Source organism: Daeguia caeni (assembly GCF_042653845.1).
In the GTDB taxonomy this organism is placed as follows: Bacteria; Pseudomonadota; Alphaproteobacteria; order Rhizobiales; family Rhizobiaceae; genus Brucella; species Brucella caeni.
In genome coordinates, this window is sequence record NZ_JBHSEL010000126.1 from 1 (window position 1) to 56,079 (window position 56,079).

Here is a 56,079-nt window from a genome sequence, read left to right on the forward strand (position 1 = left end):
CACAAGCTTGGATGGTCATCTCCTCAATCAGGCGAATGACGAGGCGTATCGCAAAAATGAAATTTTGAGTCGGGCTCTTAGGCGTATCATTCCTTTGGTGAAAACAGCCATGCACATATTTTTGTACTTATTGCGGGATGAAAAGCTCAGATATGACAAATTATATAATCATTTACATAATTTTATGACCGCAGGCGGGCACTTTCGATACCAAGCGCCAGTAAACACTGGCGAATGATTGGTACTTTCAATTCATCATTCATGCGACTTTCCAGCACGGCCCGCTGGATGCGTTCGAGTGCGCGACTGATGCGTTCGGCCGTCCAGCGCGAAACGACCGTTTCCATGACACGGCGGCGGTTAAAGAAAATCGGCGGTTTCGCATTGGCAATGACGGTTGCAGCGGGTTTGCGCTCCGTATCGACCGTGTAGCGCAGGGCCTGGATTTGCTGAAACTGGCGCATGGCGGCGCTTACGACAACAAAAGGATGTGTGCCCGACTTCACCAGCCGGTCAAAAGCGGTTTCCAAACCGGGCAAATTGCCCATCAGCATGGCATCGATGATTTCATCGGTCGACAGGCCGGCAACATCGCCAACTGCCTCGCGCACATCGTCAATATCGATTCGCTTCTTGCCGCGGGCATAAAGGCAAAGTTTTTCCAGTTCTCCCCGTGTGGCCAGGCGGTCACCGCCAAGGCTTGCGCGCAACAGATGCCGTGCATCGAGCGTGATCTGCATTTTCCATTCGGAAAGGACACTGTCGATGACATCTTCAATCCCGCGCGCATCATCGGCATAGCAGGGCAGCGCCATGCCGGCGGAACCATTTTCGACGGCGCTGCGCAGGCTTGCCCCCTTCTTGAGGTCACCAGCTTCAATCAACACATAGGTTTCATGCGGCGGTTCTGATGCAAGCTGTTTGACGACATCAGCCAGTTTCTTCTGGCCCAGTGCATTCTTGATCCAGATCAGGCGCTGGTTGCCAAACATGGAAATCGTATGTGCTTCGTCGGCAAGCCGGGCCGGATCGGCCTCGATATCATCCGCTTCCATGCGAATAACCGTAAAAGGATCATCAAGCGGCAGTCTGGTTGCCTCGGCATAACGACGTGCACGTTCGCTCACCAGCCCCTTGTCAGGGCCGTAAAGCAGCACGACCGGAAATGAACTGGTCGGTCGCGTAATGAAACTGTCAACTTCGTGAGCCTTTTTCTGCGCCATACAAGCTAACTAACGCAAAGTCAGGCAAAGCGGAATGGCTATTTGTCCGTCATCCCGCTTAAGGCACAGGATCAGGAGATCAGCAGCGCGTCGTCATCCAGTGTCTGACCGCGCACCTTGCGGAACATTTCGATCAGATCTTCGACACCAAGCGTCTTGCGCTGCTCGCCTGTCACATCGAGGACGATATTGCCGGCATGCAGCATGATGGTGCGGTCGCCATAATCAAGCGCCTGACGCATGGAATGCGTCACCATCAACGCGGTCAGGCCGTTTTCGGTAATCAGCGTCCTGGTGAGCTCCATGACGAATTCTGCCATGCCCGGGTCAAGTGCCGCTGTATGTTCATCGAGAAGCAGGACTTCCGAACCGGCAAGCGTTGCCATGACAAGCGACAAGGCCTGACGCTGACCGCCAGAGAGTAGCTCCATACGGTCCGCCATGCGATTTTCGAGCCCAAGATTGAGGCTTGCGACACGTTCGCGGAACCATTTGCGCCGGGCCTGGCCAAGCGCGGGCGCAAGACCACGCTTTTGGCCACGTGCGGCTGCAAGCGCCAGATTTTCCTCGATTGTCAGCGTACCACAGCTTCCCGCCAGCGGATCCTGAAAGACACGGGCGACAAGCGCTGCGCGCTCTGCCGTGGTCTTGCGCGTGACATCATTGCCGGCAATCACAACCTTGCCGGCAGACGGGATCACATCGCCTGCAAGCACGCCAAGCAGGGTGGATTTGCCGGCACCATTGGAGCCGATCACGGTGACGAATGAGCCCTTGTCCATCGTCAGGTTGATTTTTTTCAGAACATGCTTTTCCAGCGGTGTTCCGCGACCGAAGACGACATCAATATCAGAGACTTCGATCATGACGAGGCTCCCCCGCGGCGCAGGCGCGGTAAAATCAGTGCGATGGTAACCAGAAGTGCCGTGGCAATATTGAGATCTGATGCTTCAAGGCCAATGATCCTTCCGTTCGACAGCGCAAGCTGGATGGCGATGCGATAGATGATCGAGCCCAATACGCAGCCAATGAGAATGACGAGGATCAGACGGCTGCGTAGCAGTGTCTCACCGATGATCACGGCGGCAAGGCCAACCACGATTGTGCCGACACCGGATGTCACGTCGGCAAAGCCATTGGTTTGCGCAAAGAGCGAGCCACCCAGTGCGACAAGCGCATTGGAAAGCGCCATGCCGAGATAGATTTGGCGGTCGGTATTCACGCCTTGCGCACGGGCCATGCGCGGATTGGCGCCGGTTGCGCGCATGGCAAGTCCCATGTCGCTTTCCAGAAAACGCCAGACCAGCAGCAGGGCAATCGCTACCAGCACCAGCAGAAACAGCGGGCGGACATAATATTCCGGAATGCCAAGCCCATAGAATGGAGTGAGCATCGTATCCTGATTGATGAGCGCAATGTTCGGCTTTCCCATGATGCGCAGATTGACAGAAAACAGCGCGATCATGGTGAGAATGGACGCCAGAAGATTGAGGATCTTGAAGCGCACATTGAGCGTTGCCGTGACAAGACCGGCGAGCGCGCCGGCAATCATGGCAACAACGGCTGAAAGCCAGGGATTTGTGCCACCAAGGATCAGGACGCCGCTGACAGCCGCTCCAAGAGGAAATGATCCATCCACGGTCAGATCAGGGAAATCCAGCACGCGAAACGCAAGATAGACGCCGATAGCGACAAATGCAAAGACGAGGCCTAATTCGACCGCACCCCAGAAGGCGATCTGACTCACATCGACTATCCTTGTTCTTGACGCAATAAAACTGCGTGCCAATGTGGGCATGCCGATTGCAAGTCATTCCATCATCGACAGGTGCCCGCAGCAATTAGCAAGCATTTCATTACGATCAGTTATGGTCTGGAGCTGTGTGTTTGACCGTTTGACTGGTATATTCCCTCCCGGAGCAAGCCATACAGCCACTACCTTGAAAGTGGGAAATACAACCGTCAAATATGTTCATGCAAGCCCTTATCGCAGGCCAAAGCCTGAAAGCGGAAATTTGTGCCGCGATTGCAACAACCGCTTTGCAGGGGCGTCTGAGGTCTGGACCAGCTCAGATTTTTTATGAAAACCCTGAACTGCTCCCACATAATGCATTTCGCCGTTCCGAACGGAAAACCGGTGTCCACTTTCTCTGGAACTGCTTGAACCCGCATGGTGGATGGGAAAAGTCTCACACTTCGTCGCGTGCCCGCCAGAGTTCCCAGGCAAAACGCGCGCGTACGCCAATATCAAGGAACGGGCGGGGCGGCAGTCTGGTCGGCGAACCAAGTTTGTACATATCCTCGATCAACGGATTATCGACACCACAAGCCATGTCAGCGGCAAGCAACCCGCTGATCGTGCCTTTGGCAATGCCGACGCCGTTCTGACAGACCGACATGAAGACATTCCTGGCCATCTGGCCAAAGGCGGGCGTGCCATTGCGCGACAGGCAGATATAGCCTGTCCAGGTCGATTCCATCTCGACCTTGGGCAGCATGGGAAAACGTTCGTCAAACAGGCGCTTGTGTTCCTGTTTGATTTTTGCCCGGCGCTGGTCGGACTGGCGCAGGGACGGACAGAAATGCACGTTCTGGCGCATGAGAATGCGGCGATCGCTCGTCAGACGCATGGTAATGCCGGCAAAGGCATTGGCGGGAGTCAGGCCCCACGGTTCCACGCGGCCGATTGCGTCATATTCCTCATCGGTCAGTTGCCGGCTGAGGCTGGCATGGGCGGCAAAATTCAACAGGCAGCGCCGGAAAAAGCCGAACTGTTCGCCAAAACCGCCAACGGTCAAAATGACGGAGGAGGCAGTGACATGACCGCCCGGTACGGTGATTGCAATCCTGTCGCCATAGGCAATATCCTGAACAGGCGTGTTTTCATGCAGGGTGACATTGGCGGGCAGACTGTCAGCCAGACCACGCACCAGTGCTGCCGGATTGAGCAGGATCGTGCTATGGGTATAGATGCCCGCCTTGAAATGGCTGGTGCCAAGGCGCTTGGCCAGGGCAGGAGCATCATACCAGACATAAGGTTCATTCAGGCGCTCAAGCTCCTTTACGGTTGGCTCAAGCACTTCCCGGATGCCGCGATCAGAGACGGCGGTGTGGAATTTTCCGTGTTTGTGCCAGTCACAGAGAATGCCATGCTGTGCAATCTGGCGGCTCAGGTAATCAAGTCCGGCACGGGACAGGGCGCGGTAACTGTGCGACTTGGCCAGTTCCTCAAGCGAGGAGCTGACATTGTGCGGCAGATCAATGGCAAAGCCTGCATTGCGGCCGGATGTGCCTTCGCCGGCCGTCTGCGCATCAAGCAGCACGATGCTTGCATCCGGCCTGTTTTCAGCCAGTCGACGCGCAGCCGCAAGCCCGGCATAGCCCGCACCAATGACGGCAAAATCCGCTTTCACATTGCCCTTGAGCGGCGGTTTCGGTGTGCGTGGCGCAAGGATGCGGCTCCAGCCATTCGTGTTGTCATCGGCAGGAAGAAGACGGATACGCGGCATTTGCTGTACTCGATCTGACCATGGGCGGCAAAATACTGTCGCTGCGGTTCCGGTTTGACAAGCCGAGCGATTTGCAACGGTTATTGCCTACCATTTTGATTTTAAAAGATTATTTTATTGGAGCCAGAGACTGGCCCATCCGTTGAGGGGTAGTAATGCGAAATGAACAATTGATCCAGACTTTTATGATCAAATTATCATGTTCAGCATTCCGGATTGGACCATAATGAAAACGGGAGACGCATGGTCTCCCGTTCATCCACATCAAGGCAAAACCGATCAGTCGATCTTGCTGGTTGCGCGGTCGATGACGGATTTTGGCAGTTCAATGCCCATCTTCTTGGCTGCGCCAAGATTGATGACGAGATCGGTTCCCTTGGCAATTTCAACCGGAATATCGCCCGGCTTTTCGCCTTTCAGGATGCGGGCAACGACAGCCCCCGTCTGCTTGCCAACGTCGTAATAGTTGAAACCGAGGGCTGCAACAGCGCCACGCTTGACCGAGTCCGTATCAGCGGTGAACAGCGGAAGGTCGCTTTCATCGGCAACGCCGACGGCGCTTTCAAGTGCCGAAACGATCGTATTGTCGGTTGGAACATAGATGGCATCGGCGCGTCCAACGAGCGCGCGGGCAGCACCTTGTACTTCTGCCGACTTGGTGGCAGCGGATTCAACAATCTCGATGCCTTCCTTGGCCGCAGCTTCCTGAAGTGCCTTCAAAAGCGATACGGAGTTCGTCTCACCGGAATTGTAGAGATAGCCGAGCTTCTTGATGTTCGGCAGGATTTCCTTGATGAGTGCAATATGCTCCTCGACCGGGGACATGTCGGAAAGGCCGGTGACATTGCCGCCTGGCTTTTCCATTTCCTTGACGAGCTGTGCGCCAACCGGGTCGGAAACTGCGGTGAAGACGATCGGAATGTCACGGGTTGCGGAGACAACAGCCTGAGCCGACGGGGTCGAGATCGGAACGATCACATCCGGGCCTTCGCCCACGAACTGACGGGCGATCTGGGCCGCGGTGGCCGGATTGCCTTGTGCGGACTGATATATGAATTTGAGATTCTCTCCGTCCTTGAAACCAGCTTCAGCCAAGGCATCCTTGACGCCGTCGCGAGCCGCGTCGAGCGCCGGGTGTTCGACGATAGCTGTCACAGCAACGGTAACGTCCTTGGCGGAAGCTGAGGTTGCAAGAGCCGTGGCGGCCAGCAATGCCAGAAGCATGGAACGCATGAGAATCTCCCCTGTTAATTGCGTTTATCTGTTATCGGTTTTGGCGAGAAACCGATTTATAAAATTTATCCGAGTATTTTAAAGGCTTAATCCCGGCAGGCTAGCATGTCAACGCGCCACTGACCAGCAGTCTGGGCGGTATGAATTGGCAGTGGTGATGGGGCTCTAGGTGGTGATCCCGACAGGAATCGAACCTGTGACCTACAGATTAGGAATCTGTCGCTCTATCCTACTGAGCTACGGGACCGCCAATGATGAAGCTCGCTGCCCGGAAATGATTCCGGTGCATGGGGCGCAATAGACACATATAGTTTTTCATCCGCTTCGCCAACCCCCGCACTATACGGAAATGCGTGCCTTTTGGGCTTTTCATTCCGATAGGACATGAAAATGTTCAAGGCCCTGTTTGCGCGCGTGTTCTATCCCGGAACATCACCCATATGGGAGATGAGGCCTGCCATCATGTGGCAAGCGCCGTTTCAATCAGCGCGGCATAATAGCTGATGCCATAGGGAATGGCTTCATCATTGAAATCATAGGCCGGATGATGCAGCCCTGGCGTGTCGCCATTGCCGAGGAAGATATAGGCGCCGGGCCGCGCTTCGAGCATATAGGCAAAATCCTCGGCCGCCATCATCGGTTTGACATTGGTGATCACCTTGCCGTTGCCTGCAACCTTGAGCGCAACACTGGCGGCAAAATCGGTCTGGGCGTCATGATTGAATGTCACTGGATAGTTGTTCTTGTAACGCACGGAAATGTCCGCACCGGTGGCAATCGCAATACCTGCGGCAATTTCGCGGATGCGCTTTTCGGCAAAGGTACGGCTTTCAGCTTTCAGTGATCGAACCGTGCCTGAGAGCTTGGCCGTTTCCGGGATCACATTATAGGCTTCGCCCGCGATGAATTTTGTCACGGAAATGACGACGGAGTCCAGCGGATCGATATTGCGGGCAACGACCCCTTGCAGGGCGGTCATGAGCTGAGCGCCGGCGACAATCGGATCGCAGGTGCGATGAGGCTGGGCAGCATGTCCGCCACGACCCGTAACGAAGAGATCGAATTCGTCTGTGGTTGCCATGATCGGCCCCTTGCAGATGGCAAATTCACCAACTGGCAGGCCTGGAAAATTGTGCAGGCCATAGACTTCAGCGATATTGAAGCGTTCCATGACGCCATCCTGCACCATGGCAAGGCCGCCGGCGCCGCCTTCTTCCGCCGGTTGGAACAGCAGAACCGCCGTGCCACGGAAATTGCGGGTTTCGGCGAGATATTTTGCAGCACCCAGCAGCATGGAAGTATGGCCGTCATGGCCGCAGGAATGCGCCTTGCCGGGATTGCGGGAGGCCCATTCCACGCCGCTTGTCTCGGTGATCGGCAGGGCGTCCATGTCGGCACGCAGGCCGATGGTCTTGCCATCGCCATGGCGCCCCTTGATCACGCCGACAACGCCGGTTTGGCCAATACCGGTTTCAACCTGATCGCAGCCAAAGGCCTTCAGCTTTTCTGCAACAAAGGCAGCCGTTTCATGCACATCGTAAAGCAGTTCAGGGTTCTGGTGCAAATGACGACGCCATGCAATGACTTCCGGGGTTAGATCGGCGGCGCGATTGAGCACGGGCATGAACAGCTCCAATATATTGGGATATAAACTTGGCACAGGATATGACGGTTCGCTGAACAGGGGCAATCCCCATTTGCCTTTTACTTGCCACATGCCTTACATATATGGGCTGGGTCTGGTGGGTTCTCTGCCTTCATGAACATATGGCAACCCCGCTTCATCTTGGGCATATGAGATTGGAATGGGTCAGAACGCGCAGCGTTGTTGCGACGCAGCGGATCATCATTGATTGGAACGGCTAAATGATTGCAAATTCGTTGAAATCCTTGATTGTGGCAGTATTGATGTCGGGTGTGGCTGTAGGCGCAGTCGAGGCAAACCCGTCAATCACGGTGGATGTCGCCACGGGCAAGGTTTATCAGCAGGAGGATGCTTTCCAGCGCTGGTATCCGGCGTCCCTGACCAAGATGATGACGGCCTATGTCACTTTCCGCGCCCTGCAGGCTGGCGAAATCACGCTTGATTCGCCTGTTACCATGACAGTCAGGGCAGCCAAGGAGCCGCCGAGCAAGATGGGCTATCGTCCGGGTGCGGTTCTTACGGTCGACAATGCGTTGAAGATCCTGCTGGTCAAGTCGGCCAATGATATTGCCGTTGCTCTGGCTGAGGCTGTTGGCGGCTCCGAGAAGGCTTTCGTGCAGCGCATGAATGCTGAAGCAAGGCGCCTTGGCATGACAGGTACCCATTTTGCCAATCCAAACGGCCTGCATGACGTGAACAATTATTCCACCGCCCGTGATCTTGCCATTCTGGGCGTGCAGTTGCGGCGTGAATTCCCGCAATATGCGCATTATTTCTCGACGGAAGCGATCGATCCGGGCGAGGGCAAAAAGATCCAGCCCAATTACAATATTCTGCTTGGCCGTTTTGATGGTGCTGATGGCATGAAGACTGGCTTTGTCTGCGCTTCCGGCTTCAACCTTGCCGGTTCTGCGACCCGTAATGGTCGCACCGTGCTGACCATTGTCCTGGGGGCTGACCGACAGGAAACCCGTGCGGCCCAAGCAGCACAGAATATGGCCGAGGCATTCCGCGTCAAGGGAAGCGGCGGGCCAACGCTTGCCACGCTTCGCCCGAGCGGCGGCGCAAATCTCAATCAGGCGGTCGATATGCGCAAGGCGATCTGCAGCCAGCAGGCCATGGCCGACCGCTGGGATGGCCGTGATGCGGAAGGTCGGCTGAAGATCAATTCGCCCTATATTCACGCCATGGATCGTGATCCCGTAGCTGTGCCGGTCAGGTTGCTGAAGGATGCGCCGAAGCCCAAGAAGCCAGCCACAGAGGAAAAGCCGAAGACAGTGAAAAAGGTGCCAAAGCCAGCCCAGAAGCCGCGCAGCCAGGCCGCAAGCACCCAGCCATCCGCGGTCAACTGAGCCATGTATCGTCCCATTCCCGTTTCCGTCCTGACTGGCTTTCTGGGGTCAGGCAAGACCACCTTGCTCAACCGGCTGCTGAAAGATCCGGTTCTCAGCGATACGGCTGTCATCATCAATGAGTTTGGTGAAGTCAGCATAGACCACCTCCTGGTGGAACAGGCGAGCGAGGGCATCATTGAACTGTCCGATGGCTGCCTGTGCTGCACGGTGCGGGGCGAACTCGTTGATACATTGGCGGATCTGATTGACCGTCTGCAGACGGGGCGCATCAAGGCGCTGAAACGCGTCATTATAGAAACAACCGGCCTTGCCGATCCGGCCCCGGTGCTGCAATCTATCATGGGCCATCCGGTCCTGTTACAGGCCTTCCGGCTTGATGGCGTGCTGACAACGGTCGATGCCATCAATGGCATGGCGACGCTCGACAATCATGAAGAGGCGGTCAGACAGGTGGCGATGGCGGATCGCATTATCCTGACCAAGACCGATCTGTCAGAAGCGCAAGCGGAACTGGATATTCTGAAAGCGCGTTTGCGCGTGCTTAATCCCGGCGCTGAAATTCTTTATGCGGGCAGTGAAGAGACCGGCTATGCTTCGCTGTTTGAATGCGGTCTGTATAATCCTGAAACCAGGACGGCGAATGTGCAACGCTGGTTGAAGGCGGAAGCCTATGATGCGCATGAGCATGCCCATCATGATCATGTCTGCGGGCCAGATTGCGATCATGACCACCATCATCATGCACATCACCACCATGATGAGGCGATCCGCTCTTTTTCCCTGCGGCATGATGCACCCATTCCCGTTTCGACGCTGGAAATGTTCATTGATCTTCTGCGCTCGACGCATGGGGAAAAGCTTTTGCGTGTGAAGGGGATTGTGCAGATCGTGGAAGATCCGGAACGTCCGGTCATCATTCATGGGGTGCAGAAAATATTCCATCCGCCCGCCCGCTTGCCAGAATGGCCGCAGGAAAAGCGCGAGACCCTGCTCGTCATGATCGTCAAGGATCTGCCGGAGACCTATGTGCGTGAACTGTTTGATGCCTTTCTGGGCCGGCCAGTGCTCGACAGGCCCGACCGGGCAGCCATGATGGATAACCCATTGGCCATTCCCGGATTTTCACCAAAAGGCTGACAGCGTCATTTCTTCCGGATCAGAAAACGATGGACATGGTCAATCTGCTCCTGACGCAAGAGCTCGTGGCCATCCTCGAAACAGAAATGCGGCAGATCAATGTCTGACAGCGGATCCGTCGTCTCTATCCAGATAAGTGTGCCGCTCGGCAATTTTTTCAAGTGATTGCGGGTTTTTAGAACCGGAAGGGGGCATTTCAGCCCCCTCAGGTCGTAAACCGGTATCTCATCTTCCTTCAGCATTATTTGCCGAGGATTTTCCACCAAGGCTTCCTGGTTTCTGCCGTCGTCGCTCCGGTGGCTGGGGTGGTGTTGGCTGCAACCTCTGTCGTGGCTGGCGCGCTCTGGCCGGTGGCGGCTATATCCTCTGCTGCCGGTGTGGCTGCTACAGGTGCCTGTGCTGGCACAGCTGCGCTTGTGGCAGCTTCCGGCTTGCTTGCCGGGATGGAGGCTGTCTGTTCCTGTGAAGGCTGCCGGCTTTCGGCTTTCGGCGTTGCGGCGATTGCGGTTGCAGCTGGCGCTGCAGGGCGAATGTCCGGAGCGCCCGGCTTTTCGCTGGAAGCTGGCGTGAGCGATGGCGGCACGCGCGAAACCTTTTCACCGCGTGCGCGGGCTGCACTCCATGCCGCAACAAGCTTTGCTTCCGCAAGCCCCTGAATGGACGGCGCCGGCGGCTTGTTGCTGGAGCTTAGGGCCGCGCTGAACGCAGTCTCATAGGACTTGTGATAGTCTGCGTAAGCCGTTGAAAAATTGTCTGTCTTTGCTGATGGTGGGCATGGCTGGTCAGCCGGGCCGCCATTGATGTCAGGATTGTTGAAGACATAGCGTTTTTCGCAGACATCAACCTTTGGCGGCACTTTTGTCATTTCAAAGGCATCATAGCCCTGCTTCAGCATCTTCCAGAACTCATAGTTCGGGTCGTTGCGATAGCGCGCCATATTGGCCGGCGTCATGCGGAACGGAAAGGCCTGGATCTGGAATTCACGCTGACCGCCCTTGAAGGCGTCACGACCGAAGGCATAGATTTCGGCAACACTTTCATCGGTCATGGAATAGCAGCCCGAAGACGAGCAGGCACCATGCACCATCAGATGCTGGCCGGTGCGGCCATGGGCGCGGTCATAGGCGTTCGGAAAGCCGATATTGAAGGACAGATAATAACTGGATTTTGGATTCATCTGTGACGGACGGACAATATAAAAGCCCTCCGGCGCCTGACGATCGCCTTCGATGAATTTCGGGCCAAGCTTGCCCGACCATTTGCAGATTTCATAGGACGCAATCAGATCATAGCGTCCATTGTTCTTCTGCTTCCAGATTTCGAGCGTGTTTTCTTCCTTGAAGATGCGCACCATGATCGGCGAAGTGCGAGTCATGCCCTTCGCCTTCATCTTGGCCACGATTTTCTGCGGCAAAGGCCGTTCCGCACGCAGTCCCAGATCAGAAACTGTCGATTCCTTGCACCCTGCCAGCAATGCGGTTGCGATAACGGTGCTTATGATTGCGGTTCTGACCTTCATGTCACTCATGCCTGTTGAAGCCAAGCCGAATATACCAGCAAATGCTTAAAACTCAGGATCAAAACCCTAACAGGAAAACCTTACGGTATCGTTTATAACCCTTGCATGGATAACGAACAAGATGCGTGGCGGCAATATGGCAAAATTGGAGGAAATCTGAAAATAGAGGCCAAATAATGCCCGATCCTTATTGGCCTCTATTGGAATTGCGGCTCTGGTCTAGAGATTGCGGCCGATTTCAAGGAATTTGCGGCGGCGTTCCTGCTTCAGCGTTTCGCCATCAATACCCTGCATTGAACGCAGGGCGGCAGCGATGGTGTCGCCGGTTGCGTCGATTACCTGTTCCTTGCCGCGATGGGCGCCGCCGACAGGCTCTGGAATGATGCCGTCAATCACTTTCAGATCAAGAAGATCCTGCGCGGTGATGCGCATATTGGAGGCGGCATCCTTGGCGCGGGTCGAATCATGCCACAGGATCGAAGCTGCGCCTTCTGGCGAAATGACCGAATAAATGGAATGTTCGAGCATATAGACGCGGTTTGCTACCGCAATGGCGATTGCGCCACCCGATCCACCTTCACCGATGATGATCGAGACGATTGGCACGCGCAATTTGAGGCACTCTGCGGTCGAGCGCGCAATGGCCTCAGCCTGGCCGCGTTCTTCCGCGCTTACGCCCGGATAGGCGCCAGCCGTATCAACGAGGGTAATGAGTGGCAGCTGGAAACGGTCGGCCATTTCCATGATGCGCACGGCCTTGCGATAGCCTTCCGGACGGGCCGAGCCAAAATTGTGCTTCAGGCGCGTCTTGGTGTCGGAACCTTTTTCCTGGCCGATAATGGCGACAGGTTCACCCCGGAAGCGGCCGAAACCGGCCTGAATCGCTTCGTCATTGGCGAACTTGCGGTCGCCGGCCAGCGGAGTGAATTCGGTAAACAGACGCTCGGCATAATCGAGGAAATGCGGGCGATCCGGGTGACGCGCGATCTGCGTCTTCTGCCACGGCGTCAGCTTGCGATAAATATCCTTCAGGGCGTCGGCCGAACGCTTCTCGAGACGGCGAATCTCGTCGCTCATCTCAACGCCGCCTTTTTCCTGTGAGAGCTTTTTCAGCTCCAGGATTTTGCCTTCGAGATCTGCGACGGGTTTTTCAAAATCGAGATAGTTGTACATCTGGCCTGACTGTCTGTGCGTGTTACAAGGAATGTACCGCGATTGCCCTTACAAGACTTGTTTGCGGCGCTTTACATAGTCACTGCTGGTTCATCTTGCAAATTTCAGGCTTTCTCATAACCGCAGGCGGCTTAATCGGCAAGCGGATGATGCTCACTGACGAGCTTATGCAGCCTCTCTTCCAGCACATGGGTATATATTTGTGTCGTTGATATGTCCGAATGCCCCAATAATTGCTGCACGGTTCGCAAATCCGCGCCATTCTGCAGCAAATGGCTGGCAAAAGCATGGCGAAGCACATGCGGCGAGACAGAAGCCGTATTGAGCCCGGCGCGCGCGGCAAGCCCCTTCAGTTCGCGCGCAAAGACCTGACGCGCCAGATGACCGCTTTCGGACAGGGCGGGGAAAAGCCATGGATTTTCATCTGCGCCGGGCATGGCATCGCGCAATTGCAGATAGCGCTGCAAGGCATCGCGCGCTTTCTGGGACAGGGGCACCATGCGTTCCTTTGCACCCTTGCCGCGTATGATCAGGAAACGATGGTCTGTCCGAACCACGCTTGCAGGAAGCCCCACCAGCTCGGAAACACGCATTCCGGTAGCATAAAGCGTTTCAAGCAGCGCATGAAGCCGTACAGCCTTCAGATGTTCATCCGCCTCAGCTGCTTCATTGGCTTCAAGGGCCGCGCGGTCAAGCAGACGCGTGACATGATCGACACTCAGGATCCTGGGCAGGGGCTTTTGTTTTTTCGGCGTATCGATCACGCCTGTCGGATCATCCTGCCGAAAACCTTCCGCATAAAGGAAACGGAAAAATTGCCGCAGCGCCGACAGGCATCTGGCCTGCGACGAGGCGGCAAAGTCCTGTGCCGCCATGCCGTCGAGGGCATGGCGAATATCATCCGCCTTGGCTTCCGGCAGATTGATGCCGCGTGCGGCAAGCGTTTCTGCCACGCTTTCCAGATCGCGCCGATATGATTCGAGCGTGTTGTCGGCAGCTCCGCGTTCCGCGCTCATCATTTCCAGAAAATTTTCTATTGCCACAGATGCGCGCATGATCACTGACCTGCATCGTCGGGAGATGGCGCGGCCTGCGTGGCCGGGATTGGCGGTTCAATCACTTCCTGCTTGAGTCTGGATGCGGGAATTTCCACCACCATGTCTGCCGGGGTTGGCTTTACGAAAGTCGCAAGCGCAAACATGGCACCGTAAATGACAGCGCCGATGGCAGCAAGAAAGACAATGAGACGCGTCAGTGTGGGCATGACGGTTTTATGCGCTGCGCGTGCAACAAAAGCAAGAAGGCGTGTTTTGTGGCAGAAAAAGCACGGGGCAAGACGAAGCCAGGCCATAAAGCGATTGACGTAAGGCGCTTTTTCATGTGGAACCGCATTGAATGGGACAATGCAATGAATAATGCGGCAAATCAGACTAATCTTCATGAAGCGGCGGATCGAATCCGGGAATTGCTCGGAACGCGGGTGATCGTGCTCATAGGCTTGATGGGAGCGGGAAAATCGACCATTGGCCGCAGGGTGGCGACTTTGCTCGGCCTGCCATTCCGCGATGCCGATACCGAGATTGAAACCGTGTCGCGCATGACCATTCCGGAACTGTTTGCTACCTATGGCGAGCCGGAATTCCGCGATCTCGAACGCCGCGTGATTGGCCGTCTGCTCGAAGATGGCCCGATGGTTCTGGCCACCGGCGGCGGCGCCTATATGAATGCCGAAACCCGCGCGGCCATTGCCCAGGCCGGAATCTCGATCTGGCTCAATGCCGATCTTGATGTGCTGATGCAGCGTGTCTCGCGCCGGCAGAACCGGCCATTGCTGCAAAATCCGGATCCGCGCGGCGTGATGCAGAAGCTGATGACAGAGCGTTATCCGGTCTATGCCCTGGCCGATCTTCAGCTGAAGACCCGCGATGAAACCAAAGAGGTTGTCGCCGCCGAGCTGATTGATGTTTTGGTGAAATATCTGGAAGAAAACCAGAAAAAAGCCTGACGGGAGAATTTGCATGAATGCGCCAATGACAGCCGGTGAATGTGTGACGGTTCCGGTTTCGCTGGGCGACAGATCCTACGACATCCTGATCGGCAAGGGGCTGATCGATCGCGCGGGCGAGGAGGTCGTCAAGCGCCTGAAGGGCAGCCGTGTTGCCATCGTGACCGATGAAAATGTGGCTAAGGCCCATCTTGCCCGTCTGACCGAGGCGTTTGAACGCGCAGGCATTCAGTCCACGCCGATTGTCGTGGCGCCGGGTGAAAAATCCAAATCCTTCGCAACGCTTGAAACCGTCACCAATGCCGTTCTGGCTGCGCGGCTGGAGCGTGGCGATGCGGTGGTTGCCTTTGGCGGTGGTGTGGTTGGCGATCTCTCCGGCTTTGTGGCCGGGATTGTGCGCCGCGGCATGAATTTTGTTCAGATGCCGACTTCGCTTCTGGCGCAGGTGGATTCATCAGTCGGCGGCAAGACCGGCATCAATACCAGCCATGGCAAGAATCTGGTTGGCGTTTTCTATCAGCCGCAGCTTGTGCTGGCCGATACTGATGTGCTCGATACGCTGAGCCCGCGCGAATTCCGTGCCGGTTATGCGGAAGTGGCCAAATATGGCCTGATTGACCGGCCGGATTTCTTCGAATGGCTGGAAAGCAACTGGCAGGAGATTTTCGCCGGCGGCCCGGCGCGCACCCATGCCATTGCCGAATCATGCCGCTGCAAGGCAGCTGTCGTGGCGCGTGACGAGCGTGAGACCGGCGACCGCGCACTGCTTAATCTTGGTCATACATTCGGCCATGCGCTAGAAACGGCAACGGGCTATGATTCCAGCCGTCTGGTGCATGGCGAGGCCGTGGCGATCGGCATGGTGCTGGCGCATCGTTTTTCGGCCAAAATGAATCTGGCCGGCATTGAAGCGGCAGAACGGGTTGAACGGCATTTGAAGGCCGTTGGCCTGCCGACCACACTTTCCGACGTGCCGGGCGGCTTGCCGCCAGCGGAAAAGCTGATGGAATTCATCGCCCAGGACAAGAAGGTCTCGCGCGGGGCACTCACCTTCATTCTGACCCGCGGCATTGGGCAGTCTTTCATTGCAAGGGACGTGCCGCCATCAGCCGTGCTTGAATTTCTGAAGGAGCGGCTTGCCGCCGCATGAATCAATCAGACGGCAGTGCTGGCGATCGGTGCCTTCGCTTCTTCAAGGCGCGCGCGTTACCGACTAGCGCCGCCCTGCTTCTCCGGGCGCGGACGGCTCAAGCGCAAGCGCGTGGACGCCATTGGCCAGTTCATCTTTCAGAACTTCATTGATGGCACGATGGCGGGCAATGCGACTCATGTCCGCGAAGGCATGGGCAACGATTCGAATCCGGAAATGTGTCTCGCCAGAGCCGTCGAAGGCGGCATGATGGTCGCTGCCATGGTGGTGATGGCCGGCGTGAAGGTGGCTTTCATTTATGATTTCAAGATGTTCCGGTGCAAAAGCCGCAACAAGTTTGGCTTCCATGGCGCTTTGTTTGCTATTGTGAATGGACATTCCGATCCGTTCTCCCCATATAGGCACATGGCCTCATATAGACATCGCCTGGTGATAGTGGTTGGGGCAAATCCGCACATGAAGCCATGTCGACTTCAAAATTTCGCCCGTTTATATGGCCAATGCTTAAATGGACGAAATGTCAATTCTTGTTTCGCAACTGTGAATTCGCATAATCCGATATCATGAACACGAACTCAAAATTCTTTGACAGTATCCGCATTCGCCCAAAGAAGGGTGCTGAAGCGAAGGTCGACGCGCCCTGCTGTCAGTGGGACGGATGTACCAAGCCGGGCACGCATCGCGCGCCTGTCGGACGTATGCGAGAAGGTGAATATTTGCGCTTCTGCATTGAGCATGTGCGCGAATATAACAAGAACTTCAACTATTTCTCTGGCCTTTCGGACAGCGAGATCGCCAAGTTCCAGCGCGACGCCATTACGGGCCATCGACCGACATGGTCGACGTCCGCGGATTCGGCCACGGTCGCGCGCAGCTCCCCTGACATGGCGCGCATGCGCTCGGGATCGGCTGCCTATCACAACCGTATTCGCGACCCGTTCAGCTTCATCAATGAAGCCAAGGCGGCGACTTCCGGCCAAAGGCCTCAGCGCAAGCCGCGCACATTGGAGATGAAGGCGCTTGCCACCCTTGGCCTTGAGCCAAATTCCTCAAGCGAGAAGATCAAGTCGCGCTACAAGGAACTGGTGAAAATGCACCATCCGGATGCCAATGGCGGGGATCGTGCCTCGGAAGAGCGTTTCCGTGACGTCATTCAGGCTTATCAGCTGCTCAAGACGGCGGGGTTCTGCTGACGGGTATCTGCTCGCGCCTCAGCCCCTGGGCAATTCAGATTATTACGAAAACTCTGAATTGCTCTGGCATATTGTTTGTTTGCAGGTCCAGAAACTTCCCGCTTTTCCTGGATCTGCAAGATATCATTTGATGCAGTTCCGGACGGAAAACCGGTTTCCACTTTTCCTGGATCGGCTCGAAGGGCACTGGTTGCCTTTCGGCCGGGACAGAGCCAAAAGCTATCGCCAGATCACCCCGCATGCGGCGGAAGGGACTGTCCTTGGCAGCCTTTTTCAGATTTCGCATGGTGCATTGCGCATAGCTGTTGCCAGGCATTTCAAGGGAGGCTATGCCTGAAATGAATAAAGGGCCGCCGGTCTGGTGGAACGGGGCCCGTCTGTCGGACATTCTTCTGCCGCGCTCGGCGCGAATTCAAGTTGGGATGCCCGCAACGATTACGCAAGGGGTATTTGGACGGCTTGCCGGAAAATTTGCTCCATGGAGACGATGAAGATGTCGCGGCAGGATTGTCCAGCCGCTGTGGAGGCATGATGAACAAGGTTGAGCGGGATATAGCTAATTTGCCGGATACGACGGTTTCGGTTCGGGAAGTCTTCGGAATCGATTCCGACATGATGGTGCCAGCCTATACGAAGGCTGATTCCTATGTGCCGGAAATCGATCCGGACTATCTTTTTGACCGGCAGACAACACTCGCGATCCTGGCCGGCTTTGCCTATAACCGCCGCGTCATGGTGTCGGGTTATCACGGCACGGGCAAGTCGACCCATATTGAACAGGTCGCAGCGCGTCTCAACTGGCCATGCGTCCGCGTCAATCTCGACAGCCACGTCAGCCGTATCGATCTGGTCGGCAAGGATGCCATCGTCGTCAAGGACGGCGTACAGGTCACCGAATTCAAGGACGGCATTCTGCCCTGGGCCTATCAGCGCAATGTCGCGCTGGTCTTTGACGAATATGATGCCGGCCGTCCGGACGTGATGTTCGTGATCCAGCGTGTGCTGGAATCGTCGGGCCGTCTGACGCTGCTCGACCAGAACCGCGTCATCTGTCCGCATCCGGCTTTCCGTCTGTTTGCAACTGCCAATACGGTCGGCCTTGGTGATACGACCGGCCTTTATCATGGCACGCAGCAGATCAATCAGGCCCAGATGGACCGTTGGTCGATCGTGACCACGCTGAACTATCTGCCGCATGACAATGAAGTGGCAATCGTTCTGGCCAAGGCCAAGCATTTCCAGAATGACGAAGGCCGTGACATCGTCAACAAGATGGTGCGTGTTGCCGACATGACCCGTCAGGCCTTCATCAATGGCGATCTGTCGACCGTCATGAGCCCGCGTACGGTCATTACCTGGGCCGAAAATGCGGCGATCTTCCAGGATGTCGGTCTGGCCTTCCGCCTGACCTTCCTCAACAAGTGCGATGAGCTGGAACGCCCGGCGGTGGCTGAATTCTATCAGCGCGCATTCGGCGTCGAGCTGCCGGAATCGGCTGCCAATATCGTTCTGGCTTAAGCTGAACTGTTCCGCCGTTCAGCCAGAGCGGCGGGAGCATGGGTTGATGGGAAGCGGGATAGGCACATGACAGGCCAGATGTCAGGAATGGGCGACAATTCGCGTGAGCGCAAATCGGCTCCGGTGGACACCGAACCGTTCAAGCGTGCGGTAACGACGTGCATCCGCGCCATTTCCGGGGAGCGCGAACTGGACGTGGCCTTCAGCCATGATCGACCTGCCCTGAGTGCCAATCGCGCCCGCCTGCCCGATCTGTCGAAACGGCCAACAGCGCATGAGCTTGCCGTCATTCGCGGTCTTGGTGATTCCATGGCGCTGCGTCAGGCGCGCCATAATCCGCGCATTCATGCCAGCCTTGCCCCTGAGGGCAAACAGGCGCGCGCCATTTTTGATGCCGTTGAACAGGCGCGTGTTGAAGCGATTGGTGCGCGCGCCATGGCAGGCGTTGCCGAAAATCTGGCAACCATGCTGGCCGATAAATACAGCCGCTCCAATCTGGGATCTGTCACCAGCAAGGAAGATGCCCCGCTGGAAGAAGCGGTCTCGCTTCTGTTGCGCGAGAAACTGACGGGGCGTCCGGCGCCTGCCGAGGCTGGTCAGGTGCTGGAATTGTGGCGCGACTGGATTGAGGAAAAGGCTGGCGCCGATTTGGAACGGCTTGGCGAAAACCTGGATGATCAGCAGGCCTTTGCCCGCACCGTGCGCGAAATGCTGGCGCATATGGATATGGCGGAAGAGCTGTCGCAGGAAGAACAAGGCGACGATCAGGAACAGAACGAGGAACAGACGCCGGAATCAGACGAAAATGAGGAAGGCGGCGAGGATATGCAGCAGGGATCCGAATCGGCGGAAAGCGACGAGGCGGATAGTGCCAGCGAGGAGGGGGAGCGGGGCGAGATGGAAGCCGCTGACGCCACCTCGGAAGATATGGATGACGGCGAGGATATTGATGCGGAAACGCCGGGTGACACGCGTCGTGCGAACCAGCCTTTTGCCAATTTCGCCGAGCAGGTTGACTACAAGGTCTTCACGCGCGAATTCGACGAAGAAGTCGAGGCGACCGATCTGTGCGACGAGGCTGAACTCGACCGCCTGCGCGCTTTCCTCGACAAGCAGCTTGCCAATCTGCAAGGGGTTGTCGGCCGGCTGGCCAACCGTCTGCAGCGCCGCCTGATGGCGCAGCAGAACCGCTCCTGGGATTTCGACCTTGAGGAAGGCTATCTCGACACGGCGCGTCTGGTGCGTGTCGTGGTTGATCCGACCCAACCGCTGTCTTTCAAACTGGAGCGTGATACGGATTTCCGTGATACGGTTGTGTCGCTGGTACTCGACAATTCCGGCTCGATGCGTGGCCGCCCGATCACGGTTGCGGCAACCTGTGCCGATATTCTGGCGCGTACGCTGGAGCGTTGCGGCGTGAAGGTGGAAATCCTCGGCTTTACCACCAAGGCATGGAAGGGCGGCCAGTCACGCGAAGCATGGCTTGCGCGCGGAAAGCCGGCCAATCCGGGGCGTCTCAACGATCTGCGCCACATCATCTACAAGAGTGCGGATGCGCCATGGCGTCGTGCGCGGCGCAATCTTGGCCTGATGATGCGCGAAGGCCTGCTGAAGGAAAATATCGACGGCGAGGCGCTGATCTGGGCACATCAGCGTCTGCTGGCGCGGCCTGAACAGCGCAAGATCCTGATGATGATTTCCGATGGTGCGCCGGTTGACGATTCGACCCTGTCGGTCAATCCGGGCAATTATCTGGAACGCCATCTGCGTGCGGTGATTGAAGAGATCGAAACCCGCTCACCGGTCGAACTGATTGCGATTGGCATTGGTCATGATGTGACGCGCTATTATCAGCGCGCTGTCACCATCGTTGATGCGGAAGAGCTGGCAGGCGCCATGACCGAACAGCTTGCGGCGCTGTTTGAGGAACGGGGCGCAGGGGCTGCAAGAGGCAGACACCGCGCAGGTGCAAGACGATAAGCAAAAGGAGCCCCGCGAGGCTCCTTCTGTTTTCCGCAGTTCCTGACAGAAAACTGGTCTTCCCCTTTCAGGGACTGCTTATTTTGCGGTTGCCTCAAGCTTTTGGGCTGCACGATCCGGCATGTACAGGGCAGGTGCGAAAATGGCGAGAATGGCGCCATAGGGGATCAGCATCAGCGTTCCCATCACAACCTTGACCATGAAGTCGCCCAAGGCAAGCGATGCCCAGAGCGGCATGCCAAGCCCGAGAAAAGCGGCAGGTTCGGCCAGTGACGAATCAGGCATGCCGGTCAGTCGGTCGATCCAGGAGAAGCTTGCGGCGAAGGCGATCGAGAAGAACAGGATCGTATCGAGCACTGATCCGAACATGGCGGCGGCAAATGGTGCCTTCCACCAGGTCTGGCGACGCAGATGATCGAAAACGGTGATGTCCATCAGCTGGGCAAACAGGAAGGCCGAGCCGGAGGCAATGGCGATTCGTGGTGTTGCCAGCCAGATCGACATGATGACCCCCAGAATGAAGCCGACATAGACAACCTTGCGGGCAGCCGCAGGGCCGAAGCGGCGATTCGTCAGGTCATTGACCAGAAATGCGAAAGGATAGGTGAAGGCGCCGTAGGTCAGGATTTCTCCAAGACCAAAATGCTCGAAGGGATACTGGACCAGAATATTGGAGGCAGCAACGGCTGCACACATGGCCAGAACGGCCGGCAAAAGCCGGGAGAGGGGTGTGTTATCAATGGACATTTTTTTATCCTGGGTGATGGAACCAGCAAAAAAGGTCGACATAAAGCCGACCTTTCCTGTCAAAACTTTTCTAACTGCCTCAGGCAGCAGCTTCAGCCTGCTTCTTGAGGATCTGACGCTTCAGAAGACGGGCGCGCTGCGACAATTCCTTGTCGTCCGATTTGGTCAGGAAGGCATCAAGGCCACCGCGATGTTCAACCGTACGCAGGGCGTTGGCGGAAACACGCAGACGATAGCTCTGACCGAGGACTTCAGAGATCAGCGTAACATTGCAGAGATTCGGCAAAAAGCGGCGACGCGTCTTGTTGTTCGCGTGGCTGACATTGTTGCCGTACTGGACCGACTTGCCGGTCAATTCACAAGCGCGGGACATTTTGGTCTCACCTTCAAATTACGTTTCAGGCCCCGACCCGAATGTCCGAACTGTGCTCTCAAAGCAGTTTCATGCTGCTGGCGCGCGATTTCGGACAGGCGGCCTTTTGGGAAAGTCGCGTTTCTATAGTGACAGGAGACGGCGCAGTCAAGACAGATTCGAAAACAAGCGCTTCACACCGCCACTTTGGCGGGCCCTGTCAGGGCTGGGAAATCATAACTTTGCCAGTTTTGTGTGATTCCCAAGGATAAATGAAATGGAAGGAGATGTCATGGTTGCTGCCTGGTATTCTGTCTTAAATGGATCTCTCCGTGGCCTTCTTGTTGCAGCACCGATCCTGTTTTCATTTGCCACTGTTGGCGCGAGCGCCGATGAGCTTTACCGGGCAGAATACAATATTTCCATCATTGGCCTGACGATTGCCAAGGCGCGTACCGAAACCACGGTGCGCAATGGTGTCTATGATCTCAATGGAAATTTCGCCACATCTGGTCTGGCGCGCATTTTCGATGAGACAAGGGGTACGGTGCAGGTTACGGGCAGCTCCGTAAACGGCAAGGTAGTGCCTTCCAGTTTTGATCTCTCCTACAGACATGGACGCCGGGACAAGAAGACGACCATCCGCTTCAGCAATGGCAATGTGGTTTTTACCGAAAATGTGCCGCCGACAAAAAAGCGCGATCCATGGGTGGAGGTAAAGCCTGCCGATCTTGTCAATGTCAGCGATCCTTTGAGCGCCCTGATGCTGCCGGTGCAGAATCAGGCAGATGTCTGCAACCGCACGCTTCAGGTATTTGACGGCCAGACGCGGGCGGAAATCCGCTTTTCTTTCAACGGAACCGAATCGTTCACCACCAAAGGCTTTACCGGCGAGGCGGTGATCTGCAAGGCAAAGTTCGTCCCGATATCCGGCTATCAGAAGGGCAAGAAGGCGCTTGATTATTTAAGCAATAAAAGTCGCATCACGGTAGCCTTTGCACCGCTTGGCAATTCCGGTATCTATGCGCCGGTCGTTGCGCGTATTGGCACGCAGATCGGGACGCTGAAAATCGCGGCGACACGATTCGAAATGGTAAAATAGGGAAGTTGGCATCAGCATTGCCTGTCGCTTCCCATAAGGGGAAACGCATGAAGCTGGCGACGCTGATCGGATTTTCCGCAATTGCAATGTGGGCATTGCTTGCCTTTCTTACGGCCAATTCCGGCCAGGTACCGCCATTCCAGCTGACAGCCATGACCTTCGGCATTGGCGCCCTTACCGGGGTTGTCTCATGGCTGTGGCGTCCGGGGGCGGTGAAAAACCTGAAACAGCCTGCAATTGTCTGGCTGGTCGGCGTGGCGGGGCTGTTTGGCTATCATTTTCTCTATTTCACGGCATTGCGTAATGCGCCTGCGGTCGATGCCAGCCTGATTGCCTATCTCTGGCCGCTCTTTATCGTGCTTGGTTCTGCATTGATGCCGGGGGAAAGGCTGCGGTGGTATCATATTGCCGGCGCCTTGCTCGGCCTTGCCGGGACGGTGCTGATTGTCTCGAAAGGCGGCAGCCTTGCTTTTGAAGCGCGCTATGCCTTCGGTTATGCCATGGCGGGGCTGTGTGCCTTGACCTGGTCTGCCTATTCTTTGCTTTCCCGCCGCTTTTCCAGTGTGCCGACCGATGCGGTGACGGGATTTTGCCTGGCCACGGCAATTCTGTCACTGATCTGCCATCTGCTCATGGAACAGACCGTGTGGCCGGAGACCGCAACAGAGTGGGCTGCGGTTGCCGCGCTGGGACTATTGCCGCTGGGCCCTGCCTTTTATGCCTGGGACTATGGCGTGAAGCACGGGAATATTCAGGTGATTGGCGCTGCAAGCTATGCCGCGCCGCTGCTTTCAACCTTTGTGCTGATCATGGCAGGCACGGCAGAGTCGTCCCTGCGCATTCTGGCGGCCTGCCTGTTCATCACCTTTGGTGCGGTGCTTGCGGCCAAGGATGTGTTTTTCAAATCGCAAAAGGTCGAGCTGCAATCAGCCTAGAGCAGTTTCAGGAAAAGTGGAAACCGGTTTTCCATCTGGAACTGCGAAAAACAATCAGAGCAATTCAGCGTTTCAGTAAAATCTGAGTTGCTCCGAATGGCTTCAGTGTTTCTGATGCAGGCATTGATCGTGGTGACCAAGCACTTCGATCACCCGGCACTGGTCGACACGCCCATGCGCGTTACAGTCCAGCATGCGTTGTAATTCTGTCTTCAGTGCCTGCAGCTTTTCAATACGCTCCTCCACATCGCGTAGCCGGGCGCGAGCAAGCTCGTCGGCCATGGCGCAGGATTGCGCCGGCCGATCCTGCAGATCGAGCAGGGCGCGTATGGCTTCAATGTCAAAGCCCAGTTCCCGGGCATGGCGAATGAAGGCCAGGCGCTCGATATCGCGTTTGGTGTAAAGCCGTCGATTGCCCTCCGAGCGGGGCGGACAGGGCAGCAGGCCGATCTGCTCATAATAGCGGATGGTCGGAACCTTGACGCCGCTGTTTTTCGACACATCACCGATGGAAAGATCCCGTGTCATTTTCCGCTTGCTCCTCTAGTCACTAGAGGATGTAGGCTCTGCCGCAGTGTTTTCAAGTGCGCCCATTTCAGGTGGCCAGCAGGATCGTGAGGCAGGCATGAATGAATTGAACAGGCAATTTTCCAAGCAGACGCGCTTTCATGTCGAAGGCATGGATTGCGCCTCCTGCGCTGCCAAGATTGAAAAGGCGCTGTCGCGTCTGCCGGGTGTGGGCGAAATTTCCGTCTCGGCGACCACGGCTTCCATGACTGTCTGCCATGACGATTCGATTGAACCCATGCAGATTGCCAAAAAGGTCACGCGCCTTGGCTATAAGACGGCAGTACGGGTGGATGATTCCGCACCGTTCCCGCATACCCATGGCTGCAATCATGAACATGGGCATGATCACGACCATAACCATAACCATAACCATAACCATGGCCATGGTTATGACCATAATGCCTCGCCCTCCATGCCGGCAAGAGCGCAAGACTGGTGGCAGACAGTCAAGGGCCGCACATTGCTGATCACTGGTGCGGCATTGCTTGTTGCCTATGCAATTGGTCATTTTTACCCTGCAATCGCTGGCTGGGCGTTTACTGCGGCGATGCTGACTGGTCTGGTGCCGATTGCATGGCGCGCGGTGATTGCCGCGCTCAACGGCTCGCCATTCACGATCGAAATGCTGATGACCATTGCTGCCATTGGAGCGGTCATCATTGGCGCAACGGAAGAGGCGGCTGCAGTTGTCTTTCTGTTTCTGGTGGGCGAATTGCTGGAAGGGGTTGCCGCGGGAAAAGCGCGTGCCAGCATTCAGTCTCTTGGCGCGCTGGTGCCAAAGACCGCCTTTCTTGAAAGCGATGGTGGCACGCGGGAAGTGTCGGCCGACAGGTTGAAGACTGGCGATATCATTGCAGTGCGCCCCGGTGACCGCATAGCTGCGGATGGCGAAATCATCGCAGGCGAAAGCGCGATTGATGAAGCACCCGTTACGGGCGAGAGCACGCCGGTTGGCAAGGCAAAAGGTGACAGCGTATTTGCCGGCACGATCAATGGCGATGGCTTGTTACGGGTGCGTGTGACGGCTGCGGCAAGTGACAATACGATTGCCCGTATTATTCGCCTTGTCGAAGAAGCGCAGGAAGCCAAGGCGCCGACCGAACGTTTCATCAACCGTTTTGCTGCCTGGTACACCCCTGCCATTGTGGTGGTAGCAGCGCTGGTGGGGCTCATTCCGCCGCTCCTGTTTGGCGGGTTGTGGGACGAATGGATCTACAAGGGGCTTGCCATTCTTTTGATCGGCTGTCCTTGCGCGCTGGTCATTTCCACGCCAGCGGCAATTGCCGCTTCCCTTTCGTCGGCTGCGCGGCGTGGTTTGTTGCTGAAAGGCGGGGCTGCGCTTGAAACAATCGGCAAGGTGACTGTTGCCTGTTTCGACAAGACCGGCACACTCACCGAAGGCAAGCCGAAGGTGACGGATGTTCTGGCGGGGGCATTGCATGAGGATGAGGTCTTGCGGCTTGCCGCATCGCTTGATGCCGGTTCCAGCCATCCGCTGGCTCTGGCAATTGTCGCGGCGGCGCAACAACGCGGCTTGCAGATTGCCCCTGTGGCCGCGGCCAGGGCGCATGGCGGCAAGGGTGTTTCCGGTCGTCTGGGTGCGATGGAACTGTTTCTGGGCTCCCGAAAGGCTGCCAATGACATTGCAGCCATTCCCGGTGATCTCGCAACACGGATTGCCGCCTGCAATGATGAGGGCAAGACGGTTTCTGTCCTGATTGCCGATGGCAAGGTGGCTGGTGCCATTGCCATGCGCGATGAGCCAAGGACGGATGCAATGGACGGCCTGAGAGTGTTGCAGGGGCTGGGCGTACGTCCGATCATGTTGACTGGCGATAACAGTCGCACGGCAAGGGCGATCGGCGAGGCGCTCAATATCGAGGTCCGCGCCGAGCTTTTGCCACAGGACAAGCAGAAAATTGTCACGACCCTGCACAGCGAAGGACAGATCGTGGCGAAGGTCGGTGACGGCATCAATGATGCTCCGGCCCTTGCCGCGGCGGATATTGGCATTGCCATGGGCGGTGGCACGGATGTTGCGCTTGAGACGGCCGATGCCGCGGTGCTTCATGGCCGTGTGGGCGATGTCGCGCAGATGGTATCCCTGTCGCGTCGCACGATGCGCAATATCAAGCAGAATATTTCCATTGCGCTGGGGCTGAAGCTTGTCTTTCTCGTCACGACCATTCTGGGCATTACCGGCCTGTGGCCGGCCATTCTGGCGGATACGGGAGCGACGGTGCTTGTGACGCTGAATGCACTGCGCTTGCTTCGCAAATAAAGCAGTCAAGAATAAAATGAAGCAAAAGGCCGACAGGATTATATTGGTTGAGCTTTTTCCAGGCCTGGCTTTATTCAGCGTGTTTTGTAGGAGGGCAATCATTTGGTGGTAAAGTTCATCGATAATAGAATGCTCCATCTTTGCCATGATGCAGAGGGGAGAAGTCTCGATGAGCTTGTCTGTATTCAAGTTTTCGTATCAGAAAATTGCAAAAGGATTTGCCGCCGCCTTGTTGACCACGGGGCTGATTGCGTCTGAGACGGCGCTTGCATGGCACCAGCTTTGTTGTACCCATGGCCCATGGTTCACGTGTCTATGGCCGCACCATGGAATTTGCCTTTGAGATAGACTCAGCCTCATTGCCATTCCGCGCGGATTTGCCAGCGCGGCTGCGGCCCCTGACGGGAAATCCGGCAGGACATGAAAGGCCAAATATGCAGCCATGGGTATGAATGCTTTTGGCATTGCCGCACTTGCCGATGGCATGCATGAAAAGGGCTTGCTGCTGCGTCCTATGTTTTCCCGGTTATGCAGACCATACCGATCCGGCAAAGGCCAAGCCTGAAGAATCGCTTGCCCATGGGATTTCCTGACCAGGACGCTCGCCGATTTTGCAACCGTTGCGGAAGTGAAACAGGCGCTCAGCACCATTGCGGTGGTCAGTGCAGGCAGGCACGGATGGGGTTGCGCCACCGCTGCACTATAGGCTGCATGATGTGATGGACATTGATTGTCATCGAACCGCTCACTGATCGCTGAAGGTCTATGATAATCCGATTGCGTCATGACCAATGCGCCAAGCCTAGACCGGCATCTGACAGTGGCAGCGGCATGCCGGGGAGGTCGGACAACAGGCCGCCGCCTTCGCGTTTCATAGGCGCAACCGCCTATGTCATGATGGCAAAGCCGGTTGCCAGCGGGGATGAAAGCGTATGTCTGACCGAGCACCTGGTTCGATACGTTTGATATTCCAAAGGGCTGGCTACGCGATCTGAATACACCACTGGAATATACGCAGTGGTCAATGGTCGCCGACATGAAGAACAAGGCCCATTATGTCGAAACCCATGATGAGCAGGTGCTGCGCGGCGTCAGCTTCAGCGATATCGATCCGGCTGCGAAGGATCTGACAACCATCAGGCTGCAGCCGAAATTCCAGCCAGCTTCATTGGCTGAAAAGAAATAAAGATAGCATGAAGACACGGGCACGATTCAGGGCGCGGAATTGCGCCCTGTGCACTTCAGGCAGAAACACAAAGCGAAACTCATTCGCCGATCAGTTCGCGAATGCGTTCGCTGTGTTTCTTGCCGAATTCCAGATGCGCAGGGTTGATGTCCCGCAGTTCGTCAACCAGCTGTTCTTCTTCTGCGGCATCGGCAGCCGCAAGGCTGTTCATCAAGGCGAAATAGCCGATAATATAGTCGCGCGGCTTGACGCCTTCCGCGTTGAGAATTTCCATCACCTGCGGACGCGCCTGGATGCTGGCAACCATCTGGTCAAAAGACGGATTGGGGTCGCGTCCTTCCTCCTCGGTTGCGGAAAGCTGCATGGTTGCCAGCTTCTTGTGGATGTTCTCAAGCTTGGCAAGGAACGCATCCGTCAGTTTGAAATTATTGACTTCGGTCGGGATTGCCCTGGGGGCGAGGGTTAACAGATCTTCGGCATGCGCCATGCCTGAAGAGGCAGGAATGCCGGCAAGCGACAGGGCAAGCACAGTTGCAAGGCTTGATGCTTTCAACCGTAGGCGCTTTGTCATCTGATCTGACCTCATCACATGGAATATCGATATCACCGATATTGCACGCATAATCTTAAAATATATCTTTCTGTTTGCGGATTTCGGCAAAGACGATCTCATCCGCAGCACCCACAAGGCCAAGACGGTCGCGAATATTGCGGTCATGCCAGCGCAGGAACGGATTGGTTGCCAGTTCAAGCGCGATGGTCGAGGGCAGAGTCATGCGGTCATTGGCGCGCAACTGTGCGATTTCCCGCGCGCGTTCCCTCAGGGTCGCATTTTCAGGGTCAATGGTCAGCGCAAAGCGGGCATTGCCTTCGGTATATTCATGACCGCAATAAACCGCCGTATCGCCGGGCAGGGCGGCAAGACGCCTGAGCGATTCCAGCATCATGGCTGGCGTGCCTTCAAACAGACGGCCACAGCCCAATGCAAACAGCGTGTCGCCGGTAAAGACCACCTTGGCATCCGGGATATGGAAAGAGACTTCACCTGCCGTATGGCCGGGTGTGGCAATCACATTGACCATGAACTGGCCAAAGGGGAAGGTATCGCCATCGCGGACGGTGCGATCAATGCCGGGAATCTTATCCTTTTCGGCTTCCGGGCCGATGATGGTGAGGCCGAATTTTTCTTTCAGCGCCAGATTGCCATCGACATGGTCGAAGTGGTGATGGGTGGTGAAAATGAAATCGAGCGTCCAGCCGCGTCGCCGCAGGGCCGCTTCAATGGCAAGGGCGTCGGGCGCATCAATGGCTGCGGTGCAATTGCTTGCCGGGTCGTGGATCAGAACGCCATAATTGTCGCTGCGGCAGATGAACTGTTCAATGTCGAGCCGGGACATGGCCTTCCTCCCCATGGTCTATCTGGTTTCAGTATCTGGCAAGGTGTGTTTCTGGATAAGGGGCACCTGCAACAATGTGAAGATGATGGTGATCGGCATGTTGCCCCAAACCTTGAACGACACCCAGGCATCGGTCGAAAAATTGCGCCAGATGATTTCGTTCAGCACGGCCAGGAAAATGAAGAACAGGCCCCAGCGCAAGGTCAATTTGCGCCAGCCTTCGGCATCCAGCCGGAAGGCTGAATCAAAGACATAGCCCAGCAGGGATTTTCCGAACAGAAGGCCTCCCAGCAGGATGCCACCAAACAGGCTGTTGACGATGGTCGGCTTCATCTTGATGAAGGTGTCATTGTGCAGCCAGAGCGTCAGCGTGCCAAAGACCAGAACCACAATGCCGGATATGAGCGGCATGATCGGCAGTGTGCGCGTCATTGCCCATGAAATGGTAAGCGCGATGGTTGTCGCCGCCATGAACAGGGCCGTGGCCAGAAAGATCGGCGCGCCAAGGGCGGCAAGCAGCGGAAAACGCTCGATCAGCATTTCGCCGCGTGCATTGGCGAAGAAGAAGACGAGAAGAGGCCCAAGCTCCAGCGCCAGTTTCAACAATGGCGGGACTTCCTTGCGCTCCTGTTCGCTTTTTTCTGCCGGGTCGCTTTCAAAGATATGATTCTTCATCAGGCAACTCCTGCAATCGCGCGCGCAAAATCCCTGGCGGCAAAAGGTTCCAGATCGTCAATGCCTTCACCGACGCCGATGAAATAGACGGGCAGTTTGTGCTTGGCGGAAATCGCAACCAGAATGCCGCCGCGTGCCGTGCCGTCCAGCTTGGTCATGACAAGGCCGTTGACGCCTGCCACATTCTTGAAAATCTCGACCTGATTGAGCGCATTCTGGCCGGTCGTGGCATCAAGCGTCTGCAGCACGGTATGCGGTGCTTCCGGATCATGCTTGCCAAGCACGCGCACGATCTTGGCAAGTTCGTCCATCAGTTCGGCCTTGTTCTGCAGGCGGCCGGCTGTGTCGATGATCAGCACGTCGCTGCCGGCTTCCTTGGCCTTTTGCCAGGCATCATAGGCGAGGCTTGCCGCATCGGCGCCAAGTCTGGTCGACACAACCGGCGAGCCGGTGCGCTCACCCCAGATATGCAATTGCTCTATTGCCGCCGCACGGAACGTATCACCAGCGGCCAGCATGACTTTCAGCCCGCCTGCCGTCAGCTTGGCGGCAAGCTTGCCGATGGTCGTCGTCTTGCCGGTGCCATTGACACCAACCACCAGAATGACATGGGGTTTGTGCGAGAGATCAAGTTCCAGCGGCTTTGCCACAGGAGCCAGAACCTTTTCGATCTCGGCGCTCATGATGGCGCGCACTTCCTCGCTTGAAACATCCTTGCCATAGCGACCGGAGGCAAGTGCGTCGGTCACGCGCATGGCGGTTTCAAGGCCAAGGTCGGCCTGGATCAGCACATCTTCCAGATCCTGCAACGTGTCTTCATCCAGCTTGCGCTTGGTGAAGATGCTGCCAATCGATTCACTCAAATTGCTGGATGAACGCGCAAGACCGCGACGCAGGCGCTCAAACCATGAAAGCTTTGGTTCGGCAACGTGGGCAGCAGGTTCCTCTTCCTTGTGTTCCTCGACTGCCTTGGAAACCTTGACCTTTTTCGGCTTGGCAAGGTCATGGGTCTTTTCGGGCGCTGGTTCTGCTGTCGGCACAGGGATTTCAGTTTCCTGGATGGCCTTTGCTTCGACGGGCTGCTGTTCCGGCCCGGCCGGTTCAGGCTCCACGACTGGCGGCTGTTCGATCGGAATCTCAATCTCGGCAACCGGATGCACGGTTTCTGATGGCTCGCCGGCCTGTTCTTCAGCCGGGCTTGCGTCCGCAACCGGCACTGCATCTTCCCTTATTGCCGCGGCCGTTTCGGCCGGGCTTTCAGATGCAGCGTCGCTTGTCTCAACTGCGATGGTCTCAGGCGTGTCCTGATCGGCTGGTTTGTGCTCAACCTCCTTCTTGCCGAAGGAGAACATTTTCTTGATGAAACCGATTGCCATGAATACCGCTTCTTGAGAGTTCTTAAACTTCTTTAGGCCGTTACTGCCCGCGTGATGAGCTTTTCACCATCATTGCCCGTTACAATATGGTCAACAATCGTTCCGGGCAAACCTTCTTCGACGGCTGCAAGCGTAAAACCTTCCGTACGGGCAATACCTTCCTTTTCAATCAGGAGGCGCTGTCTTGTGCCCTGGAGTGCAGCAAGGTGTTTCTTGTAGGCCTGATCGCCGCAGGCGCGCAGGCGGGCCGCACGTTCCTTGACCACTTCACGGCGCACTTGCGGCATGCGCGCTGCCGGTGTGCCCTCGCGCGGGCTGTAGGGGAAGACATGCAGATGGGTGAGGCCGCACTCCTCAACGATTCTGAGCGAGTTTTCAAACATTGCTTCGGTTTCCGTCGGAAAACCGGCAATAATGTCTGCACCGAAGACAATATCGGGGCGAAGGGCGCGTACCGTTTCGCAGAAGCGGATGGAATCATCGCGCAGATGCCGTCGCTTCATGCGTTTCAGGATCATGTTGTCGCCTGACTGCAGTGACAGATGCAGATGCGGCATCAGGCGCTTTTCATTGGCAATGGCATCCATCAGATCATCATCGGCCTCGATGGAGTCGATGGACGACAGGCGCAGACGCTGCAGATCCGGCACCTGCGCCAGAATCGTCTTGACCAGTTTGCCAAGGCGCAGGTTTCCGGGCAGATCCGGGCCATAGGAAGTCATGTCCACGCCGGTCAGCACCACTTCGGCATAGCCATTGTCGACAAGGCGCCTGATCTGTTCCACCACGGCGCCCATCGGGACGGATCGCGAATTGCCGCGACCATAGGGGATGATGCAGAAGGTGCAGCGATGGTCGCAGCCATTTTGCACTTGCACGAAGGCGCGTGCACGGCCTTCAATGGCATCCACCATGTGGCTTGCCGTTTCACGCACTTCCATGATGTCGTTGACGCGCACCTTTTCAAACTGGTTCACGCCGAAATCCGGCAGCATGCGATAGGAATTGGCCTTCAGCTTTTCCTCATTGCCGAGGACCAGATCCACTTCTTCCATATTGGCGAAGTTTTGCGCCTCGGTCTGCGCTGCGCAGCCGGTGACAATGATGCGCGCATTGGGATTTTCACGCCGTGCCTTGCGGATGGCCTGACGCGCCTGACGCACGGCCTCGCTGGTTACGGCACAGGTGTTGAAGATGATGGCGCCATCCTCAAGCGTGCCAAGGCCTGCGGCATCCGCTTCCCGTTTCATCACCTCGGATTCATAGGTGTTGAGACGGCATCCGAATGTGACGATTTCGACCGCCATCAGGCTGCACCTCTGTCTGGTGAGGCAATGCGGCTCCATTCACCCGTTTCCGGGTCGAATATGCCGTCAAATTCCCATTCGGCCGGGCCGGTCATCATGACGTGATCGTCCTCGCGCCATTCAATCTTCAAGGGACCACCCGGAACGTTGACCGTCACCGTGCGTTGGGTGCGTCCGGTGCGTGCGGCAGAAACGGCGGCAGCACATGCCGCAGAGCCGCAAGCGCGCGTAAGGCCCGCGCCGCGCTCCCATGTACGCAGGTCAATCAGTTCCGGCGTGCGCACATGGGCGATGGATATATTGGCACGTTCCGGGAAGATCGGGTCATGTTCCAGGGCAGGGCCATATTCGTCCAGCGCATAGGACCAGACGTCATTATCAACCCAGAAGATTGCGTGCGGATTGCCCATGGAGACTATCGATGGTGATTTTAATACCGGCGCATCGGTCGGGCCTGCCTGCAGATCAATGGAGCGCGTGTCTGCAACCGCTGCTGCAAGGGGAATGTCCTGCCAGCCGAAACGCGGTATGCCCATGTCAACACTGATCAGACCATCTTCATGTTCGCTGGCGGTCAGGATTCCGGCGCGGGTTTCAAAGGTGAAATTGCGTTTGCCGCTTTCATTGGCAAGCCATTGTACGACACAGCGCGTACCATTGCCACAAGCCTGTGCTTCCGTGCCGTCGCAATTGATGATGGTGATGTAGTAATCGGTGCCGGGCGTGCGTGCATCATGGATGGCCATGATCTGGTCAAAGGCAGTATCGCTTTCGCCTGCCAGACGGATTGCAGCCTGCGCCGTGATGCAGTCGGCGCGCGCGCGCATGTCGGCAACGATGATCTGATTGCCGAGTCCGTTCATCTTAGCGAAATTTGCCTTGTTGGCCATGTCTGTCATGGTTCCGTTATGCTTCATCGCACCGGGCGACGAATGATCCTGATACAGCTTGTTTGGGCGACTATATGGAGGAAAACTCTGCAAATTGCCAGTACCGGGCGCAGCTTTCCGCCTGCATGGTGTGATCACGCTTTGGCGAAGAGATGAGGCAAAAACAGCACGGGTTGACGAAAATTGGTCGAGGAACGGAATGCGCCACAATTTTGCTTCGTGAAAATGTTGATTTTTTAACCATATAGCCATTTTATCGGTTCAATATCGTTCACATTACACCATCGATCCGCGGAAATCGGCGTTTCAAGCGCAGTTTCATGTTTCGCAGTCATGATGGGGCATAACGATGGATATGGAGAAGAATATGGGAGTTTCCGCGAAGAGCTTGCTCAGCCTGGCTGCTGTCGGGGTCATTCTGGCTGGTTGCCAGAGCGCCCGGATGGACGATTCCTATAGCCCGCCTATACCGTCTGCACCGGCAGCCCCTCTTGCGCCGGCACCTTCCGGCACGGTCCAGAAGGGAGATCTCAGCTCTCCGGCGACGTTCCCGGAAGCGCCGCAGACCAATCCGGCCGGTCAGCCGGGTGATACCCAGATTGCAAGCCTGCCACCCGCATCGGCTCCGGATCTGACGCCGGGCGCGGTTGCCGGCGTCTGGACGGCTTCGCTGGGCGGTCAGAGCTGCAAGATCGCAACGCCGCAGACCAAATATGGCCAGGGCTACCGCGCAGGTCCGCTGCGCTGCCCGGGCGAACTCGGCAATCTTGCCTCGTGGGCGGTCAATGGCAAACAGCTCACGCTTTATGATGGCGCGGGCGGCACCGTCGCAACGCTTTATGCCACCGGCCCAGGCAGCTTCAATGGCCAGACCAGCGGTGGTCAGGCGCTGACCCTTTCGCGCTAAGTCCTGCGTATTCTGTGCCGTCTTGATGGCGATATGAATCATTGCCTGCGCAATGCAGTTTGCGGCTGCCTTGCGCAATTTGCCTTGCGCAGAGCCTTGTGATCTGAAAATAGAGCCTGGCCATTGTCAGGCTCCATTTGTGCAAATTCATCGGAAGCAACCATGTCCTTTGACGGTCATCTGAAGGCATTCCCGTCTGTTCGCGAACATTATGATGCAATGGTTGCGGCTGGCGAGGTCAATCTTGACCCGGCCCAGCTGGAACTGACCGAGCGCTATGACAGGCTGATAGAAGACATCTGCACTGTGCGTCTGTCGCGCAAGTCGAGCGCATTGGGCTGGCTGTTTGGCCGGCGCAAGGCATTGGCAGCGGCAGTGAAGGGGCTTTATGTGCATGGCGAGGTTGGCCGCGGCAAGACCATGCTGATGGACATGTTTTTCCGGCTTCTGCCGATCGAACGCAAGCGCCGCGCCCATTTCAATGATTTCATGGCCGATGTGCATGAACGCATCTATGCGCATCGTCAGGCGCACAAGCGCGGCGAGACCAAACAGGACGATCCGATTCCACCCGTTGCCGATGCGCTGAGCACGGAATCCTGGGTTCTGTGTTTTGATGAATTCACTGTCACCGACATTGCCGATGCGATGATCCTGTCACGTCTGTTCAAGGCCTTGTTCGAACGGGGCGTGGTGCTGATCGCAACATCGAACGTGGCGCCCGACAATCTCTATCGCGATGGACTCAATCGCCAGCTCTTCCTGCCTTTCGTGGACATTCTCAAGGCGCATGTCGACGTGATCAATCTCGATTCACGCACCGATTACCGTCTGGAAAAACTCGATCGCCAGCCAGTCTATCTGACGCCGCTCAATGCGGAAACGCGCCAGCGCATGGATGCGGCCTGGCAGGCGCAGAAGAATGGTGCAGAAGAACGGCCGGATGTTATTCACATCAAGGGGCGCGACATTGAAATTCGCCATGCGGTTCCGGGTGCTGCTCGCTTCAGTTTTGAGGAGCTTTGCGGCAATCCGCTGGGCGCGTCGGATTATATTGCGATCGTGAAGCGCTATCCGACGCTGTTTGTCGATGATGTGCCGGTGCTTGATCATGCACGCCGCAATGAGGCCAAGCGCTTCATCCTGCTCATCGATGTTCTCTATGACAATCATGCGCGTCTGTTCATTTCGGCAGAGGCACAGCCGGAAAAGCTCTATATCGCCCGTTCCGGCACGGAAGCCTTTGAATTTGATCGCACCGCCTCGCGTCTGTTTGAAATGCAGAGCGCGGAATATCTCGACGCCATCGCCGACAGGGCTACCGCCTGAAAACCGTGATTTGACGCTTTTGTAGCGACATTATAAAATTGTCTGGTCAACAGTTGCACACCTCATCAAGCCCTGGAGGTTTTGGGAGGTCAGGTAAGTGCCCGGGAGGCGGGTCGGATCCGTTTCCGGCATCGGCTGCGGGAGATGCGGGTTGCGCCTTGAGCATGTATCCGTGATGGCTGCCATTGCAGCCAGGCTGCAACCCTTAGCTTTGTCTGAAGATCTGCCGCCATTTGGTGATGCGATGGCGGAGAGCTGGATTTTGCCTCTATTTTGCTGCAAAAATTGACGTTTACGTAAGAAAATATAATTCTAAACGATTGAAAATATTGATCATAAAATAATGAGTTGTTTTTCTTTCAAAAGAGGCATATCTCGCATCTTCAGCGCGTAGGCGTTTCCGGGGAGGAAACCGGAGGGCTTCATGCGTTTCTGGATCGAATTTTGAGGAAAGAAACAATCATGGCACGCAACAAGATTGCCCTCATCGGCTCTGGCATGATCGGCGGCACGCTCGCTCATCTTGCTGGCCTGAAGGAACTGGGCGACGTCGTCCTTTTTGATATTGCGGAAGGTCTTCCGCAGGGCAAGGGGCTGGATATCGCTGAATCTTCCCCGGTTGATGGCTTCGATGCAAAATATGTCGGCGCCAACGATTATGCAGCCATTGAAGGTGCAGATGTTGTTATCGTCACCGCAGGCGTGCCGCGCAAGCCGGGCATGAGCCGCGACGACCTTCTGGGCATCAATCTCAAGGTGATGGAACAGGTTGGCGCAGGCATCAAGAAATATGCTCCGAACGCTTTCGTCATCTGCATCACCAACCCGCTCGACGCGATGGTCTGGGCGCTGCAGAAGTTCTCCGGCTTGCCGGCCAGCAAGGTTGTCGGCATGGCTGGCGTTCTGGACTCCGCCCGCTTCCGTTACTTCCTCGCCGAAGAATTCAATGTTTCGGTTGAAGATGTCACCGCATTCGTTCTTGGTGGTCACGGCGACACCATGGTTCCGCTTGCCCGTTACTCGACCGTTGCCGGCATTCCGCTGCCGGATCTGGTCAAGATGGGCTGGACCAGCCAGGACAAGCTCGACAAGATCATCCAGCGCACCCGTGATGGTGGCGCAGAAATCGTTGGTCTGCTCAAGACCGGTTCTGCCTTCTATGCACCGGCCGCCTCGGCCATCGCAATGGCTGAATCCTATCTCAAGGACAAGAAGCGCGTCATGCCGGTCGCCGCTCAGCTCAATGGCGAATATGGCGTGAAGGACATGTATGTCGGCGTTCCGGTTGTCATTGGTGCAAATGGCGTTGAACGCGTCATCGAAATCGATCTCAACAAGGAAGAAAAAGAACAGTTCGACAAGTCGGTTGCATCTGTCGCAGGTCTTTGCGAAGCCTGCATCGGTATTGCACCGTCCCTGAAATAATCTCCTGACAAGGCCGGTATCTGCGGGCGCAGGTTCCGGCCTTTTCCGGCTGTCAATCCGTACCGGTACGTAAACGCACCGGGAAACTGCAGAGGGCAACCAGATGAACATTCATGAATACCAGGCCAAGCGCCTGCTGCACAGTTACGGCGCACCAATCGCCAATGGTGTAGCTGTCTATTCCGTCGAACAGGCGGAAGAGTGGGCAAAGACGCTTCCAGGACCGCTTTATGTCGTAAAGAGCCAGATCCATGCTGGCGGCCGCGGCAAGGGTAAGTTCAAGGAACTCGGACCAGATGCAAAGGGCGGTGTCCGCCTGGCGAGATCGATCGAGGAAGTGGTTGCCAATGCCAAGGAAATGCTCGGCAATACGCTGGTCACCAAGCAGACCGGCCCTGCTGGCAAGCAGGTAAACCGCCTTTACATCGAAGACGGTGCCGACATTGATCGCGAACTCTATCTCTCGCTTCTGATCGACCGCAGCGTTGGCCGTCCGGCCTTCGTCGTTTCGACCGAAGGCGGCATGGATATTGAAACCGTTGCCGAGGAGACCCCGGAAAAGATCGTGACGCTTGCGATCAATCCGGCAACCGGCGTGACCGAAGAAGACGCCAACAAGCTCGCCGATGCGCTGAAGCTTGAAGGCGAGGCACGCGAAGACGGTCTGAAGCTGTTCCCGATCCTCTACAAGGCCTTCACCGAAAAGGACATGAGCCTTCTGGAGATCAACCCGCTGATCGTCATGAAGAATGGTCGCCTGCGCGTTCTCGACGCCAAGGTTTCGTTCGACAACAACGCCCTGTTCCGTCATCCGGACATCGTTGAACTGCGCGACCTGACCGAAGAAGATCCGAAGGAAGTTGAAGCTTCGAAATATGACCTCGCCTATGTTGCGCTCGACGGCAATATCGGCTGTATGGTCAATGGCGCCGGTCTGGCCATGGCAACCATGGACATCATCAAGCTCTATGGCGCAGAGCCTGCCAACTTCCTCGATGTTGGCGGCGGCGCTTCCAAGGAGAAGGTGACGGCTGCATTCAAGATCATCACGGCTGATCCGGCTGTGAAGGGCATTCTGATCAACATCTTCGGCGGCATCATGAAGTGCGATGTCATTGCTGAAGGCGTGATCGCTGCCGTCAAGGAAGTTGGCCTCAAGGTTCCGCTTGTTGTCCGTCTCGAAGGCACCAATGTCGATCTCGGCAAGAAGATCATCAACGAGTCTGGCCTGAATGTCATTTCGGCTGACGATCTCGATGATGCGGCGAAGAAGATCGTCGCTGCAGTGAAGGGGGCTTAAGGCATGGCCATTCTCGTAAACAAGGACACCAAGGTTCTCGTACAGGGCCTGACCGGCAAGACCGGCACTTTCCACACCGAACAGGCGCTTGCCTATTACGGCACGCAGATGGTTGGTGGTATTCATCCGAAGAAGGGTGGCGAAACCTGGACCGGCTCCAAGGGTGAAACGCTGCCGATCTTTGCCTCCGTTGCCGAAGGCAAGGAACGCACCGGTGCAACCGCTTCCGTGATCTATGTTCCGCCTGCAGGTGCTGCAGAGGCAATCATCGAGGCAATCGATGCGGAAATTCCGTTCATCGTGTGCATCACCGAAGGCATTCCGGTCATGGACATGGTTCGCGTCAAGGAACGTCTCGACCGCTCGAATTCGCGTCTGCTTGGCCCGAACTGCCCAGGCATCCTGACCCCTGAAGAATGCAAGATCGGCATCATGCCGGGCAACATCTTCAAGAAGGGTTCTGTTGGCGTCGTTTCGCGTTCCGGCACGCTCACCTATGAGGCCGTGTTCCAGACCTCTAATGAAGGTCTCGGCCAGACCACGGCTGTCGGTATCGGCGGCGACCCGGTCAAGGGCACCGAGTTCATCGACATTCTGGAAATGTTCCTGGCGGATGACGAAACCCAGTCGATCGTCATGATCGGTGAAATCGGCGGTTCGGCTGAAGAAGAAGCTGCACAGTTCATCAAGGACGAGGCCAAGCGTGGCCGCAAGAAGCCAATGGTTGGCTTCATCGCTGGCCGTACGGCTCCGGCCGGACGCACCATGGGCCATGCCGGCGCCGTGATCTCCGGCGGCAAGGGCGGTGCAGAAGACAAGATCGAAGCCATGGAATCGGCTGGCATCCGCGTTTCGCCGTCGCCGGCTCAGCTTGGCAAGACGCTGGTTGAAGTTCTCAAGGGCTGAGACCAGATATAAGTGAATGATCCCGGTGGCGGCGCGAGCCGCCGCCGGGTTTGATATAAGGGGTATGATGCCCACGGAGGCGTAAGCTGTCTCCGGTTTGAAAGATTTTCGCCCGGGCTGTAGGCGGTTCCGCCCAGGCGGCAAAGGATCAGTCCGATCCTCCGCAAAATGAGCCGCTGATAAGGAGACGGAGCATTGCTCCGGGTAGGCTATGGCAAGGCAGGAAGAAGCCAACGACGTTTTCGCCCTCACCTCGTTCCTCTATGGCGGTAACGCTGATTATATTGAGGAGCTCTACGCCCGCTTCGAAGACGATCCGAATTCGGTCGCTCCAGAATGGCGCGAGTTCTTTGCAAGTCTCGGAGACAATCCCGAAGACGTGAAGAAAAACGCCCAGGGTGCCTCCTGGGAGCGCAAGAATTGGCCAATCGCAGAAAATGGTGAACTGGTTTCCGCGCTCGATGGCAACTGGGCTGAAGTCGAAAAACACGTGACCGACAAGCTCAAGGGTAAGGCTGCCAAGGGAGAAGCCAAGGGGGCTTCCGGCGCGCCGCTCACCGCTGAGGAGATTGCCCGGGCTGCACGTGACAGCGTTCGCGCCATCATGATGATCCGCGCCTATCGTATGCGCGGCCATCTGCACGCCAATCTCGATCCACTGGGTCTGGCTGAAAAGCCAAATGACCATAATGAGCTGGAACCATCGACCTATGGTTTCACGCCGGCTGATTATGATCGCAAGATCTTCATCGATAATGTGCTCGGTCTTGAATATGCGACCGTGCCGGAAATGCTCGATATACTGAAGCGCACCTATTGCGGTACGATCGGCGTTGAATTCATGCACATTTCCGATCCGGCCGAAAAGGCATGGATTCAGGAACGTATCGAAGGCCCGGACAAGAAGGTTGCCTTCACGCCGGAAGGCAAGAAGGCCATTCTGGCCAAGCTGATCGAGGCTGAAGGTTTCGAACAGTTCCTCGACGTCAAGTACAAGGGCACCAAACGCTTTGGTCTGGATGGCGGTGAATCGCTCATCCCGGCGCTTGAACAGATCATCAAGCGCGGCGGCCAGCTTGGCCTGAAGGAAGTCGTGCTCGGCATGGCGCACCGCGGTCGTCTCAACGTGCTGTCGCAGGTCATGGGCAAGCCGCACCGCGCAATCTTCCATGAGTTCAAGGGCGGTTCGTTCGCGCCTGACGATGTGGAAGGTTCGGGCGATGTGAAGTACCACTTGGGTGCTTCGTCCGACCGTGAATTTGATGGCAACAAGGTTCACCTGTCGCTGACGGCAAACCCGTCGCACCTTGAAATCGTCAATCCGGTTGTCATGGGCAAGGCCCGCGCCAAGCAGGATCTGCTGGTTGGCCGTACCCGCGACGACATGGTACCGTTGACGGAGCGCGCAAAGGTTCTGCCGCTGCTCATCCATGGTGACGCCGCATTTGCCGGTCAGGGCGTTGTTGCCGAATGTCTTGGCCTGTCTGGTCTGCGCGGCCATCGCGTTGCCGGTACGGTTCACTTCATCATCAACAACCAGATCGGTTTCACCACCAATCCGGCCTTCTCGCGCTCGTCGCCATATCCGTCCGACGTTGCGAAGATGGTTGAAGCACCGGTATTCCACGTCAATGGTGATGATCCGGAAGCCGTTGTTTTCGCCGCCAAGGTTGCGACCGAATTCCGCATGACCTTCCACAAGCCGGTCGTTGTGGACATGTTCTGCTATCGCCGCTTCGGTCACAATGAAGGCGACGAGCCGTCCTTCACCCAGCCGCTGATGTACAAGGCGATCCGTTCGCACAAGACCACGGTTCAGATCTATGGCGAAAAGCTGATCGCCGAAGGTCTGATCACGCAGGCCGACATTGATCGCATGCGTGCCGAATGGCGTGAAAAGCTCGAAGCCGAATTCGAGGCCGGCCAGACCTACAAGCCGAACAAGGCTGACTGGTTCGACGGCGCATGGGCAGGTCTGCGCGCAGCCGACAATGCTGACGAACAGCGCCGCGGCAAGACCGCCGTTCCGATGAAGACGCTGAAGGAAATCGGCAGGAAGCTGGTTGAGGTTCCGCAGGGCTTCAATGTCCACCGCACCATCCAGCGCTTCCTCGACAACCGCGCCAAGATGATCGAAACCGGCGAGGGCATCGACTGGGCAACGGCTGAAGCTCTGGCCTTCGGTTCGCTGGCGCTTGAAGGTCATCCGATCCGCCTGTCGGGTCAGGACGTTGAACGCGGCACCTTCTCGCAGCGTCACAGCGTTCTCTATGACCAGGTCACACAGGAACGCTACATCCCGCTGAACAATCTTCAGAAAGGGCAGGCGATTTACGAAGCCATCAACTCGATGCTTTCGGAAGAAGCCGTGCTTGGCTACGAATATGGCTATTCGCTGTCCGATCCGCGTGCGCTGGTGCTGTGGGAAGCCCAGTTCGGCGACTTCGCAAACGGTGCGCAGGTCGTGTTCGACCAGTTCATTTCGTCGGCTGAAAGCAAGTGGCTGCGCATGTCGGGTCTGGTCTGCCTTCTGCCGCATGGTTATGAAGGCCAGGGTCCGGAACATTCCTCGGCACGACTGGAACGTTATCTGCAGCTGTGCGCTGAAGACAACATGCAGGTCGCAAACTGCACGACGCCAGCCAACTACTTCCATATCCTGCGTCGCCAGCTGAAGCGCGACTTCCGCAAGCCGCTGATCCTGATGACGCCGAAGTCGCTGCTGCGCCACAAGCGCGCCGTATCGACGCTGGCTGAACTGTCGGGCGAGTCTTCGTTCCATCGTCTGCTGTGGGACGATGCGCAGTACAACAAGGAAGGCGATGAGGGCATCAAGCTCGTCAAGGACGCCAAGATCCGTCGGGTCGTCCTGTGTACGGGCAAGGTCTATTACGATCTGTTCGAAGAACGCGAAAAGCGTGGTATTGATGATATCTACCTCCTGCGCGTTGAACAGCTCTATCCGTTCCCGGCCAAGGCGCTCATCAATGAATTGTCGCGCTTCCGTCAGGCGGAAATCGTCTGGTGCCAGGAAGAGCCAAAGAACATGGGTGCGTGGTCGTATATCGATCCGTATCTGGAATGGGTTCTGGCCCATATCGACGCCAAGCATAAGCGCGTGCGCTACACCGGCCGCCCGGCTGCTGCATCGCCTGCAACTGGCTTGATGTCGAAGCATCTTGCACAGCTCGCTGCTTTCCTTGAGGATGCGCTGGGCTCATAATGCCAGCCAGAACCGCTACGAACCATAGACTTAAGATCAACGGAAGATAAAACCATGGCTACCGAAATCCGCGTACCAACGCTTGGAGAGTCCGTTACCGAGGCAACCATCGGCAAGTGGTTCAAGAAGGTTGGCGACGCCATTGCCGCCGATGAACCGCTGGTGGAACTGGAAACCGACAAGGTGACCGTCGAAGTTCCGGCACCAGCTGCCGGTGTTCTGGCGGAAATCACCGCCAAGGAAGGCGACACTGTCGGCGTTGGGGCGCTGCTCGGTCAGATTTCCGGCGATGCAGCCGCCGCTGCCGCCGCACCGAAAGCAGCTGAAGCGCCAGCTGCCGCAGCCCCTGCAGCGGCTGCTGCGCCTGTTGCTTCGGCATCGTCTGGCCCGGCCATGCAGCCGGCCCCTGCCGCAGCGAAGCTTCTGGCTGAAAGCGGCCTTTCGGCTGCTCAGGTTGAAGGCACCGGCAAGCGCGGCCAGATCCTGAAAGGTGATGTGCTCAATGCAATCGCCAAGGGCATTTCGGCTGCTCCGGCTGCCGCCCCGGCTGCCGCACGTCCGGCTTCCCCGGCTGAGGATGCAGCCCGCGAAGAACGCGTGAAGATGACCCGTCTGCGCCAGACGATCGCAAAGCGCCTGAAGGATGCCCAGAACACGGCTGCAATGCTCACGACTTTCAACGAAGTCGACATGAGCGCCGTCATGGATCTGCGCAAGCGTTACAAGGACGTGTTCGAGAAGAAGCATGGCGTCAAGCTTGGTTTCATGGGCTTCTTCACCAAGGCTGTCACCCATGCCCTGAAGGAACTGCCGGCCGTTAACGCTGAAATCGACGGCACCGACATCATCTACAAGAACTTCGCCCATATCGGCATGGCTGTCGGTACGGACAAGGGTCTGGTTGTTCCGGTTATCCGTGATGCCGACCAGATGTCGATTGCCGAAATCGAAAAGGAACTGGCCCGTCTGGCAAAAGCTGCGCGTGAAGGCACGTTGTCGATGGCCGACATGCAGGGTGGAACGTTTACCATTACCAATGGTGGCGTTTACGGTTCGCTGATGTCCACGCCGATCCTGAATGCGCCGCAGTCGGGCATTCTCGGCATGCACAAGATCCAGGAACGTCCGGTCGTCGTTGGTGGCCAGATCGTCATCCGTCCGATGATGTATCTTGCCCTGTCCTATGACCACCGCATCGTTGACGGCAAGGAAGCCGTGACCTTCCTCGTCCGCGTCAAGGAAAGCCTGGAAGATCCGGAACGCCTCGTCCTCGATCTCTGATTCATGACAGAGTAGCCTGCCCGGCATCTGGCCGGGCAGGTTTTATCGCAGTTCCAGGAAAAGTGGGTACCGGTTTTCGTTCGGAGCTGTGAAAACAAGATGTTTGGGCAACCGGAGTTGAATTTGGAACCAGCCCTTTTCTCTTCGCCGCCATATCTGACGCTTGTCGGATGGAGTGTTGTTCTGCTGGCGATTCATATCGTTCTGCAAAGCACGCTGGCGACACGGGAACTTGGTCTTGACTGGAATGCCGGGCCACGTGACGGGGGGCTGAAGCCGCAGGGAATCCTGGCCGGACGTGCGGCGCGGGCATTCAATAATTTCCGCGAGACATATCCAGCCTTTCTGGCGCTTGCTCTGGCACTTGCGATCAGGGACAATGCGCCGGCATGGGGCATTCATGGCGCCTGGGCGTGGTTCATTTGCCGCTTTGCCTATATTCCGCTCTATCTTGCGGGCATTCCCTATATCCGTTCACTGGTCTGGCTTGGTTCAATGGCGGGATTGGCGGTCATGTTCGTGGCGCTGATCCAGTAGATTGCAGCGGATCAAAGGCATTCAGCGAGGACGCGATGCATTCCTATCTGTTTGAGCTTGCATCCTTGATGGCCATCTTCGCTCTTGCCGTCGTTTCGCCGGGTGCTGATCTGGCCATGGTGATACGCCAGTCTCTGGTACATGGACGGCGCGAGGCGGTCATCACCAGTTTCGGCATCGGCACGGCCCTGATGATGCATGTCACATATACGGTGCTTGGCCTGGGACTGATCATTTCGCAGTCCATCTATCTGTTCAATATCGTCAAATGGTGCGGTGTTGCCTATCTCGTCTTTATCGGGGTGAAGGCGCTCAAGGCTGGCACGGCAAAGATTGATGTTGAGGTGCCGGCGGTGCTGCCACGCAAAAAGCAGAGTATCGTGAAGGCCTTCAGCCTGGGTTTTGCGGCGAATGCGCTCAATCCGAAAGCCGTGTTTTTCTTCCTGTCGATCTTCTCGACGGTTGTGAGTGTTCACACACCAACCGAAGTGAAACTCGGTTATGGTATTGTCATGGCCATGACGCTGATCCTGTGGTTCGTTGGTGTGAGCTGTTTCATGACAACGCCGAAAATGCGTGCTGTCTTTACGCGGGCATCAAAATGGATCGACAGAACCAGCGGTGTTGTCTTCATCGCATTGGGGATGAAACTGGCTACGGAAAAGGCTATGTAAGCAATAGCGTCGGGTAGTCTTGGATCTCAGGATTCGCTGCTGGCAATGGTTGAGGAGACCGACAGATGAATGCTACGAAAAGGCTCATGAAGGTTACTGCGGCAACTGCCGTTGCGCTTTCGCTGTTCTCGTCGGTTGTGCAGGCTGCCTGCACGCAGAGTCGCGCCATCTATCAGGATCATGATGATACTTATGAGCTGACATTCCGGCCGCAGCAGGAAAATTCGCTTAAAATGTCACCGGCGCCAACCAATGAGTTCACCATTACGGTCAAAGACAAGCCGGAATTCAAACTGTCTGGCGTCGTTGTCTGGCCTGAGGAGGGCATTGCACGCCCCTATGCGCTGGTGACTTTCAATTGCAAGGGCAATGGGAGCAATCCTGAAGACCTGGATGATTGCAGCGTTTGGCAAAATGTCGTCTATGCACTGAAGGATGGGGCGGAGGCAGGGCTTTTGCCAAAGGGCGACGAGCCAGCAGCCCAGGCAATCCTGTTGCCGGATCTGGTGACGGCGCTCGATGGCTATGATTTCGGTGCGGCAAAACCGGAAAAGATGCTGCAATGGGAAGTATTCCGCTTTCGGGGATGTATGCCGGAAGACGAATGAAAAGGTGAAGGAATTGCATGATCCGCCTTGCGGTCATGCCGTCTGTTTGAATGAATGTGCGGATTGGTTCTGCTGATCCCAATAAGACAAGAGAAGAAGGAAAAATCGATGTCTTACGATGTGGTTGTCATCGGCACAGGCCCTGGCGGATATGTCGCCGCAATCAAGGCTGCCCAGCTTGGTCTTTCGGTTGCTGTTGTGGAAAAGCGTAAAACCTTTGGCGGCACCTGTCTCAATGTCGGCTGCATCCCGTCCAAGGCATTGCTGCATGCTTCGGAAGTCTATGCAGAAGCCGCCCATTCATTCGATGCGCTTGGCGTTGAAGTCGGCGCGCCAAAGCTCAATCTGGCCAAGATGCAGGCGCACAAGGACGCGACCGTGAAGGCCAATGTCAGTGGCGTTGAATTCCTGTTCAAGAAGAACAAGATCACCCCTTACATCGGCACCGGCAAGATCCTCGCCAAGGGCAAGGTTGCAGTGACCGCGGAAGATGGCTCGGTTCAGGAAATCGAAGCGAAGAACATCATCATTGCAACCGGTTCGGATGTGGCCGGCATTCCGGGCGTCAATGTCGAAATTGACGAGAAGGTCATCGTTTCTTCAACCGGGGCACTTGCCTTTGACAAGGTTCCGGAAAGCCTGGTCGTTGTTGGCGGCGGCGTCATTGGTCTGGAACTTGGCTCTGTCTGGTCGCGCCTTGGCGCCAAGGTTACGGTTGTCGAATATCTCGACAAGGTCCTGGGCACGATGGATGGTGAAGTCTCCAAGCAGTTCCAGCGCCTGATGGAAAAGCAGGGCATGACCTTCAAGCTGTCCGCCAAGGTTACCGCTGTTGAAAAGGCTGGCAAGGGAGCGAAGGTGACCTTCGAGCCGGTCAAGGGTGGCAATGCCGAAACCATTGAAGCCGATGCCGTTCTGATCGCAACCGGCCGCCGTCCTTACACGGATGGTCTGGGCCTGCAGGAAGCTGGCATTGCCGTTGATGAACGCGGCCGCGTGGCGATTGACGATCATTGGCGTACCAATGTCGAAGGCATTTATGCCATTGGCGACGTGGTCAAGGGCCCGATGCTGGCGCACAAGGCCGAAGACGAAGGCATTGCCGTTGCCGAAATCATTGCCGGTCAGGCCGGCCACGTGAATTTCGACGTCATTCCGGGTGTTGTCTATACGCAGCCGGAAGTGGCCTCGGTTGGCAAGACCGAAGAAGAACTGAAAGCCGCCGGTATTGAATACAAGGTCGGCAAGTTCCCATTCACCGCCAATGGTCGTGCGCGTGCCATGCTGCATACGGATGGCTTTGTGAAGATTCTGGCCGACAAGGCAACGGATCGCGTTCTGGGTGCGCATATTCTCGGTTACAATGCCGGTGAAATGATCCACGAGCTGGCCGTTCTGATGGAATTTGGCGGTTCTTCGGAAGATCTGGCCCGCACCTGCCATGCACATCCGACCATGTCGGAAGCCGTGCGTGAATCGGCCCTGGCAACCTTTGCCAAGCCGATCCACATGTAATCGGCTCTCAAATTCCAGAATGTCCAGGCCCGCTTCATGCGGGCCTTTTCCATTGGCCGTGTTCAGGCGCGCGGATGCGCCCTGTCATAGATGTCCAGCAGTCTTTGCGTATCGACGCCGGTATAGACCTGCGTGGTGGACAGGCTGGCATGGCCAAGCAGTTCCTGGATTGTGCGCAGATCTCCGTCACGGCCGAGCAGATGGGTGGCGAAGGAATGGCGCAGCGCATGGGGCGTGGCGTTGTCTGGAAGGCCAAGGGCTCCGCGCATTTTCTGCATTTCGCGCTGGATGATGGCCTGGTGCAGCACGCCGCCCCTGGCGCCGCGAAACAGCGGCTTGTCCGCTGACAGATCATAGGGACAAAGCCTGCGATATTCATTCACCGCGCGATGCACTACAGGCAATATGGGCACCAGACGTGATTTTCCGCCTTTGCCCTTGATGGTGATGGAGGCTTCTGTCGGATCACGCAGTGCATCGCCCATCAGGCCAAGCGCTTCGGAAATGCGCAGGCCGCAACCATAAAGCAGCGTCAGCACGGCGGCATTGCGCGCTGCGATCCATGGTTCTTCGGCCGTCTGACTGTCAAATTCGACCACACGTTTTGCGTCTTCGGCCGTCAGCGGTTTGGGCAGGGATTTGGGTTGGCGCGGCGCACGTATGGCGCTGGCACCGGCGGCATTGGCAAGCCCGCGCCGTTCAAGATGGCGCAGGAGTGAGCGCACGCCGGCAAGCTCCCGGCCAAGCGTTCTGGCACCTACCCCCTCATTGCGACGGCTGGCAAGGAAGGAGCGCAGATCCGCCACGCGCAGGCTGGAGACGTCTTTCAGCGCAGGCGGCTTGCCCAAGTGGCTGGTCAGGAAAATCAGGAACTGCCGCGTGTCGCGTTCATAGGCGGTGATCGTATTGGCCGACAGACGGCGCGTATCCTTCAGCGTTTTCAGCCATTCCTCACGCGCCGCGGCAAGGTCAGGCCGGGCGGGAATCAGGATTTCATTTGCTGTGGTCATGGGTCTGAGCCAGTACTTCAAACATTGTTCCGGCAGTCTGACAGGGATAAGTTACTGTCCGGTTGCATTTGACAGAGTGCAAGGCAAGTATTTTTGTTGGCGCGACGCATTGAATTCGCTAAGCGAAGAAACCAGCAAAGCCAGAAGAAGGTTCATCATGCCCGGTCTCGAAAATCCGCTCCTGCTTGCTGTCATTGGTGGAGCGCATGGCACGCGTGGCGAAGTGCGGGTAAAGCCCTTTACCGCCGATCCGCTTGCGATTGCCGATTATGGTCTGCTCTATGACAAGCAGGGCAGAAGCTATGAAATCCTTGAGGTGCGCCCGTCCAAGAAGGTCGTGATCGTGCGCTTCAAGGGCATCAATGACCGCAATGCGGCTGAACTGCTGAATGGGATGGAGCTGTTCATCGACCGCTCGCAGCTTCCCGATGATGAGCTGGAAGAAGATGAATATTACCAGACTGACCTGATCGGGTTGGAAGCCTTTGATGCGACGGGCAAGTCGTGGGGAGTGATCAGTGCGCTGTTTGACTTTGGCGGCGGCGATCTGATAGAGCTTACCGAAAAAGGCAAGCGTCCGATGCTGATCCCCTTCACTGAAGCTGCCGTGCCGGAAATCGATTTTGAAAAGGGAACGATTCTGGTCGAACCCTATGCCGCTGGTCTGATTTCGGATGACGATATTGAAGAAGAGCGTCGACTGGGCAAGAAGCCGGGCAAGGCATGACATCACAGGCTGGAAACAATGCAGGCAAGGACGCATTTCATGCTTCCGTTCTGACCCTTTACCCGGAAATGTTTCCGGGGCCGCTTGGCATTTCGCTGGCAGGCAAGGCCCTGAATGAAGGCTTATGGAAGCTTGACACCGTGCAGATCCGTGATTTTGCCCAAGACAGGCATCGCATGGTCGATGACACGCCGTCTGGCGGCGGAGCGGGCATGGTGATGAAGGCCGATGTCGTTGCACGTGCGCTGGATTCGGTTGCCGATGAGCGGCCGATGCTGCTGATGACGCCGCGCGGCAAGCGGCTGACGCAGGGCCGTGTGCGCGAACTGGCTGATGGCCCCGGCGCAATCATTCTGTGCGGACGTTTCGAAGGCGTTGATGAACGCGTGATCGAGGCCCGCAATCTCGAAGAAGTGTCGATTGGCGATTACATCCTGTCTGGTGGCGAGACAGCGGCCATAGTCCTGCTCGATGCGGTCGTGCGGCTTATTCCGGGGGTGATGGGCAATCGGGAATCGGGCGAGACGGAAAGCTTTGAAACCGGGCTTCTGGAACATCCGCATTATACCCGTCCGCAGGTATGGGAGGGGCGGTCGATCCCTGAGGTACTGACATCGGGCAATCATGGAGCGATCGCAAAATGGCGTCTGGAACAATCAGAGCGCATCACAAGGGAGCGCCGACCGGATCTCTGGGCGGCTTATGAGAGGAGCAAACAAAAGTGAATCTGATCCAGCGTCTGGAAAGTCTGTCACTGGCGCTGATGGCGCTCGGTGCCTATTGGGTGAGTGGTGCAAGCTGGTGGCTGTTTGCCATTTTCATTCTGGCGCCGGATCTGTCCTTCCTTGCCTATCTGAAAGATGCCCGGTTCGGGGCCATCATCTATAATATCTGCCATAGCTGGATTGGTGTTGTGCTTCTGGCTGTACTTGGCTGGTTCATGAGCTGGCCGATCTGCCATTTGCTTGCGCTGATCTGGGCGGTGCATATCGGCGTTGATCGCGCACTTGGCTTTGGGTTGAAATATGATACCGGCTTCCGCGATACGCATCTTGGCAGGATTGGCAGATAGGATACGGAAAGCACGCTTTTGCTGCTGTCTATTGATTCATGCGCGGCAATGGTGTATTGCCCCGGCCAGTTGGGTCACGTCCCGACATCCGCAAACCAATAAATGGTGTAACGCTCCTGCCTGAATGGCATAGTCGAACGGCGATCAATGCTGGGCGACAAGCGTAGAGCGCTCTGGCTGTTTGAAAAGAACTCAAGAAGGAGTACGACGATGACCGATATCATTCGTCAGCTTGAAGCCGAACAGGCAGCAAAGATCGAAGCAAAGCGCAAGCTTCCGGATTTCCAGCCAGGTGACACGGTTCGTGTTCAGGTTCGCGTTACCGAAGGTTCGCGTACCCGCGTTCAGGCCTATGAAGGCGTCTGCATTGCCCGTTCGGGTGCTGGCATCAACGAAAACTTCACCGTTCGCAAGATTTCCTACGGCGAAGGCGTTGAACGCGTATTCCCGGTCTACTCGCCGATCGTTGAAGGCGTTGAAGTTGTCCGTCGCGGTAAGGTACGCCGTGCGAAGCTTTACTACTTGCGTGGTCTGACTGGTAAGGCTGCCCGTATTTCCGAGAAGAAGGACAACCGCACCAAGGCTGAACGCGAAGGTGACAGAAAGGCCGCTGCTGCAGCTGCTGCCGCCAAGGACGCTGCTGAATAAGTCTCAGGCGTTGCCTGACTTTCAGTTTTCATGAAGGGCGGCCTTGGCCGCCCTTTTTCTCGCATGGCTGACATGATCCGTGCGGTCTTGCCGTGGACCGATCCATCTTGTCAGGATGTGCCAGAGCAGTTCCAGGAAAAGTGGGAACCGGTTTTCCGTCCGGAACTGCGGGAAAACAACATGTCAGAGCAATTCAGCTTTTCATTGGAAATCTGGATTGCTCCGGGACGGAAGCAAATGCCATGGCGGCCGGGCCGTGATGGCGTTTTAACAGGATTTCGTACCGAAATCTGGCTTTTGCGCAAGATTATTGCTGCGACACCCTGTTCCTCTTGCTATTTCTTGACGAAAGCACCATCTCGGTGCATAGACGGCCAGATTTCAGAATCGTTCAAAGGACGACCGTAATGAGCGCGACGCGTACACTTTATGACAAGATTTGGGACGACCATGTTGTGGATCAGCAGGAAGATGGTACCTGCCTCCTTTATATTGATCGTCATCTTGTCCACGAAGTGACTAGCCCACAGGCTTTCGAGGGCCTGCGCATGTCAGGCCGTAAAGTGCGTCATCCTGAAAAGACGCTGGCGGTGGTCGACCACAATGTGCCGACCTCGCCAGATCGCTTTAACGGCATCAAGAACGAGGAAAGCCGCATTCAGGTTGAAGCGCTTGCCAAGAACGCTGCCGATTTCGGCATTGAATATTATTCCGAGCGTGACCACCGTCAGGGTGTCGTGCACATCGTCGGACCGGAGCAGGGCTTCACCCTGCCGGGCATGACCATCGTCTGCGGCGACAGCCATACCTCGACCCATGGTGCCTTTGGTTCGCTTGCCCATGGTATCGGCACGTCGGAAGTGGAACATGTTCTGGCAACCCAGACCCTGATCCAGAAAAAGGCCAAGAACATGCTGGTGCGTGTGAATGGCCATGTGGCTCCGGGTGTCACTGCCAAGGACATAGCGCTTGCCATCATTGGCGAAATCGGCACGGCTGGCGGTACCGGCTATGTGATCGAATATGCCGGTGATGCGATCCGCGCCCTGTCGATGGAAGGCCGCATGACGGTCTGCAACATGTCGATCGAAGGTGGTGCGCGCGCTGGCCTGATTGCGCCGGACGAAATCACCTTTGCCTATATCAAGGACAGGCCGCGTGCGCCGAAGGGCGAGGCCTTTGAACAGGCTGTTGCCTATTGGCGGACGTTGAAGTCCGACGAGGGTGCGCATTTCGACAAGATTGTCGATATTGACGCCACCAAGATCACGCCGATCGTCTCCTGGGGCTCATCGCCGGAAGACGTTGTCTCGGTGACGGGCGTTGTGCCGAATCCGGATGAAATCGAGGATGAAACCAAGCGCGCATCCAAGTGGCGCGCGCTGGAATATATGGGCCTGAAGCCGGGCACCAAGATGACCGACATCAAGATCGATCGCGTCTTCATCGGTTCCTGCACCAATGGCCGCATTGAAGACCTGCGCGATGCAGCCCGCATGGCCAAGGGCAAGAAGGTTGCGCCTGGCGTCAATGCGATGATCGTTCCGGGTTCGGGTCTGGTCAAGGCGCAGGCAGAGGCCGAAGGTCTGGACAAGATCTTCATCGAAGCCGGTTTTGAATGGCGTGAGCCGGGCTGCTCCATGTGCCTTGCCATGAACGATGACCGCCTGAAGCCGGGCGAGCGTTGCGCGTCGACCTCGAATCGTAACTTCGAGGGCCGTCAGGGCTTCAAGGGACGCACTCATCTGGTATCGCCAGCCATGGCAGCGGCTGCCGCAATTGCCGGCCATTTCGTCGATATTCGCGAGTGGAACTGATCTGCCCGTAACGGGAACTTGCGGGCCGCCGAAGCGTTTCGGCGGCCTTTTTCTTTGCATTCAGGTTCTGCTGCACGCGGAAAATCGCGCTTTACCTTTCTCGCATCAGCCGACTACTATCGCGTTGCACTTGTTTGCGTCGCATCCAGTCATTGGTCAGCACGCGGAAAACAACAGGGAAAATACGATGACCAAAGAGCATGCCGTCGATATTGCGAAACTTCATCTGCGTGATGCGCATGAATTTGCGCCTCTGCTTGCCAATTATGCGCAGGCCTTGAAGCGTGGCGCACCGCGCCGCCCCGACGATTTTTATGCCGAGCATCTTTTGCAGGATCGTGTGGCGGAAATCCTTGGCGCGCGTGTTGATGGCGAACTGGTCGGCTTTGTCATCTATTACGATCTGCCGGAGCCGGTCACCGGCCTGCGCGCCGGTCAGGTCGATCATATTTACGTCAATCATGAGCATCGTGGCAAAGGCATTGCCAAGGCACTGATTGATGTGCTGGCAGACAAGGCGGAAGAACGCAGCTGGTCGAAGCTGATCCTCAATGCGCCACGCGTTCCGGAGGATGGTCGCAAGCTTTATGAGCAGATTGCAACGGCTGCCGACTGGTCGAGCTTTGTGATTCGATTCGGCAATTAGGCCGGATAATAAAAGCTGATGATTTTATTCATGTTTTTCTGTTTCCGGTGTTCAATCGTTTGAATGCCGGAACTGGGGATTTTTCTATCTTCAGGTGCGACTAAATGCTAGGCTTTTGATGAAAAGCCTCTTTGACGTCGTGGAGAAAGCGAAGTAGAAAGCGCCAGATAGGTCGTATGTCACGACCGGCCTGTGTCATGGGTCGCGCCGTCTCGGAGTGGAGAAACTCCAGGGTCAGTTCGATCGTCGAGCCGGTAACGGGAAATGTCTCCCCGGTTTGGTCGCAGATCTGTGCAGGGCAAGATGCAATCGGGGAAAAACGTCAGGTAAGCCATGTCTCAACCGACCGTTACACGCCAGCGTCCATTGTCGCCGCATGTGTCCATCTACCGGTGGCCCATCACCATGGCAATGTCCATTCTTCACCGCGTTACTGGTGGCGCGCTTTATGTTGGCACCTTGCTCTTGGCAGCATGGCTTGTTTCTGCTGCAGCCAGCGAAGAATGCTTCAATACTGTCAATGCGCTGTTCTCGTCCTTCATAGGCCGTCTCGTTCTGTTTGGCTATACCTGGGCATTGCTGCACCATCTTGTCGGCGGCATTCGTCACTTCATCTGGGATACGGGCGCGGCGCTTGAAAAGCATACTGCTTCCAAGATTGCGTGGGCTTCCATTGTTATTTCCGTAGTCGCCACGATCCTCATCTGGATTGTTGCCTATTCGGTGCGCTAAGAGGACTGTTTTCATGAGCGGTTTGAATAAGGATATGCGCACGCCACTTGGCAAGGTTCGCGGTCTTGGCTCGGCCAAGGAGGGAACCGGCCATTTCTGGCTTCAGCGCCTGAGTGCGGTCGCACTTGTTCCTCTGGTTCTGTTTTTCATCGGTCTGGTGGTTTCGCTGAATGGCGCAAGCTATGCGGAAGTCCGGGCTGCTCTCTCGCATCCCTTTACCGCTATTGTCATGACGCTGTTCATCCTGACCGGCGTTTATCACATGCGCCTGGGCATGCAGGTCATTATCGAAGATTATGTGCATAGCGAAGGCATGAAGATCGTCGCAGTGATGCTGAACACCTTCTTTGCGGTGGTGATTGGTTTCGCCTGTGTCTTTGCGATCCTCAAGCTCAGCTTCGGAGGTTGATAGCCCGATGGCTAGTGCAGAAAAAATGGCGGCTCCGGCTGCGGGCGGCAAAGCCTATACCTTTGTCGATCACAAGTTTGATGTTGTCGTGGTTGGTGCTGGCGGTGCCGGCCTTCGTGCCACCCTCGGCATGGCCGAGCAGGGCCTGAAAACGGCCTGTATCACCAAGGTCTTCCCGACCCGTTCGCACACTGTTGCGGCACAGGGCGGTATTGCCGCCTCGCTGCGCAATATGGGCCCTGACCACTGGCAGTGGCACATGTACGATACGGTGAAGGGTTCGGACTGGCTGGGTGATACCGATGCGATGGAATATCTCGCCCGTGAAGCGCCTGCTGCCGTTTACGAGCTTGAACATTACGGCGTGCCGTTCTCACGTACCGAAGATGGCAAGATCTATCAGCGCCCGTTCGGCGGTCATATGCAGAACTTCGGCGATGGTCCTCCGGTACAGCGCACCTGTGCTGCTGCCGACCGTACCGGCCACGCAATCCTGCATACGCTCTATGGTCAATCGCTCAAGAACAATGCGCAGTTTTTCATCGAGTATTTTGCGCTTGACCTGATCATGACCGACGGTGTGTGCACTGGCGTGATCGCATGGAACCTTGATGACGGCACGATCCATCGCTTTGCCGCCAAGATGGTGGTTCTGGCGACGGGTGGCTATGGCCGCGCCTATTTCTCGGCAACCTCCGCCCATACCTGCACCGGCGACGGTGGCGGCATGGTGGCACGTACAGGCCTGCCGCTGCAGGACATGGAATTTGTTCAGTTCCACCCGACCGGCATTTATGGTGCAGGCTGCCTGATCACCGAAGGTGCGCGCGGTGAAGGTGGTTATCTGGTCAATTCCGAAGGCGAACGTTTCATGGAGCGCTATGCGCCTTCCGCCAAGGATCTTGCCTCGCGTGACGTTGTCTCGCGCTGCATGACCATGGAAATCCGTGCCGGCCGCGGCGTTGGCAAGAACAAGGACCACATCTACCTGCATCTGGATCACCTCGATCCAGCCGTTCTGCATGAACGCCTGCCAGGCATTTCCGAATCGGCCAAGATCTTTGCCGGCGTTGATGTGACCAAGGAGCCGATCCCGGTTCTGCCGACGGTTCACTACAATATGGGCGGCATTCCGACCAACTATTGGGGTGAAGTGCTGAACCCGACCGCGGATGATCCGGATCGCGTCCAGCCGGGCCTGATGGCTGTTGGTGAAGCCGGCTGCGCTTCGGTTCACGGTGCAAACCGTCTTGGTTCGAACTCGCTGATCGACCTTGTCGTGTTCGGCCGTGCGGCCGCAATCCGCGCCGGTCAGGTCATCGACCGCAAGTCGAAGATCCCGGACATCAACGAAGCCGAAAGCGAAAAGATCATGGATCGTTTCGACCGTCTTCGTTACGCCAATGGCTCGACGCCGACGGCAGTGCTGCGTGAAAAGATGCAGCGCACCATGCAGGAAGATGCAGCCGTGTTCCGTACCGAGGAATCGCTCAAGCAGGGTTGCGAGCGCATGGAAAAGCTCTGGCATGAGCTGCCGGACATCAAGGTCACCGACCGCTCGATGATCTGGAACTCCGATCTGGTGGAAACGCTGGAACTGCACAATCTGATGGCCAACGCCATCACGACCGTTGTTTCGGCCGAAGCCCGTCATGAAAGCCGCGGCGCACATGCGCGTGAGGACTATCCGGAACGCGATGACGTCAACTGGCGCAAGCATACGCTGGCCTGGCTGTCGCCAGACGGCAAGGTAACCCTTGGCTATCGTGGTGTTCACCTCGATCCGCTCACGCCGGAAGAGGAAGGTGGCATTAGCCTGGCCAAGATTGCGCCGAAGAAGCGCGTTTACTAATCG

General features: G+C 56.6%; 55 protein-coding genes and 1 tRNA gene. 32 read left to right on the forward strand and 24 right to left on the reverse strand.

Annotated features, from left to right (window positions below):
- Nucleotides 1-182: 182 nt before the first annotated feature.
- The 7 genes from holA to ACFO1V_RS14845 all read right to left on the reverse strand — a co-directional run bounded on the left by holA (nucleotide 183) and on the right by ACFO1V_RS14845 (nucleotide 7,589).
- On the reverse strand, nucleotides 183-1,223 hold the full coding sequence (gene holA / locus ACFO1V_RS14815; protein WP_374830562.1) for a DNA polymerase III subunit delta: 1,041 nt from the start codon (nucleotides 1,221-1,223) through the stop codon (nucleotides 183-185).
- Nucleotides 1,224-1,294: 71 nt separating this feature from the next.
- On the reverse strand, nucleotides 1,295-2,089 hold the full coding sequence (locus tag ACFO1V_RS14820) for an ABC transporter ATP-binding protein (RefSeq protein WP_374830563.1): 795 nt from the start codon (nucleotides 2,087-2,089) through the stop codon (nucleotides 1,295-1,297).
- Nucleotides 2,086-2,970 carry an ABC transporter permease gene (locus tag ACFO1V_RS14825; RefSeq protein ID WP_374830564.1) on the reverse strand — a complete coding sequence of 295 codons (885 nt, stop codon included), beginning with the start codon at nucleotides 2,968-2,970 and terminating at the stop codon, nucleotides 2,086-2,088. Before ACFO1V_RS14825 ends, ACFO1V_RS14820 begins: the two co-directional genes overlap by 4 nt.
- A gap of 442 nt (nucleotides 2,971-3,412) precedes the next feature.
- Nucleotides 3,413-4,732, reverse strand: coding sequence for an NAD(P)/FAD-dependent oxidoreductase (locus tag ACFO1V_RS14830; protein WP_374830565.1), 1,320 nt, complete (start codon nucleotides 4,730-4,732; stop codon nucleotides 3,413-3,415).
- Between the two features lie 279 nt (nucleotides 4,733-5,011).
- A complete protein-coding gene (locus ACFO1V_RS14835; protein WP_374830566.1) occupies nucleotides 5,012-5,965 on the reverse strand; it encodes an ABC transporter substrate-binding protein in 954 nt (317 codons plus the stop codon).
- A gap of 170 nt (nucleotides 5,966-6,135) precedes the next feature.
- Nucleotides 6,136-6,212 (reverse strand) — tRNA-Arg (locus ACFO1V_RS14840).
- Nucleotides 6,213-6,425: 213 nt separating this feature from the next.
- Complete coding sequence (locus tag ACFO1V_RS14845) at nucleotides 6,426-7,589, reverse strand: M20 aminoacylase family protein (protein WP_374830567.1); 1,164 nt, start codon at nucleotides 7,587-7,589, stop codon at nucleotides 6,426-6,428.
- Nucleotides 7,590-7,831: 242 nt separating this feature from the next.
- Between ACFO1V_RS14845 and ACFO1V_RS14850 the strand changes: the two genes are divergently transcribed.
- Together ACFO1V_RS14850 and ACFO1V_RS14855 are read left to right on the forward strand one after the other, a co-directional pair.
- Nucleotides 7,832-8,962, forward strand: a complete 1,131-nt coding sequence (locus tag ACFO1V_RS14850; protein WP_374830568.1) for a D-alanyl-D-alanine carboxypeptidase family protein — start codon at nucleotides 7,832-7,834, stop codon at nucleotides 8,960-8,962.
- Between the two features lie 3 nt (nucleotides 8,963-8,965).
- Entirely contained in the window at nucleotides 8,966-10,102 is a 1,137-nt protein-coding gene (locus ACFO1V_RS14855) for a CobW family GTP-binding protein (protein ID WP_374830569.1), read from the forward strand.
- Between the two features lie 5 nt (nucleotides 10,103-10,107).
- Here ACFO1V_RS14855 and ACFO1V_RS14860 read toward each other — a convergent pair whose 3' ends face one another.
- The 5 genes from ACFO1V_RS14860 to ACFO1V_RS14880 form a co-directional block, all read right to left on the reverse strand.
- A complete protein-coding gene (locus tag ACFO1V_RS14860) occupies nucleotides 10,108-10,365 on the reverse strand; it encodes a sulfurtransferase TusA family protein (RefSeq protein WP_374830571.1) in 258 nt (85 codons plus the stop codon).
- Entirely contained in the window at nucleotides 10,344-11,621 is a 1,278-nt protein-coding gene (locus tag ACFO1V_RS14865; protein ID WP_374830573.1) for a hypothetical protein, read from the reverse strand. Before ACFO1V_RS14865 ends, ACFO1V_RS14860 begins: the two co-directional genes overlap by 22 nt.
- A 219-nt stretch (nucleotides 11,622-11,840) precedes the next feature.
- A complete protein-coding gene (locus ACFO1V_RS14870; protein WP_374830575.1) occupies nucleotides 11,841-12,794 on the reverse strand; it encodes an acetyl-CoA carboxylase carboxyltransferase subunit alpha in 954 nt (317 codons plus the stop codon).
- 131 nt (nucleotides 12,795-12,925) lie between these two features.
- The gene (gene xerD / locus ACFO1V_RS14875; RefSeq protein WP_374830577.1) at nucleotides 12,926-13,849 is read right to left on the reverse strand and encodes a site-specific tyrosine recombinase XerD; all 924 of its coding nucleotides are present in this window, start codon (nucleotides 13,847-13,849) and stop codon (nucleotides 12,926-12,928) included.
- Between the two features lie 2 nt (nucleotides 13,850-13,851).
- Nucleotides 13,852-14,058 carry a hypothetical protein gene (locus tag ACFO1V_RS14880; protein ID WP_374830579.1) on the reverse strand — a complete coding sequence of 69 codons (207 nt, stop codon included), beginning with the start codon at nucleotides 14,056-14,058 and terminating at the stop codon, nucleotides 13,852-13,854.
- Between the two features lie 144 nt (nucleotides 14,059-14,202).
- Between ACFO1V_RS14880 and ACFO1V_RS14885 the strand changes: the two genes are divergently transcribed.
- Entirely contained in the window at nucleotides 14,203-14,799 is a 597-nt protein-coding gene (locus ACFO1V_RS14885; RefSeq protein ID WP_374830581.1) for a shikimate kinase, read from the forward strand.
- A 13-nt stretch (nucleotides 14,800-14,812) separates the two neighbouring features.
- Nucleotides 14,813-15,949, forward strand: coding sequence for a 3-dehydroquinate synthase (aroB, locus tag ACFO1V_RS14890; RefSeq protein WP_374830583.1), 1,137 nt, complete (start codon nucleotides 14,813-14,815; stop codon nucleotides 15,947-15,949).
- Nucleotides 15,950-16,012: 63 nt separating this feature from the next.
- Here aroB and ACFO1V_RS14895 read toward each other — a convergent pair whose 3' ends face one another.
- Nucleotides 16,013-16,327, reverse strand: a complete 315-nt coding sequence (locus tag ACFO1V_RS14895; protein ID WP_374830585.1) for a BolA family protein — start codon at nucleotides 16,325-16,327, stop codon at nucleotides 16,013-16,015.
- A 185-nt stretch (nucleotides 16,328-16,512) separates the two neighbouring features.
- On the opposite strand from ACFO1V_RS14895, the gene ACFO1V_RS14900 reads away from it, so the two are divergent.
- From ACFO1V_RS14900 to cobT, 3 genes are all read left to right on the forward strand, one after another.
- On the forward strand, nucleotides 16,513-17,142 hold the full coding sequence (locus ACFO1V_RS14900) for a J domain-containing protein (RefSeq protein WP_374830587.1): 630 nt from the start codon (nucleotides 16,513-16,515) through the stop codon (nucleotides 17,140-17,142).
- 531 nt (nucleotides 17,143-17,673) lie between these two features.
- The gene (gene cobS / locus ACFO1V_RS14905) at nucleotides 17,674-18,660 is read left to right on the forward strand and encodes a cobaltochelatase subunit CobS (protein ID WP_374830589.1); all 987 of its coding nucleotides are present in this window, start codon (nucleotides 17,674-17,676) and stop codon (nucleotides 18,658-18,660) included.
- 66 nt (nucleotides 18,661-18,726) lie between these two features.
- Nucleotides 18,727-20,640, forward strand: coding sequence for a cobaltochelatase subunit CobT (gene cobT / locus ACFO1V_RS14910; RefSeq protein ID WP_374830591.1), 1,914 nt, complete (start codon nucleotides 18,727-18,729; stop codon nucleotides 20,638-20,640).
- 78 nt (nucleotides 20,641-20,718) lie between these two features.
- Here cobT and ACFO1V_RS14915 read toward each other — a convergent pair whose 3' ends face one another.
- Nucleotides 20,719-21,387 (reverse strand): VUT family protein, encoded by a 669-nt coding sequence (locus tag ACFO1V_RS14915; protein WP_374830593.1) that lies wholly within the window; start codon nucleotides 21,385-21,387, stop codon nucleotides 20,719-20,721.
- A gap of 79 nt (nucleotides 21,388-21,466) precedes the next feature.
- Nucleotides 21,467-21,760 (reverse strand): 50S ribosomal protein L28, encoded by a 294-nt coding sequence (rpmB, locus tag ACFO1V_RS14920; RefSeq protein WP_374830595.1) that lies wholly within the window; start codon nucleotides 21,758-21,760, stop codon nucleotides 21,467-21,469.
- A 256-nt stretch (nucleotides 21,761-22,016) separates the two neighbouring features.
- Between rpmB and ACFO1V_RS14925 the strand changes: the two genes are divergently transcribed.
- Nucleotides 22,017-22,841, forward strand: a complete 825-nt coding sequence (locus tag ACFO1V_RS14925; RefSeq protein ID WP_374830597.1) for a DUF3108 domain-containing protein — start codon at nucleotides 22,017-22,019, stop codon at nucleotides 22,839-22,841.
- 47 nt (nucleotides 22,842-22,888) lie between these two features.
- Entirely contained in the window at nucleotides 22,889-23,776 is an 888-nt protein-coding gene (gene yddG, locus ACFO1V_RS14930) for an aromatic amino acid exporter YddG (protein WP_374830599.1), read from the forward strand.
- Between the two features lie 102 nt (nucleotides 23,777-23,878).
- Here yddG and ACFO1V_RS14935 read toward each other — a convergent pair whose 3' ends face one another.
- Nucleotides 23,879-24,304 (reverse strand): MerR family transcriptional regulator, encoded by a 426-nt coding sequence (locus tag ACFO1V_RS14935; protein WP_374830601.1) that lies wholly within the window; start codon nucleotides 24,302-24,304, stop codon nucleotides 23,879-23,881.
- A gap of 97 nt (nucleotides 24,305-24,401) precedes the next feature.
- On the opposite strand from ACFO1V_RS14935, the gene ACFO1V_RS14940 reads away from it, so the two are divergent.
- Entirely contained in the window at nucleotides 24,402-26,627 is a 2,226-nt protein-coding gene (locus tag ACFO1V_RS14940; protein ID WP_374830603.1) for a heavy metal translocating P-type ATPase, read from the forward strand.
- Between the two features lie 198 nt (nucleotides 26,628-26,825).
- Here ACFO1V_RS14940 and ACFO1V_RS14945 read toward each other — a convergent pair whose 3' ends face one another.
- A complete protein-coding gene (locus tag ACFO1V_RS14945; RefSeq protein WP_374830605.1) occupies nucleotides 26,826-27,413 on the reverse strand; it encodes a hypothetical protein in 588 nt (195 codons plus the stop codon).
- Nucleotides 27,414-27,651: 238 nt separating this feature from the next.
- Between ACFO1V_RS14945 and ACFO1V_RS14950 the strand changes: the two genes are divergently transcribed.
- Complete coding sequence (locus ACFO1V_RS14950) at nucleotides 27,652-27,813, forward strand: hypothetical protein (protein WP_374830607.1); 162 nt, start codon at nucleotides 27,652-27,654, stop codon at nucleotides 27,811-27,813.
- Nucleotides 27,814-27,892: 79 nt separating this feature from the next.
- Here ACFO1V_RS14950 and ACFO1V_RS14955 read toward each other — a convergent pair whose 3' ends face one another.
- From ACFO1V_RS14955 to dapF, 6 genes are read right to left on the reverse strand one after another with little or no spacing between them, the layout of a single operon-like run.
- Nucleotides 27,893-28,384 (reverse strand): hypothetical protein, encoded by a 492-nt coding sequence (locus ACFO1V_RS14955; RefSeq protein WP_374830609.1) that lies wholly within the window; start codon nucleotides 28,382-28,384, stop codon nucleotides 27,893-27,895.
- Between the two features lie 55 nt (nucleotides 28,385-28,439).
- On the reverse strand, nucleotides 28,440-29,210 hold the full coding sequence (gene gloB, locus ACFO1V_RS14960) for a hydroxyacylglutathione hydrolase (protein ID WP_374830611.1): 771 nt from the start codon (nucleotides 29,208-29,210) through the stop codon (nucleotides 28,440-28,442).
- 18 nt (nucleotides 29,211-29,228) lie between these two features.
- Nucleotides 29,229-29,885: a septation protein A gene (locus tag ACFO1V_RS14965; protein WP_374830613.1), complete on the reverse strand. Its 657-nt coding sequence runs from the start codon at nucleotides 29,883-29,885 to the stop codon at nucleotides 29,229-29,231.
- On the reverse strand, nucleotides 29,885-31,261 hold the full coding sequence (gene ftsY / locus ACFO1V_RS14970) for a signal recognition particle-docking protein FtsY (protein ID WP_374830615.1): 1,377 nt from the start codon (nucleotides 31,259-31,261) through the stop codon (nucleotides 29,885-29,887). Before ftsY ends, ACFO1V_RS14965 begins: the two co-directional genes overlap by 1 nt.
- Nucleotides 31,262-31,293: 32 nt before the next feature.
- Entirely contained in the window at nucleotides 31,294-32,568 is a 1,275-nt protein-coding gene (mtaB, locus tag ACFO1V_RS14975; protein ID WP_374830617.1) for a tRNA (N(6)-L-threonylcarbamoyladenosine(37)-C(2))-methylthiotransferase MtaB, read from the reverse strand.
- Complete coding sequence (gene dapF, locus ACFO1V_RS14980; RefSeq protein WP_374830798.1) at nucleotides 32,568-33,458, reverse strand: diaminopimelate epimerase; 891 nt, start codon at nucleotides 33,456-33,458, stop codon at nucleotides 32,568-32,570. The genes mtaB and dapF overlap by 1 nt, the downstream gene beginning before the upstream one ends.
- A 367-nt stretch (nucleotides 33,459-33,825) precedes the next feature.
- On the opposite strand from dapF, the gene ACFO1V_RS14985 reads away from it, so the two are divergent.
- The 11 genes from ACFO1V_RS14985 to lpdA all read left to right on the forward strand — a co-directional run bounded on the left by ACFO1V_RS14985 (nucleotide 33,826) and on the right by lpdA (nucleotide 47,163).
- Nucleotides 33,826-34,365, forward strand: coding sequence for a protease inhibitor Inh/omp19 family protein (locus tag ACFO1V_RS14985; protein WP_374830619.1), 540 nt, complete (start codon nucleotides 33,826-33,828; stop codon nucleotides 34,363-34,365).
- Nucleotides 34,366-34,527: 162 nt separating this feature from the next.
- On the forward strand, nucleotides 34,528-35,694 hold the full coding sequence (gene zapE, locus ACFO1V_RS14990; RefSeq protein WP_374830621.1) for a cell division protein ZapE: 1,167 nt from the start codon (nucleotides 34,528-34,530) through the stop codon (nucleotides 35,692-35,694).
- Nucleotides 35,695-36,156: 462 nt separating this feature from the next.
- The gene (gene mdh / locus ACFO1V_RS14995) at nucleotides 36,157-37,119 is read left to right on the forward strand and encodes a malate dehydrogenase (protein WP_374830623.1); all 963 of its coding nucleotides are present in this window, start codon (nucleotides 36,157-36,159) and stop codon (nucleotides 37,117-37,119) included.
- Between the two features lie 103 nt (nucleotides 37,120-37,222).
- On the forward strand, nucleotides 37,223-38,419 hold the full coding sequence (gene sucC, locus ACFO1V_RS15000; protein ID WP_374830625.1) for an ADP-forming succinate--CoA ligase subunit beta: 1,197 nt from the start codon (nucleotides 37,223-37,225) through the stop codon (nucleotides 38,417-38,419).
- Nucleotides 38,420-38,422: 3 nt separating this feature from the next.
- Nucleotides 38,423-39,325 (forward strand): succinate--CoA ligase subunit alpha, encoded by a 903-nt coding sequence (gene sucD, locus ACFO1V_RS15005; RefSeq protein WP_374830627.1) that lies wholly within the window; start codon nucleotides 38,423-38,425, stop codon nucleotides 39,323-39,325.
- Between the two features lie 211 nt (nucleotides 39,326-39,536).
- A complete protein-coding gene (locus ACFO1V_RS15010; protein ID WP_374830629.1) occupies nucleotides 39,537-42,548 on the forward strand; it encodes a 2-oxoglutarate dehydrogenase E1 component in 3,012 nt (1,003 codons plus the stop codon).
- Between the two features lie 54 nt (nucleotides 42,549-42,602).
- Nucleotides 42,603-43,829 (forward strand): 2-oxoglutarate dehydrogenase complex dihydrolipoyllysine-residue succinyltransferase, encoded by a 1,227-nt coding sequence (gene odhB, locus ACFO1V_RS15015; RefSeq protein WP_374830631.1) that lies wholly within the window; start codon nucleotides 42,603-42,605, stop codon nucleotides 43,827-43,829.
- Nucleotides 43,830-43,952: 123 nt separating this feature from the next.
- Complete coding sequence (locus ACFO1V_RS15020; RefSeq protein WP_374830633.1) at nucleotides 43,953-44,366, forward strand: MAPEG family protein; 414 nt, start codon at nucleotides 43,953-43,955, stop codon at nucleotides 44,364-44,366.
- 35 nt (nucleotides 44,367-44,401) lie between these two features.
- Nucleotides 44,402-45,040 carry a LysE family translocator gene (locus ACFO1V_RS15025; RefSeq protein ID WP_374830635.1) on the forward strand — a complete coding sequence of 213 codons (639 nt, stop codon included), beginning with the start codon at nucleotides 44,402-44,404 and terminating at the stop codon, nucleotides 45,038-45,040.
- A gap of 65 nt (nucleotides 45,041-45,105) precedes the next feature.
- The gene (locus ACFO1V_RS15030) at nucleotides 45,106-45,648 is read left to right on the forward strand and encodes a hypothetical protein (RefSeq protein ID WP_374830637.1); all 543 of its coding nucleotides are present in this window, start codon (nucleotides 45,106-45,108) and stop codon (nucleotides 45,646-45,648) included.
- Between the two features lie 108 nt (nucleotides 45,649-45,756).
- Nucleotides 45,757-47,163: a dihydrolipoyl dehydrogenase gene (gene lpdA / locus ACFO1V_RS15035; protein ID WP_374830639.1), complete on the forward strand. Its 1,407-nt coding sequence runs from the start codon at nucleotides 45,757-45,759 to the stop codon at nucleotides 47,161-47,163.
- Nucleotides 47,164-47,225: 62 nt separating this feature from the next.
- Here lpdA and ACFO1V_RS15040 read toward each other — a convergent pair whose 3' ends face one another.
- Nucleotides 47,226-48,173 (reverse strand): tyrosine recombinase XerC, encoded by a 948-nt coding sequence (locus ACFO1V_RS15040; protein WP_374830641.1) that lies wholly within the window; start codon nucleotides 48,171-48,173, stop codon nucleotides 47,226-47,228.
- Nucleotides 48,174-48,330: 157 nt separating this feature from the next.
- On the opposite strand from ACFO1V_RS15040, the gene rimM reads away from it, so the two are divergent.
- From rimM to sdhA, 10 genes are all read left to right on the forward strand, one after another.
- Entirely contained in the window at nucleotides 48,331-48,900 is a 570-nt protein-coding gene (rimM, locus tag ACFO1V_RS15045; RefSeq protein WP_374830643.1) for a ribosome maturation factor RimM, read from the forward strand.
- On the forward strand, nucleotides 48,897-49,625 hold the full coding sequence (trmD, locus tag ACFO1V_RS15050; protein ID WP_374830645.1) for a tRNA (guanosine(37)-N1)-methyltransferase TrmD: 729 nt from the start codon (nucleotides 48,897-48,899) through the stop codon (nucleotides 49,623-49,625). Before rimM ends, trmD begins: the two co-directional genes overlap by 4 nt.
- Entirely contained in the window at nucleotides 49,622-49,972 is a 351-nt protein-coding gene (locus tag ACFO1V_RS15055) for a DUF4260 domain-containing protein (protein WP_374830647.1), read from the forward strand. The genes trmD and ACFO1V_RS15055 overlap by 4 nt, the downstream gene beginning before the upstream one ends.
- A gap of 210 nt (nucleotides 49,973-50,182) precedes the next feature.
- On the forward strand, nucleotides 50,183-50,620 hold the full coding sequence (gene rplS, locus ACFO1V_RS15060; protein WP_374830649.1) for a 50S ribosomal protein L19: 438 nt from the start codon (nucleotides 50,183-50,185) through the stop codon (nucleotides 50,618-50,620).
- Between the two features lie 30 nt (nucleotides 50,621-50,650).
- Nucleotides 50,651-51,028: a hypothetical protein gene (locus tag ACFO1V_RS15065; protein ID WP_374830651.1), complete on the forward strand. Its 378-nt coding sequence runs from the start codon at nucleotides 50,651-50,653 to the stop codon at nucleotides 51,026-51,028.
- A complete protein-coding gene (gene leuC / locus ACFO1V_RS15070; protein WP_374830653.1) occupies nucleotides 51,028-52,437 on the forward strand; it encodes a 3-isopropylmalate dehydratase large subunit in 1,410 nt (469 codons plus the stop codon). Before ACFO1V_RS15065 ends, leuC begins: the two co-directional genes overlap by 1 nt.
- 187 nt (nucleotides 52,438-52,624) lie before the next feature.
- Nucleotides 52,625-53,083 carry a GNAT family N-acetyltransferase gene (locus ACFO1V_RS15075; protein ID WP_374830655.1) on the forward strand — a complete coding sequence of 153 codons (459 nt, stop codon included), beginning with the start codon at nucleotides 52,625-52,627 and terminating at the stop codon, nucleotides 53,081-53,083.
- A gap of 333 nt (nucleotides 53,084-53,416) precedes the next feature.
- On the forward strand, nucleotides 53,417-53,815 hold the full coding sequence (gene sdhC, locus ACFO1V_RS15080; protein ID WP_374830657.1) for a succinate dehydrogenase, cytochrome b556 subunit: 399 nt from the start codon (nucleotides 53,417-53,419) through the stop codon (nucleotides 53,813-53,815).
- 13 nt (nucleotides 53,816-53,828) lie between these two features.
- Nucleotides 53,829-54,224 (forward strand): succinate dehydrogenase, hydrophobic membrane anchor protein, encoded by a 396-nt coding sequence (gene sdhD, locus ACFO1V_RS15085; RefSeq protein WP_374830659.1) that lies wholly within the window; start codon nucleotides 53,829-53,831, stop codon nucleotides 54,222-54,224.
- Nucleotides 54,225-54,231: 7 nt separating this feature from the next.
- Nucleotides 54,232-56,076: a succinate dehydrogenase flavoprotein subunit gene (gene sdhA, locus ACFO1V_RS15090; protein WP_374830661.1), complete on the forward strand. Its 1,845-nt coding sequence runs from the start codon at nucleotides 54,232-54,234 to the stop codon at nucleotides 56,074-56,076.
- Nucleotides 56,077-56,079: the final 3 nt, after the last annotated feature.

Bases quoted from the DNA above. Each gene is read 5' to 3' on its own strand.
- holA (WP_374830562.1), bottom strand. From the start codon at position 1,223: ATGGCGCAGAAAAAGGCTCACGAAGTTGACAGTTTCATTACGCGACCG.
- ACFO1V_RS14820 (WP_374830563.1), bottom strand. From the start codon at position 2,089: ATGATCGAAGTCTCTGATATTGATGTCGTCTTCGGTCGCGGAACACCG.
- ACFO1V_RS14830 (WP_374830565.1), bottom strand. From the start codon at position 4,732: ATGCCGCGTATCCGTCTTCTTCCTGCCGATGACAACACGAATGGCTGG.
- ACFO1V_RS14835 (WP_374830566.1), bottom strand. From the start codon at position 5,965: ATGCGTTCCATGCTTCTGGCATTGCTGGCCGCCACGGCTCTTGCAACC.
- ACFO1V_RS14845 (WP_374830567.1), bottom strand. From the start codon at position 7,589: ATGCCCGTGCTCAATCGCGCCGCCGATCTAACCCCGGAAGTCATTGCA.
- ACFO1V_RS14850 (WP_374830568.1), top strand. From the start codon at position 7,832: ATGATTGCAAATTCGTTGAAATCCTTGATTGTGGCAGTATTGATGTCG.
- ACFO1V_RS14855 (WP_374830569.1), top strand. From the start codon at position 8,966: ATGTATCGTCCCATTCCCGTTTCCGTCCTGACTGGCTTTCTGGGGTCA.
- ACFO1V_RS14865 (WP_374830573.1), bottom strand. From the start codon at position 11,621: ATGAAGGTCAGAACCGCAATCATAAGCACCGTTATCGCAACCGCATTG.
- ACFO1V_RS14870 (WP_374830575.1), bottom strand. From the start codon at position 12,794: ATGTACAACTATCTCGATTTTGAAAAACCCGTCGCAGATCTCGAAGGC.
- xerD (WP_374830577.1), bottom strand. From the start codon at position 13,849: ATGCGCGCATCTGTGGCAATAGAAAATTTTCTGGAAATGATGAGCGCG.
- ACFO1V_RS14880 (WP_374830579.1), bottom strand. From the start codon at position 14,058: ATGCCCACACTGACGCGTCTCATTGTCTTTCTTGCTGCCATCGGCGCT.
- ACFO1V_RS14885 (WP_374830581.1), top strand. From the start codon at position 14,203: ATGAATAATGCGGCAAATCAGACTAATCTTCATGAAGCGGCGGATCGA.
- aroB (WP_374830583.1), top strand. From the start codon at position 14,813: ATGAATGCGCCAATGACAGCCGGTGAATGTGTGACGGTTCCGGTTTCG.
- ACFO1V_RS14895 (WP_374830585.1), bottom strand. From the start codon at position 16,327: ATGTCCATTCACAATAGCAAACAAAGCGCCATGGAAGCCAAACTTGTT.
- ACFO1V_RS14900 (WP_374830587.1), top strand. From the start codon at position 16,513: ATGAACACGAACTCAAAATTCTTTGACAGTATCCGCATTCGCCCAAAG.
- cobS (WP_374830589.1), top strand. From the start codon at position 17,674: ATGAACAAGGTTGAGCGGGATATAGCTAATTTGCCGGATACGACGGTT.
- cobT (WP_374830591.1), top strand. From the start codon at position 18,727: ATGACAGGCCAGATGTCAGGAATGGGCGACAATTCGCGTGAGCGCAAA.
- ACFO1V_RS14915 (WP_374830593.1), bottom strand. From the start codon at position 21,387: ATGTCCATTGATAACACACCCCTCTCCCGGCTTTTGCCGGCCGTTCTG.
- rpmB (WP_374830595.1), bottom strand. From the start codon at position 21,760: ATGTCCCGCGCTTGTGAATTGACCGGCAAGTCGGTCCAGTACGGCAAC.
- ACFO1V_RS14925 (WP_374830597.1), top strand. From the start codon at position 22,017: ATGGAAGGAGATGTCATGGTTGCTGCCTGGTATTCTGTCTTAAATGGA.
- yddG (WP_374830599.1), top strand. From the start codon at position 22,889: ATGAAGCTGGCGACGCTGATCGGATTTTCCGCAATTGCAATGTGGGCA.
- ACFO1V_RS14935 (WP_374830601.1), bottom strand. From the start codon at position 24,304: ATGACACGGGATCTTTCCATCGGTGATGTGTCGAAAAACAGCGGCGTC.
- ACFO1V_RS14940 (WP_374830603.1), top strand. From the start codon at position 24,402: ATGAATGAATTGAACAGGCAATTTTCCAAGCAGACGCGCTTTCATGTC.
- ACFO1V_RS14945 (WP_374830605.1), bottom strand. From the start codon at position 27,413: ATGACGCAATCGGATTATCATAGACCTTCAGCGATCAGTGAGCGGTTC.
- ACFO1V_RS14950 (WP_374830607.1), top strand. From the start codon at position 27,652: ATGGTCGCCGACATGAAGAACAAGGCCCATTATGTCGAAACCCATGAT.
- ACFO1V_RS14955 (WP_374830609.1), bottom strand. From the start codon at position 28,384: ATGACAAAGCGCCTACGGTTGAAAGCATCAAGCCTTGCAACTGTGCTT.
- gloB (WP_374830611.1), bottom strand. From the start codon at position 29,210: ATGTCCCGGCTCGACATTGAACAGTTCATCTGCCGCAGCGACAATTAT.
- ACFO1V_RS14965 (WP_374830613.1), bottom strand. From the start codon at position 29,885: ATGAAGAATCATATCTTTGAAAGCGACCCGGCAGAAAAAAGCGAACAG.
- ftsY (WP_374830615.1), bottom strand. From the start codon at position 31,261: ATGGCAATCGGTTTCATCAAGAAAATGTTCTCCTTCGGCAAGAAGGAG.
- mtaB (WP_374830617.1), bottom strand. From the start codon at position 32,568: ATGGCGGTCGAAATCGTCACATTCGGATGCCGTCTCAACACCTATGAA.
- dapF (WP_374830798.1), bottom strand. From the start codon at position 33,458: ATGGCCAACAAGGCAAATTTCGCTAAGATGAACGGACTCGGCAATCAG.
- ACFO1V_RS14985 (WP_374830619.1), top strand. From the start codon at position 33,826: ATGGGAGTTTCCGCGAAGAGCTTGCTCAGCCTGGCTGCTGTCGGGGTC.
- zapE (WP_374830621.1), top strand. From the start codon at position 34,528: ATGTCCTTTGACGGTCATCTGAAGGCATTCCCGTCTGTTCGCGAACAT.
- mdh (WP_374830623.1), top strand. From the start codon at position 36,157: ATGGCACGCAACAAGATTGCCCTCATCGGCTCTGGCATGATCGGCGGC.
- sucC (WP_374830625.1), top strand. From the start codon at position 37,223: ATGAACATTCATGAATACCAGGCCAAGCGCCTGCTGCACAGTTACGGC.
- sucD (WP_374830627.1), top strand. From the start codon at position 38,423: ATGGCCATTCTCGTAAACAAGGACACCAAGGTTCTCGTACAGGGCCTG.
- ACFO1V_RS15010 (WP_374830629.1), top strand. From the start codon at position 39,537: ATGGCAAGGCAGGAAGAAGCCAACGACGTTTTCGCCCTCACCTCGTTC.
- odhB (WP_374830631.1), top strand. From the start codon at position 42,603: ATGGCTACCGAAATCCGCGTACCAACGCTTGGAGAGTCCGTTACCGAG.
- ACFO1V_RS15025 (WP_374830635.1), top strand. From the start codon at position 44,402: ATGCATTCCTATCTGTTTGAGCTTGCATCCTTGATGGCCATCTTCGCT.
- ACFO1V_RS15030 (WP_374830637.1), top strand. From the start codon at position 45,106: ATGAATGCTACGAAAAGGCTCATGAAGGTTACTGCGGCAACTGCCGTT.
- lpdA (WP_374830639.1), top strand. From the start codon at position 45,757: ATGTCTTACGATGTGGTTGTCATCGGCACAGGCCCTGGCGGATATGTC.
- ACFO1V_RS15040 (WP_374830641.1), bottom strand. From the start codon at position 48,173: ATGACCACAGCAAATGAAATCCTGATTCCCGCCCGGCCTGACCTTGCC.
- rimM (WP_374830643.1), top strand. From the start codon at position 48,331: ATGCCCGGTCTCGAAAATCCGCTCCTGCTTGCTGTCATTGGTGGAGCG.
- trmD (WP_374830645.1), top strand. From the start codon at position 48,897: ATGACATCACAGGCTGGAAACAATGCAGGCAAGGACGCATTTCATGCT.
- rplS (WP_374830649.1), top strand. From the start codon at position 50,183: ATGACCGATATCATTCGTCAGCTTGAAGCCGAACAGGCAGCAAAGATC.
- ACFO1V_RS15065 (WP_374830651.1), top strand. From the start codon at position 50,651: ATGAAGGGCGGCCTTGGCCGCCCTTTTTCTCGCATGGCTGACATGATC.
- leuC (WP_374830653.1), top strand. From the start codon at position 51,028: ATGAGCGCGACGCGTACACTTTATGACAAGATTTGGGACGACCATGTT.
- ACFO1V_RS15075 (WP_374830655.1), top strand. From the start codon at position 52,625: ATGACCAAAGAGCATGCCGTCGATATTGCGAAACTTCATCTGCGTGAT.
- sdhC (WP_374830657.1), top strand. From the start codon at position 53,417: ATGTCTCAACCGACCGTTACACGCCAGCGTCCATTGTCGCCGCATGTG.
- sdhD (WP_374830659.1), top strand. From the start codon at position 53,829: ATGAGCGGTTTGAATAAGGATATGCGCACGCCACTTGGCAAGGTTCGC.
- sdhA (WP_374830661.1), top strand. From the start codon at position 54,232: ATGGCTAGTGCAGAAAAAATGGCGGCTCCGGCTGCGGGCGGCAAAGCC.